Origin of the sequence: Paenibacillus xylaniclasticus (assembly GCF_004001065.1) — a bacterium.
Classification (GTDB): domain Bacteria; phylum Bacillota; class Bacilli; order Paenibacillales; family Paenibacillaceae; genus Paenibacillus_T; species Paenibacillus_T xylaniclasticus.
Map to the genome: position 1 here is coordinate 287,404 of NZ_BIML01000001.1, position 57,671 is coordinate 345,074.

Here is a 57,671-nt window from a genome sequence, read left to right on the forward strand (position 1 = left end):
TTGTATTTTGCCGAAATCAGATACCTTTACGTGACGCTCCAGAGAGTGGCTTCAGGAAAGGTGACAATTTCGATAAGATGGTTGAGTTCGCTATGCCTCTTGCCGATGCAGTTGGGGGAGTTGAGATGCTTCGTCTCATGGTTGAAAAAGGACAAGTCGAATTGCAAGATCTCTCTCGTATTCGTGGGCGCGATATAAAGAATGCAATCATCTATGTCACTGAGTTCCAAAATAATTCTTCTGAACACGCACGTCTGTTATTGGGTCGAGTTGGCGAGAATTCGCAACTCTGGATTAATGGTGATCTCAAGCAAACAGATAGAGAAGTGTTTGCAATAAATAGTGGTATCCGAGCGATGACAAAACTACAAGGGAACGATCTTTACGGTCAAGTTACGCTTGATAAGACAGAAAGAAGTAAAACCGCTTCTTTGTCAGAATTAATTTAATCCATTCAGACAGGATTTTCTCCTGTCTTTTTTGTTGCGTCAAAATATTCTAAGGGAGAAATTTTGCATGGCTGATAATAAGAAAAAAGAACTCAATAAAATCAAAGATGATCTTTACGATCTCTATCCTAATGCAATCAGTATTAGCCTGACAATTGAAGGCGACAAAATTCTGGTGAGTCCAAAAGAGAAGTATGTTGGAGCACCTTCTAACGGGGAGTGATTGAATGACCAACTCCTCCGCTTTGCTTGAACTAGGTATCAAAAAGCGAAACAAAGAGATTGATATTAGTTGGGAAGAACTTGCATTAAAACATAGTAACGGTAAATTTTGTTCAGGTGAAACATACCGCTGCTGGGTAAAAAGACAATTAAAATTTAAGGGCGAACTTACTAAGAAGCAAGATTATCACAAAACCAGTGAATCCCCTAGTTATAAAGAAGAAGTCGAAATTCATCGTGACGGAACACAGAGTTCGAATAAACTTGTTCGCATGTCTATAGAACAAAGTAAGGATGAAAAATTCTTGCTTAAAGCACATGGTTATGATTTGGATTCATGGGAACTGATTAGTGCCAAATCAAACATTTGGAATGCTTATTCTAAGAGCGACGGTATTTCTACTCTTTATTCGAGTAAAATTTCAGTTCGTCCAAAACGGAATGGTTTCAATTATGACCGATTTATTGAATCATTAAGAGAAATTAAACCTTATTCAGTTCAATATCAAGAAAAATCGCCAATAACTGAAGCACATGAAAAGCGATTACTTGAAATCTCACTCTACGACACTCATTTTGGAGTATCTGATTATGAATACTATTTCTCGACTCAGCAAAGAATCGCTACTAAGATTGCATCAAGACAATGGGAAGAAATTCTCTTTGTTGTTGGACAAGATATGTTGCATAATGACAATTTTCGTGGTCAAACTTCTAGCGGTACTCTAATTGAGACGGTCGATATGGAAAAAGCATGGGATGATTGTCGTAAGTTCTATGAACCGCTCATTAAACTTGCATTCGAAAATGCTAATAATGTTAAGATTGTATATTCAAAAGGCAATCATGATGAATCAATGAGTTGGGCATTTGTTCAGCTTTTAAAGGCACTGTTTCCTTTTGCTAAATATGATGATTCATTTACAGAGCGCAAGGCACATGTTTTTGGAAATATTTTTATTGGTATTACACATGGAGATAAAGGACGTAAACAGTTGCACAACCTCTTCCCTGTTGAATTTCCTGAGTTATGGGCAAGAGCCAAGATCCGTGAAGTACATGTCGGACATCTACACGTAGAAGATGGCAGAGATTATTTTGGAATGATGGTTAGAACTCTCGCCACAAGGAATAAGACGGACAAGTGGCATCAAGATAATGGTTATATAGGTGCCCATAAGCGCTTTATGTTGTTTGAGTATAGCGAATCTGAATTAGAGAGCATTCACTATGTCTAAGTTGAAAGATATCAATGTAATTTTGCTTAATGATTCTGAACTCAAATCCAAAGAAGAAATTATCGCTGATTATTTAGATATTCTTATTACGTGTAGAAAAGCAGATGAGTTTTATCAATGTTTGTCCATGTTCTATGATGACGTGGTTATGAAAACAGGCGAACTTATTATCGAAAAACAAATACGCAAAAATGCTCAAATACTAGATGAGTTAAGAGAAAACCAATAACCCCACCCTGTCACAATTAATGGGTATGCACACTTTCAATTTGAAAGTAGGCCGATGCCTCCAACTATAAAACATTGGAGGAATGAAAATATGGATCGCTTGTATGAGAAAAACTATTTAGAATTAGTTGAGAGTCTCCCACAGTTCGAAGAGTATTATTTCTGGAGCCAACTAAAAAAGCGTCGCATCATTCTGAACAGCGAAGTTAATGATTCGCTTGTAGAACGTGTTATTATGCAAATTATAGAATGGAACGAAGAGGATGCTGATAAGCCAATCGAGGAAAGAAAAATCATAGAAATAGTATTGAATAGCCCCGGCGGTGACGTATATTTAGGTCTGGTACTTTGCTCTGTAATTGAAAAGTCCATTACCCCCATCTTGGCTGCTTCAATGGGAGCATCTATTTTAGCATCTGCTGCAAAACATAAGATGCGCTATGCATATGAAACCTCGAATGTACTCATTCATGATGGATCGACAGCCCTCATGGGAACATCTAATAAAGTAAAAGATCATATGCGCTTTCAAGAAGAGAAGGATCGTCAGGTTAAGGATATTATTCTGAGAAATTCAAAGATTACTGAAGAGAAATACGACAATATGATTGACCGTGAATGGTGGATTACTGCTAAAGATGCGCTAGAACTAGGTATGATCGATTATATAATCTAGGGTATAAAAATCCAATTTCATCAGATTGTTTTTATCAAAAAAAATTAGTTAGAAAAGAGTGTGAGCGCGTGACTAAAACAAAAGATGAATATGTTAAAGAAAACTTTAAAAAATGGAAAGAAGTGTACCGATTTCCTGCAGAATATGATTTTTATATTGAAAGCCTACTAGATTTACAGTGGAGCTTCAAAAATATTCCTAACGATCATGTGAAAACGAAAAAAGAATTGTTAGATATGATTATGAGAATACAAAACAATTTTCCGCTCAACGCCATAAGGCGCGAGATTTAGAAGTGAATTTTGAGATTATAAAAATGTTCGAATCCATTAGCCACAATTCTAGAAGTTGTGGCTCTTTGGTTTGCACATTTTTATTGGTGCAAAACTGGCAAGCGAGTTTATTCTGCTTATAAGAAGGATTGTAATGACGAATGGCGATTCTCCCTAACCATTCTCCCTCGCTTGTCTTGTTTAGGGAGCAATACTATACGGGAGAGATATATTAATGTCACAGAAGAAGTTTTCAAAAAAAGTAGTGTCTCTTAGTGGGGACAATGAAACCGTCTTAAAAATATGTAGTTGTTGCAATAAGTCAAAAAATGCTGAAAAGAATTTCTATAAATCGAATAGTAAATTTCATTCAGATGGTCGCGTTGGAATATGTAAAGATTGTGTTCGTGAAAATGTTAATGCGAATGATATTCTGTCTGTCAAAACGATGCTACTCCATTTAAATAGACCTTTCTTAGCGTCATATTGGGATAACGCTGTTTTAGAAGGTGAAAAAAAAGGACAGGAGCCATTCGGACTTTATTTGAAAACACTACAGTTGAATGGTATAACAAAGGATTTAACTTGGCTAGAGAGCGATCATGAAAATAAAGACAATATCCAAGTCTCAACGACATCCCAGGCTATTGATAATCAATTATCATCTTTAGATGACAGTAAAAATAGAGATGATGTAATAAGGCTAATTGGATATGATCCTTTTTTATATGAAAATCCAGATGATAAAAAGTCGCTTTATGACAAACTTGTTGATTTCTTAGACGAGTCAACACTTGAAGACAGTTTTAAACTTCCGGTTGTAATAGAGATAGTTAAAACATTTAATCAGATAGATAAAATGAACTCAGCTTTAGCATTGATGCTTGCTGATACTTCTTCAATGATGACTAATACAGGCAGTATAAAATCATTAATAGAGACTAAAGACAAGATGTATAAATCTGTTCTTGCCTTAGCAAAAGATAATGGTATATCTGTTAATCACAATAATAATAAAAGTAAGGGCGGTAACACGCTCAATGGAATCGTTAAGAAACTTAATGAGATCGGACTTGAAGATGCTACTGTAAACTTATTCGATCTAGAGACGTGTGAAGCAATGAAACAGATTGCCGACATTAGCCACAGAAGTATTCTTGATCAGTTATTGTTTGATGAAAATGATTACGCTGAAATGCTTGCCGAACAGAAAGAAATAATTCGAAAACATGACGAGAAGACAACTAAACTCGAAGAAGAAGTCAGACTTTTAAAAATAAAACTTAAAAGATTCGAGAGTTTAGAGAATGAATAGTCGCACCATTGTCCTACGTCTAAGAGAGGTAATTCAATGGATATTGTAGTGAAAAGTTCACAAGCGCAATTGTCTCAAAGGAAACTTGAGGGATATTTAAAATTGGCACAAATCATACAATGGGGACGTAGATCGCCTGTTAAATTTTGCGAAAGATTCTTTGGGATTGAATTTCTTGATGCTCAAAAATACGCTTTTATGAACACATGGTTAAAACCATATAATCTTTGGTGTATAACTCGGAACGGAGGAAAGGCATTAGCTTTAGATACACCTATTCCTACTCCAACAGGTTATAAACTAATGAAAGATATTGTTGTTGGTGATTCGGTATTTAGTGCAGATGGATCAATAACAAATGTTATCGCTACTTCTGATATTTTTCTAAATCATGATTGCTATGAGGTTGAATTTGAAGACGGAGAAAAAGTTATTGCCGATGCTGATCATCTTTGGTATGTACAAACAAGTCACACTCGAAGACTAATCAAAGAAAATAAAGATATAAGGACTAGAAGTAGTAAAAGTGTTCATATCAATCACAATTATGACAATATAGATAAAGATGGCTTTGTTGTTTTAAGAACAATTGATATGGCAAGTGATTTTGTGCATGCGAGAAAAGATGGTAGAGGATTAGAATTCAAATATCGCGTTCCAATTACTAAACCTATTCAGTTTAGCGAAAAACAATTACCTATTCATCCTTATCTATTAGGTGTGTGGTTAGTCGATGGGGACTCGAACGATATCAGAATAACTTCACATTTAAATGATTATAAAGAGTTATGTAATCATTTAAATGTGATCGGATATTCTACAAAAATATACAATCGAAATAATAATGTAGTTTCTATTGACATTAATATTAACGACAAAAAAGTACAGCCGAACGAGACTAAGGACATTTTTAGAAGTTTAAATCTTCTTGGAAATAAACATATCCCAGAAATTTACCTACAATCGAGTGTAGAACAAAGATTTGAACTTTTGAGAGGGTTAATGGACACCTATGGCTCCTACAACAAGTCGAATAAAAAATGTGAATTTTCGCAAAAGAGTAAAGTATTAATTGATCAATTTTCGAAATTGTTGACAAGTCTTGGTATAAAACACAATATTCAAAATAGAGTTACTACTTGCAACGGTGAAAAATTCAACTTATATCGAGTGGAATTTTATACAGATAAGTTACGATCTTGCTTTAGATTATCTCGAAAGCATAACTTGTTGCCTGATTCTTTAAATAAAAGGTCTAATAATAAATCCATTGTATCAATTAAAGAAATTTCAAGTGTCCCTACAAAATGCATTATGGTAGACAATTCAAAGGGACTCTTTTTATTTGGTGAGAAATATACGGTTACTCATAATTCGACCCTGAGCGCCCCATTTATTATGACTAAAGGCATACTCTTTGCCGGTCATAATACATATATTCTCAGTAATGTCTCTGCTCAATCTCAAGATACGTTCATGAAAATTGAGAAGATTGCAAAAAAAGAAATTAACAGTTTTACTGGCCTTACTGATTTCTTTATGGGTGAACTGGTTAAAAGTGCTGCTAACACTGATGGATTTACTCATGCTCAATCTGGATTCAATTACAAACTGTATAACGGTAGTTCTGTAACTAGTCTTAGTGGCGACATCAATAACAATAGAGGCAAAAGAAGCGCACTCAACATTTACGATGAATCTGGTTGGACAGAAGAAGAGTACGTTGTTGCTACTACTCCATTCCTTCTACAGAATGCTACCTTCCGCATGGGCGGCGACATTGATGTTAGTACCTTCCCTAAACAAGTTCCAAATCAGCGCCTGTTCATTTCTTCCGCTTCCAGTACAGATAGTTACTTTTATACTCTATACCGCGATTATGCGAAGAGAATGATGCTTGGTGATAAGGACTACTTTGTTTGTGATATCAATTGCGAAGTTATGATCAACCCCCTCTTTAATGGTAAAATATATCCGGTTTCATTGATCGAGCGGAACGAAATTGATGCGGAGATGAGAAAGAATAAAGAAAAGGCTTTGCGCGAGTTCTACAACAAATTCTCAATTGATGGTGGTGACAATCAAGTATTTAAAAGAGCTGTTGTGGTAAGGAACTCAGTCACAAGATTGCCAGTTATTAAAAACGATAATACACGAAAGAGACGTTTTGTTTTAGCATATGATCCAGCTCACCATTACGACAATTCGGTATGTTTTGTTGGAGAGATAATAGAAGATCCTCGTGTTGGATTCAGAATGGAGATTTGTAATGGGGTTAGTTTTGTAGATGTAGGTAAGAAGAAAAAAACTCCGATGCGTACTCCTGAGCAGATGGCTGCCATTAAACAAATGTTACTTGATTATAATGGGATTGCCCCAGATTACGAGAATATTGAGTGTCTAATGATAGACTCAGGCTCTGGTGGTCACGGTACAACCTATTCCGATTACTTGATGGAAGATTGGGTTGATGCAGATGGAAATCTGCACAAAGGTCTAATTGACAAGATAGAAAATCAAGAGTATGTATCTCGATTTCCTAATGCAGTTGATAAGTTAAAGTTGATGAGTCCTCAAAAATATAAAAAAGAGATGTACGATGCTCTTCTTGAAATGCTTAATCTTGACCTGATATCCTTTACTGCCGAATATGACAGTAAAGGCTTTTTAATGCTGCCAAGAGAAACAGGTAAGGATTTGGAAGTAGTCAATGACGAAGGGAAAATTGTATCGGAGAAAGAGATAATATATTCTCACGTTAAATTAGATTTTGAAGAAGAATTAGCTCTAAAAAATATTGACCTCGCAAAAGAAGAGTTGGTCAATATTTATAGACACAAAGGTACAAATGATAATTATCGTTACGATTTATCCACGGACAAAGCAGGCAAGATGAATGATGACCGCGCATATTGTTTGGCAATGCTTGGATGGTACTTACAGCAAGTAAGAAGACAAAATATCGTAAATAGAGTTCACGAGGAAATCGACATCTCATCCATTCCATCTCAAGTCTCAACGCTAAATATCCGACTTTAAGCATCTTTCAATAGAAATGAGGTGAGATATCCGTTTGACCAACGAAGTGATGATTAATCAGGTTGACCAAGATACCTTTCTTGCAACAGCTTATGAATATGAGAAAAAGTCATTAGAAACCGCAATGTATGATTATACTAATAAATCTAACTTTCATTCTACCTATTTTAATGAACACAGTGGCAATGTCTTAAATTTTAAAAGTGAAGATATTGATCGTCTTGCATTAAACGCTCAAACCAATTTGTCTAATATTATGCAGATCAATAATATTGTTCGCTACTTTGTAAATAAAAATGATATATTGGGCAAAGTTTATGAAGCAATTGAAACGAATGTGAATTCTGAGTATTCTCTTGCTTATCCTAATTATACAGAAGACGAGAAAACAATCTACGATAAAGTAGATGAACTCATTAAAGATTTCAATGAAAAGATTAACCTAGAACGTCTGATTAGAGAAGCTATTCCAATGACTTATCTTGAGGGGAATTACCCAATTTATCTGCGGAAAGATCCAAATGGTAGTAATTATCAGGTGGATTATTATCCGTTAGGAATCTGTGAAGTCTCTGACTATGATATTAGTGGCGAGCCATATCTTCTTATCAATATAAGAGAATTAGAAGCGAGACTTAAGAAAATTTATCAAAAAAATAAGAAAAATAAAGCCTTATTCTATAGCAATATGGAGGAAGAAATTAAGGATACGTATCCGCCTGAAGTGTATACTGCATTCATTAATAAAGAGCACTATGCAAAGTTAAATATTAAAAATTCTGGCTTGATTAGAATTAATAATTTGAAACGGAAATATGGACTCTCTCCTATTTTTAAATCATTAAAATCGGTTGTTCGACTTGAGAACATTGAACTTTCAGATGACAAAAATACACTTGTGCGCGGCAAGAAAATTATTTTTCAAAAGTTAATTAAGGAACTTGTTGTTCCTCCAAAAGATTCGAATTTGCAGAATATAACATGGAGTACCGCTCAAGCTAAAGCTCACATTGACTTAATGGCTGCACTAAATAGTAAAGGAGTATCTGTCTACACCGGATTACCTTGGACAGAAAGCGTGACATTCGTTGAACCGAAACTTGAACAAACCAATGTTCAAATTAAGAATAAGTATCGGGAAGATATTATGACTAGCGTTGGTATTGCATACCTCATTTCTAATAAAGGTGGATTTGGCTCTGCTCAAATTTCGATTACGGAACTTATGAAGATGATTAATAAGATCAGTGAGCAAGTGGAACAAATCTTAATAAAATGGTACAAAGGTATACTAATTGATAATGGGATTGATGCAAGATACTGTCCAAAGATAAAGGTCATTGACTCCGAGAAATTGTCTATGGATTTAGCAATGTCTCTAGCTAAAATGCTGAATAATGAACTTAATGCTTCTCTTGAAACAGTTTACAGGACTCTTGGACTAGATGTTAAATCCGAAGCGCGTAAAAGAGAAATTGAGCAACAGTTAGGATATGATGAAATCTTTAAGCCAAGACAATCAGTATACACATACAATGGGAATAATGACGATTCAGGTGGCAGACCAAGCGATAGTAAGGATTTAGATAAGAAAGATTATGATCGAGAGTACAATAATGACAATGGACGTTAATGTTCTATAATCTTGAAAAAAAAATGAAAGGTGGTGAGAAGACAAGCGTGGAGAAATTTATATTATCAAGTACTCCTATCGAGATTAGCGAATATCCAAACCATAAAGAAGCAACCTTTCTCATTTCTGTATTAGGTGAGTATAACGCTAACGGTGTACTTATAGAAGAAGCAGAAGGCGAAAAATATCACGATACTATAGTTGGTTATCCTATTGTCGCTTACTTAAAATATGATAAGAATGGCAAGCCTGAAGACTTCGGCGGTCATGAATTAAGGACAAAATACAACAAAGAAACTAAGAAAGTTGATTATTACTTTGCCACCTTTCCTATTGGATCGGTAACTAAATCATGGATTGAGGAACGAGAAGTTGAAGGTTACATTGGGACTAAGAAGTGTATTCTTATTAAATCAAAATTATGGAAAAGCAGGTTTCCTGAGTATTTTAAAGTATTCGATAAACTTTGGGAAAACGGTGGAATAGATAGTTCATGGGAAATTAGTTCATCTGAAGTTAAGAAGACAGGGAAAGGTAAAATACTTAAATCATTTGAGTTTATCGGAAATTGTTTACTTGGAACTAAGACACAAGGAGCTGTAAAAGGCGCTGGTGTCTTAGAAGTGGCAAGTAACGATGAAACTAACTATGAATTATCCAATGCGTTTTTAAGTGATATTAAAAATACACAACAAGGCAAAAAAGATATGTTATCTTTATCCTCCTCTACTGGTAATAGCAGTATAGAAGATGATAAAGAAGATACAAACGATGCTGATTTATTCAACGAAAAAGGAGGAAATACGAAATTGGGAAACGAGGATAAACTTACATCTTCGCTAACTGAAAACGATGTGTATCGTAAAGTAAGAAAAGCGATTAACAACTCATCTGTCGAGAAGTATTACTATCTAGCTATGATTTATCCGTATGAGTATCGAGCAATTGCATATGATTGGAATCGTGAAAAAGAATCAGATTTTGTTGAATTCTCTTATACGGTTAATTCAGATGATACTGTAAGTATTACTGGTCAAAAAGATGTTGAAATGATTTTTAAACCAAAGGCTTCCATTGAAGGTGAAGTTGCAGAACTGCAAGCAAAACTCGAAGAAGCAGAAAAACAAATCGCAGAAGCTGGAAAGTTGCTTACGGATGCGACTAAGGAGAAAGAGTCCCTTCAATCTCAAATTACTGAACTGATTCCATTTAAAGAAAAGGTTAATCAATTAGAACAAGCCGAAAAAGAACGTGTTCTTGCAGAAAAGAAAGAGGAATTGAAAGTTTTCGCACTAGAAGATGAACTGATTTCTGCCGAAGAATTGGATACAGATGAGAAATTGATCTCAATTTTCAAGGAGTTAACAGTAGATAATTTCGAAGCAGCACAAGAGCAAATTGAGGTTATTAAAGGACGTAAAGCGATTCAGAAGTTTAAAGAAAATAGAGAAATAAATTCTAAGCATAATAAGAATGACACTTATCTAGACACGAGCGAGAAAGATGAATCCGTCAAACCGAGAACTGACCTAAACAATGGTGATAGTGATGCAATTTTATCTAGTGCTGTCGAGATTGTTAAAGGTTATATAGCCAGAAAGTAAAATATTTAGGAGGAATAAAATATAATGATTAAACAAGTGATTGGTACTTCTTCAATTAATGAAATCTATGAAGTTACTGCCGCTATCAAGCGCGGCGCTCTTGTAACTAAGAATCTGAGCACAGGTAAGGCAGTGGCAGCTAGTGATACTGGTGTTGATGTATGGATTGTAGATGCAGATAATCAGCCTACGGGACACCTGTCTGATGTTGAAATTAGCCAGTATGATGAATCACTCGACACTATTTCAGCAGGTAGTCGCGCGGTACTGAAAAAATATCCAGTGGGCGCTCAAATTGCATCAGATCAAGTTGTAACTACTGGATTAACTGCTGGAGATTATGCCGTAGCAGGCACTTCAGGTAATGCTGGTAAGTTTGTTAAAGCGACAACAGGCAAAACGTCTATCTTTAAGTATCTCGGTACATATGATGACGCTGGTCACACACTTTATAATTTTGAAATTGTAAACCCTGTTACTCTGTCTTAATAGCAGTTTATCTATCGAAGGAGGAAACATATTTAATGAGTAAACTATTCAATACAGAGATTGCCTCTGCAATCCAAGAAAAAAATATTATTGAACTTTCTGAGCGCTTCAAGGCTAATGCTATCGATTCTAGTGACAAAGAGATGATCGAGGTTCTTGACGCTTTTGCTAAAGAAGTAGGTACTTCTGGCAAGAGTCAGGAAAATAATTATTTAGTGTCTGAACTCATCAAAAAGACGGTAGAGCCGTTGGTGTTTCAACCAGATAACAGCATTCTGTCAGATATCTTTAACATGGACACTATTGGAGAATTTGATGAAACAAAATATACGGGACTTCCAAAGAATACTATCAAAGTGTATGATTCGGCTCGCGGCGGCAACGTTCCTAAAAGTTATGTAGATCCTGGTGTATTTACTACTGTTAAAACTTCGCTTCAGGCAGAAACTGAATTGAATTATTCCGATCTTCGTCGTAATGGTTGGAAGTCGATTGCCAAGATGACTGAACTGACTCGTGAAGCGTTTGAACAAGAGATGTTTTACCGTTTGTTTGCTGGCGTAGACTCGGCTCTTGATGCGCTAACAGGTGATCAAGACATTGATACCGGTTCTGCTATCACTCAAACTAACGCAGACACTCTTGCACGTTATTTGCGCGATATGTCCGAAGGTAATCCTTTTATGGTGGGTCTGTCGAAATATATCGACGGGCTTGCTAAAATGACTGGTTACGAATCTTATCTTAGCGATGATTTAAAGAATGAACTAAATCGTGTCGGACGCCTAGCTATGTTTGACGGTGTAAAATTGTCTTCAATTCCTACTGCTAAGAAAACAGCTAAGGGCAATACGCTAATTCCTGACAAACGTATCTTTGGTATTGCTGGAGTAATTGGTGATGCTCAAGTGCGCGGAGAAATGCGTATGTATGAAACATATGATCATAACGCTGAGAAAGTACATCTCAAATTTACGGGATATGATTTTGATTATACAATTTACTTTCTAGATAAAATTGCTCGTATCACATTCGCTTAACATATAATAAGCAAAACGCCATGGCGACAATGATTATAATGGGTTGTCGCCATGGTTATCAATATCACAGGGAGAGATATTAAAATGGATCAGCTTAATGGAAAGATTCGTGTGTATAACTATGAACGTTCGCCTGTTGGTTTTCCAAGTAGTCACAATAGCAACGGAGTTTTTTTACGCGGCAGAAATGAAGATGAAGAGTTTGTTGTTGAAAGAGTTGACTTTGATGATATTGAAATAGAAAATTCTAAATCTGACTTATTCAAGGTTGGCCGCATTAGATTTCATCCTGATGAAGAAGATGAGATTTATCAAAAACTAGGGATTGAAGATCGTGAAAACATAATGACTGATAAATCCCTCATTGAATTTTTAATGACCGATACTGTTGAAAATGTAAAACGAATTAGCAACTTAAAATCGGTTACTCTTATTTCTCGTATGAAGTCTATGCTTTTTACTCTTGAGCGTAATGGCAAGATTCCTCCGCACCGGATCTCAGCAGCCGTCATAGAACGCGGTCATGAGTTAATTAGTGGTGGGAAACGAAATCACAATAGTGAAATTAATAAGATCCTTGAGGCAGAGAGGAAATCCGACGAAGATAATAAATTGAAAAATACTTTAGATGAACTTCGTGATGAAATTGCTAACCTCAAAAAAGAAAAAGAGCGAGAAATCGCTGCTCAGATTGCAAAAGACGAATTGATTGCCAAACAGCAACAAGCAATGGAAGAATTACTTAAGAAAGTTGAGGAGTTAACTACGTCTCAATCTACAAAACAGGATTCGAAAAATGAAGTGAAACAAGTCGGCAGACCTCCTAAGAGTCGGTAGGTGATTATATTTGGCGACGCCATTTCAAATAATCTACGATAGATTTATTAAAAGACTTAAAAATGACGAACAATTCCTTAACTATAAAGGACTGAATGATCAGGAGATTGAGCAGGTCGTCAATGATCATTTAGACAGTCTGCTCGAACGCTCCATTGAGGAAATATATAAGTTTGGATTACCTGATGCGAATTTGTACGATAGAGATGATGTAAATAAATTATTTAATTTTGATCTAATTCCTCAGGAAATTAGTTTACTCTCTGAACTTATGTATCTTTGCTATTTTCAAGAAGAGAGAAATAAGTTAAAGGTATTTAGTTTAACATTTAGAGGTTCAGAACTAGATGTATTCAGCCCTGCTAATGATCGAAAAACCTTTCTTGAAATGCTGAATAAGTTAGAATCTGATGCTTTTAACTCTATTTCCAACTACCTCAGTCGTGATCGTTTAACTTGGACTCAAAAGAGTATTTATCAAAATAATATAAGTGATTCCTCATGAATATTTTTGATATTCAAAAATATAAAAAATATGTCGAAAACGGAATTTATGAAAATATTCAATTAGAGAAATATGCTGATCGTTATTCTCAGCAAGAACAACAAAGTATTTCGTATCTAGACATTCTCTTCTCTTCAACCAGAGCGGAAACAATTACTCGCAATGGAGTTAATTATAAATGCATTGTTGATTATGATCGATCATCGAAGGCTCCTACTAGATCGGGGACGATAATTACACGAGAAGTTTGGACAAAATCTACTGATTATATTAACACGGGTGATCTTCTTGAGTATTCTGCAAACGGAGATAAATTAGAACAATACCTTCTTATAAAACAGAAAGAAACTCGTGATGGTTATCATCTTGGAATTATGCAGAAATGTGTTTCATTTCTCAAATGGATAGATGATGAAGGCGTAATCCGTTCCGCCTACTTTTCATTTAAAACTGATCCAGTTACAAATTTTGGCGTTCAAGATGGTCGAATACTGACTGTTGGGAATGAACGAAGAACACTTATTCTATCAAGAGATGAACATGTTGCAAAGTTCGAGAAAGCAATGAGATTTATTATTGATAATCGTGCATGGTCAATCTCTGCAATTGATACGATTAGCGTGAATGGATTAAGCATTGTTACTCTAGATGAAACGACCATTAGTTCGAATGATAATTTAGAACTTCAAATCGCTGATTATGTTGGTCGAGTCGCTAATTATGTATTAAGAATACTGAACGAAGAACGGTTCTCGATACGTGCTGGTAGAACACTTCAGTTAGAAGTAGAAGTAAGGAATAATAACGTTATTGTATCTAAACCCCTCTCTTTCTTTTCTAGTGATGAATCAGTAGCGACAGTTGACGAAAATGGCTTGGTTACTACTCTTGCAAATGGTACGGTGGTAATCACCGCAGCGCTCGCAGATTATCCAGATGTGTATGACACCATCGAAGGCACAATCGAATTCACAACGCACGATAATTACACTGTTGAATTACTTGAATCCCCTTCTCTCTTCATTAATAAGACAAAAACATTCACCATTCAAGTTAAAAATAACGGCGTAATAGATAGCAGCAAGTTCGTGTATTGGACTTTATACAATGAAGACAAAACGAGCACTTCGTCTGATGTTGCTACGATGATAAATTCGAGTACGACACAGATTACCCTTAAAGGTCTTGATGTGGGACATGTTTGGCTCAAGATAAGTATCATTGGCGAGAATTTATCTTTCTGGGTAAAAGTCGAAGTAAAAAGTTTGATTTAGTGTTTTGGGGGTGAAAATTTGACTAAATTTGAAGAGATGAATGAATATATAAACAGTATACTAACTTGGCTAACTGATAATCAGAACTTGTGTAAATTGATTTATTATAATGACATTAATCCATTAAGAAAACCGGATTTAAATGATGAAGACCGAATTGAGTTGACTTTAGATAAGATACTTCCTCTTCCTAAAATACCAAGTGATCGTCTTGTTAATGAAAATTCTTACTTGCTAGTTTACTTGGACAATATCGAAAAAGGCGGAAACATCTATTTCAAAGATTCTCTACTCTGCTTTGATATCATCTGTAATTTAAATCTTTGGCGTATGGTGGGCAGACTCAGGCCATATGCTATCATGCATGAGTTGGATGAGATGTTTAACAACAAAAGCACATTAGGAGTTGGTAAGACTCAATTTTATAGGAGTAGAATGGTTTGGTATAGTAAGGACTTTTGCGGTTATTCGTTACAATATCGGATCTGTGATTTTAGTTGAGGTGATCAACTAAATGGATATGGATAATATTGAGTTAAGACTGTTAATTGGTGAGCCTGTACCACTAGAAGGTGTAGGCGAGATACATAGTCCTTTAGTTAAAGATATTGTACGACTTGGACAAAGCACTTACAATGAATATTTATCTTACATCCTCGTGGATAAAGATAAAATATCAGTACAGGAAGATGAAAGAGACACTTTAACTACATTCAACGTTATTCTGTCATTATGTATACATGATCCTCACTTTCATAGAATTTATTTTAATGCACTTAAATTTTTCTTCAAGGAAGAGGTATTTCTTGGCCACAACGACAAGGAGTACTTTTTTTATTTGGGGGATTACTCAGATTGTAGATACATAACCAAAGATAATATTGAGATTATGCAAGCAATTATTCGAATCGCAAATCAAGTAAAAATCAAAGATGAAAAAGAGGAACAATATAATCCAGCAAACGAAGAGGCTGCTCGAATAATTGCAGAAATGCTTGAACGTAGAAAAAAGAAACCAAAGCCGAAACCGACCACAAACCTTCACAGCATTATATCAGGGTTAGCCTGTAAATCAAATAACATTAGTTATTTTAATGTCGGTGATTTAACTATTTATCAACTTTATGATAACTTTCATCGCTTAGAAGTAATTGAGAATTACCATTATACCTTAGTTGGAATCTACTCAGGAAATGTAAATGGCAAAGAAATAAATTTTAATAAGATCCATTGGACTAAAATAATTGAACAATAAAGGAGAATGATAACATGGGTGCTCCCAATTCATGGGTTATTCGTGACGTTCCAAAAATGACATTCGTCGATGTCAGCACTAGAAAACCTCTATTCTATCTTTCAGATTTGAAAACAAGTCAACTGGAGAATACTGCCGAAACTGTCTATGCGCGTGGTGGTACTGGTAATCCGAAAATCGTCGGTTTCTCATCTAATCGTGAAGCTAAGTTAAATGTGTCAAATGCGGTTTTTGATAATGCTGCTCTTGCAATGATGACAGGTAATAATGTACTCAAGGGTGCTAAACCAATTCAACAAAGAGATGTTCTTGTTGTTAACTCAAATTCTGCAACGCTAAAATATACTCCTGCGAACACTACTGGAGCCATTGTAGCAGTATTTAAGAAAAACCCTGATGGCTCTCATGGCGAAGAAATTAATTACACATCCACTACCGTTGCAACAGGTCAATATACTAGAACTGCTAAAGTTTTGAATTTCTTTGCAGGCGATCTTCCAAATAATAGTGAAATAATTGCATATTATAACACAAACACAGATGCTACTGCTCAAACTATTACTATATCTTCTGACAAATTTGCTGGTTCTTTTGGACTTGTGTTGGATGCTGTCGTAAAATCTCCGTATGACCAAAAAGACTATTATGCACAAATCAACATTTGGGCAGCGAAGATGGAAGATAACTGGAGTATCGCAATGGCCGCTGATGGAGATCCTTCGGAGCATTCTATGCCAATTGAACTACTAAAACAGGCTGGACGAGACGATCTTTATACTATCACTCTGTATGATGGTAATTTATTGACGTAGCTCTTATTAATTTTAAATATAAGATATTATGTTTTTATGTACTGGAATGGCGGTTCTTTCAGCCGCCTTCCAGAACCTCTTAAGAGAATATTGATAAAATTAACTGTATCGCTTTTTGATGGTTTGTATCATTGCTTAATTGTGAGATTTACGGAGAAAATCGTTACCAACGAACTAATGAAAATGATGTACTAAAAGACAATCTACTATAGGAACATAGTATAAAATCCCCCAAATTGCCTCTCGTGAATCATGAGATGATATTAATTACCTTATAAATAACTTAGTAAAACTACGTTACAACTTTCATCACTTAGCAGAGCATACCACTATAAAATGATGCTCTTTTGTTGTCCTGTCGTGAGTGTCGAAAGTAAATACGAAATTCAGATTTTTACTCACTTCTTAGTTTTTCGTTTTTACGCAATATTAAATTATAGGAAGTGAACAAAATGTTTATTAAAGGTCAAGGTATTCGTAGTGACATAGGTGCTACTTCAGAAGAAAATCAAGAACTTTTACCAATATTAAACCCAAAGTGGAACAACCCTCGCGGGAAGTATTATGAGTTCGCCTTTTTAAATACTGAATCTTGCACAGTCATTGTAAACGGAAAAGACATTAATGTTCTAGCGGAAAATCAAGGATTTCAGATTGGCCGCAATGATGTCCTGATTGAGTCGGTCGTAGTTGTTGAATCAGGTATCAATTATCAATGGTCTGGTAAGTATGGAAACTAGTGAGGGAGATGATGTAAATCATGTTTGATAATAATTTACGTCCTTACGACTTCCGTGCAAGAAACAGTCTTGGAGGAGAAGATACTACAGCAAGAACGCAAATAACTGAGATTTCTAATATGAAATTATCAGATTATACATATAACTTAAATGGACTTAAAAAGATACGTAGTAAGAAGCCGTGGTCTGCAATTATAATCGGGGACAGCATTAGCGCAGGTACAGGTGCAACCAATAACTTAGGTTTTATCCCCCAGTTAAACAATGCAACAAGGACTTTACAAAACTCAGTTGCTTATGAGAATTATAATTTTTATTACAATTCAAACGTGGGAACTTGGACAAAAGAAGAAGCAGGAATATGTAAATTTCTTCTTTCCTCAAAAACAGGTAGCACTAACTTAACCCCTTTCGCAAACCCTTGGAATGTACCTCAAGTCAGTTATACTGTTCAAGTTGTTTACTCAAAACGATCTGATGGCGGTACTTTTCAAATCGGATATGGTTCTACTCCTACTATTCTAGATACTATTAGTTGTAGCGGAAGTTCACAAGATGGAATTGTTTCTGATACATACACTGTTCCGTCAGGGCAAAATATTTATATCATCCCTACTAGTGGACAAAAAGCTTATATAAATAGTCTAATTATTGTCAGAGACACTTCAAAACCTTACTATGCTATTGATAATTGGTCTGTCGGGGGAAGAAAGGCAAAAGACTATACTGCTGCCGAGTTGACAAAAATGATCACATATTTGCCAAAGGATATGCTAGTTTGGGGTCTGCTAACAAATGACTATAGTGGTGGCGATTTTGATTCATATGCTAATCGTACTGAAGTAGCATTATCTGCGGCTCAATCACAGGGGATGGATATACTAATTGTTATCCCTTGCGGACAAACTGGAACAGACAGTAATCCTCAATGGGTGTCTAAATGGAAGACGTTTTTATACGAAAAAGCTAAACAATATAATGCTGCAATCATTGATTATGACATTTATTTTGGTGGTATTACTAGAGCAAAGGCCAACGGTTTGATCGGAGACTCTGTTCATCCTACAGATGCCGGACATCTTTTGATGGCAAATGTTTTGATTAATATTTTGTTTAATTCTGAAAATCCCTATAGTCAGAACATGCACCCATGTACATCGGATACTCGATACCCAACATTTGGTGCGATTCAAGATAATCGTAATAAATACATGCCTAATCCAACTTATTTTGATTTTCCTTATTTTAAATCGTTGGACAATAACGGCAATCCTAAATATGTTCTCGCACAAGGTATCGTGAACGATGGAATTGCAGTTTCCAATTTTCCTAAATATGCTCCAAGAGGAACTATTGCATCATACGGCGTGGACATTTATGTTAATACAACAGATTGGGGCGCATCTCGCAACACGTTAGCAACTTGGCAAAAGATTTATGCTCGACCTAAAGCAGAACTAGTGACTACGCTTCCAACTCCTACAGCAGGACTAAGAGGAGTGTCCATACTGCTCGATGGCAACACTAGTGCAGATGATATTCTTTATACTTGTATCAAGAAATCTGACGGAAGTTATGTTTGGAAACAAACAACATTTGCTTAGATTCGCTAAAAAGAGAGTTTATGTCTTTAACATGACTCTCTTTTATTTTTAATCAAATAAAAGCCCTCTTTTATTACCTGAAAGTGCTACGAAAAGCCTTTAATATCAACGAATTTCAAAATCAATTTTTCGGAGTGGTTAGTCAATAACGTAACTCTGCGAAAAGTTGATTTTTTAAATCGTATTATTGTTTACTCAAGGGAGATGATTACCATTACAAATAAAAAATTATCAATTACGAGTATCGAGAAGCAACATGCTAAAACGTTCAATAAAAAACAAAAACATATTCTCAGTAACGGTGATTACATCATTATAGAAACTAAATTTAAGAAGACATCTATTATAGATTTTATCACCGATTTTTTTGAAGTTGTTCAGCAGATGATTAAAAGAAACGTAGATATGAATATAATGAAAGACATTACTTTTGTTCAACTTATGCTATATCTAAAACATTTTACAAATCTGGACAATATCCCAGTTGATTTTGAGAAGATGGTGATCATTTGCAGAAAACTTATCGATCTGAATTTGATCGATGAGATTATAAATCTATTTGATAAAAATGAACTAGATAAAGTTAATGCTATGCTTAAAGAAGCAAGCAATAATAAAGAGTATACAAAGCAAATCGAAGAATTGTTTGCGTTAGGATATCTGAATGAGTTAAGAAAGGGTTCAAATGAGAGTTCAGATAATAAAGGAGAAGTTGTTGAGGACAATGCCTGATTTTAAGGATCTGAATAGTCTATTTAAGCATTTAAATAAGAATTGCCTAGGTAGTGCTCTTAAGCGTGAGGGCGCTGAAACTGTAACAAAAGAAATGAGTGAAACAATTAAAGATGTCACTTACAACGAGTATGATCCTTCTGAGTATGTTCGTCGTATGGATGGTGGAGGCATTTCAGATGTGCGCAACTATACAGTCGAGATTATTGGCGATAACACGATATCTATTACAAACGATGCGACTGGAGCAGATGATGATTTTGGTAAACCTCTTGATGAAATCATCGTCAGCGGAACTGGGTATACTTGGAAAAATTCTGGCATCTACAAGATGCAACCATATCCGAGGGACTTCTATAGTGATACGGTCGAGAGATTGAAAAACAATGGTAAGCATGTCGAGGCCATTCGAACAGGGCTAAAACGACAAGGCGTAGATGTAAGGTGATAGAAATTAGGAAGAGAAAACTTGAGTCTAGAGTGAGAATACGACTCTATTTATTAAGCAAACACATAAAGAGTATAAAATTATATCCTAAAAATTAGAATATACCGTTAAATGAACTCTTTTTTATTTAAAGAATGTAGGGAAGTGAATTAATGCCACGTAAAACATTTCGTAAAGTTATAACCTCAGAAGAACTTACATTAAAAATAAATCCAAAAAATAAAAAAATGGTTGAGAGGTTTCTTCGTGAGAAAAACACTCGTAGCGCAGACGGAACTATTGAAGGATATAAGAGCGACCTGAACATTTTCTTCACTTGGAATCTAATAAATAACGACAATAAGTTCTTTTGTGAGATTAAAAAGATAGAATTTGCTGACTTTTTTAGCTATTGTGTCGAAGACTTAAAATGGAGCGCAAATAGGTTTGGTAGAATGCGTTCTTGTTTAAGCAGTTTCTCTAACTTTATTGAGAACTTCTTCGATGAGGAATATCCCGATTTTCGAAATGTAATATTAAAAGCTATTGCATTGATGCCAAAAAATCCAGTGCGAGAAAAGACTATACTCTCTGAACAGCAAGTAGAAGATCTGCTTGATTACCTAAAAAATAAAATTAATCGTCCACAGGAAGCATGTTTACTTGCACTTGCGATTGGTAGCGGAGCTAGAGTATCTGAATTGCTTAGATTTACAACATCAATTATCGACGAGAACAATACTGCGTTCGAGAATATGTTCCTTGAAACAACAAAAGAAATCAAAACAAAGGGTCGAACGAAGACAGGTAAGATGTTGTATAAGTACATTATTAAAGATATCTTTATGCCTTACTATCGTGAGTGGCTAGTAGAACGTGAAAAGATAATGAAAGAAAACGGTGTAGAGCATGATTCTATTTTCATTCTCCGCAACGGCCAACCAGCTACGGTTGCTGCCATTCGTGGTTGGGTTGAGAAGTGGGAGAAATTTTTAGGCATCCCATTCTATCCTCACTGTCTAAGGCATTACATAGTAACCCATCTTACACGTCTCGGTCTCTCTTCGGATTTCATTATTGAAATAATGGGATGGAGCAGCAGTGACATGTACAAGGTCTACAACGACCTTACTGCCAAGGAACGTAAGTGGAAGGATCTAGATAAACTCAAAACGCATTTGAGCAAAACGCAAAATAGTAAAACCATGGAAACACAATAAATCCCCCATTTCATCATCATATCAAATAAGGGAGAGTACTTATATGCAAGAACAAAAGTCAATTCTAACAAATAATATTATCAATAACATTCTTACATTTCTTAATCGCGTAGACGCAAAAGGTTTTAATGAGGCATATGCCTTACTCGAAATCAAGCAGGTGCTAGAACTGCTGGCAAATGATCAGCAAACAATTCAAACCTCCTCTGCTGTCGAACTTGAAAAATAACATTACCAAAACAGGCAGCATCTTTATTAGGTGCTCCCTCTTTTGGTAATGTTCGAATTGTATCAGGGACATTTGGAAAATCATTTAGGGTTGAGTATTTGCTATTTTAAAAATCAATACAACAATTTGATCGTTTACCTTCCAGAACAAATATTGTATACTAATTACAGTTAAAAGTGTATCTGGAAGGTGGGCTTTATGAAGTATCTTATCCTGTTAGTCTCTTTCCTTATAGTCTTAACAGGCTGCGGAACGGAAAATAATTCAGAATCATCGCCTTCTACGGCTGATGTTGCCTCGGTAGTTGAGAAAGCTAAGGAGTTAGACTCTGCTGGCAAGTCAGAAGAAGCTTTACAACTCATCGATGATTCAGATGTAATGATGCATGGGGAATATGCTGCATATTATCTAGACTTGCTTACTCGTGTAGAAGGAACTGGATTAATGATTACCGAGCATTCATTTAAGCAGGATGACTTATATATGTATATTGATGCCACTCTTACAAATGGAAGCAAAAAGCATGAATTCTCCTATGTTAAGGTTAAGGTCACATATTACGACAAAGATAAGAATGTTTTAAATACTGATTGGACATATGCAATAGATGGAATGCCGTTAAAGCCAGATGAATCAAGAACATTCAAACTTATGACTGACAGAGTAAGCGGAGTAAAATCGTATACGTTAGAAATACAGGATTAGTTGATTAATTCAATATTTTTTATCGAGAGTGACCTTACTAGGTCGCTCTTTTTTGTTATTTATAAAAGGAGTGACCTATGTGAATGACTTACGTATTTTAGTATCAACTGCCATCAATACTGGCAAATCAATTAAAGACATTAACAAAGCATTAAGAGAAATCTCTAAACATCCATCATTACAAAAAATTAAGATTGGTCTTGAAATTGATTCCAATCTAATTCAAACAATCAGCACTTTTAATAACCAACTAAAACAATTAAATCGAGAACGCATGTCTCAAGTTAATAATTCAAAAAAAGCTGTATCTGCTATCAATAAAGAGACTGATGCAATAAAAAAGCAAACAGAAGCACAAAAACAATTGACCGTAGAAAAAACAAAAAGAGTAATCGATCCTACGGGTCAAAAAACTCCGAAGACAACATATACGTATGGCAATAGTTTTAATAACGACAAGCAGGTAGTGACTAAATTAGATAATAATGAGGTTGTTGGTCGTATAATTAAAACAACAAATCCTGCTAAGGATCTTGCTGACTATAATCGTATGCTCGATGAAGCATATAGAATGAATGAGCAATTTAATAAAAGAGCCATTTCAATAGATCGTGCTCATTATAATGCCTTAAAGACTGAAAGAGCGCGAAGAGAAGCAGTTGATAAAGCTCATTATATGGCTCTAAAAAAGAACAGAGAAATCGATTTGACTAATCAAGCAAAGGCAATTAAGCAAGCAGAACAAATTGATCGTGCCCATTATAATGCCCTTCAAACAGAAAAAGCAAGAAAAGAAGCCTTAGATAAGCTGCATTACATGGCCTTAAAACAAAATCGTGAAAGAGATATTGCGAATCAGCAAAAATTAACTAATCTACAATTAAGAACCGAACAGCAAGTTTATGATTTAAAGAGTAGATATAGGGGTAAAATCGATTCTGCTGGGCTCGATTCTTTATTGAATCAGTTGAAACAAATTTCTCCCACATCCGCAAATGCTTTAAAAAATGCCAGTCAGATTAGAACAGAGATTACACGTATAGGTTTAGTAGCTCGCTCTAGTGCTTCTGAGGCTTATAATTTTGGCGAAATGCTCAGAACTGCGTTTGCAAAATTCCCAGTTTGGATGCTTACCGCCACTGCGTTCTATGCCCCCATTCGCGGACTGCAAGCCATGTCACAGACCATCATTCAAGTTGACAGTCAGATGACACAATTGAAGCGCGTCATGGACGAGGATACGAATTTTGAAAAAATGCTTCAATCAAGTATTCGTTTAGCGAATGAACTAGGGCAATCTATCAGTAATGTAAATGAGGCACTTATAGAATTCGCAAGACAAGGCTACAATGAAAATCAAGTTGTTTCGCTTGCACAAACAGCAACTTTAGCTCAAAACATTTCAGAACTCTCAATGTCTGAAGCAACAAGTGCAATAACCGCAGCTATGACAGTCTTCAACATCAGTGCTGAGGATAGTATAAAAATAATTGACAAGTTGAACGAGGTAGATAACAACTATTCGACCACGACGAAAGACTTGGCCATATCGCTCACAAAGGCTGGAAGTTCAGCTAAAACATTCGGCGTAAGCCTCGATGAATTGTTAGGTTATACTACAGCAATACAAAGTGCCACAAAAGAGAGTGGCGCAATCGTAGGCAACTCTCTGAAAACGATTTTTTCCAGAATTACAACTATGAGTGAGGCTGAAACTGCACTAAGGGATGTTGGTATCGCTATCACTGATATAAGCGGCAATGTTCGTGACGTTAGTGATATACTTGAAGAACTTGCTGGAAAATGGAATACATTAAGCGCGGCACAACAGCAAAATACAGGTGTCACTCTTGCGGGCAGGTATCAACTTAACAGGTTTCTCGCTCTCATGTCGAACTTCTCGACAGCCGTCTCCGCCACTGAAACTAGTTTACATAGTCAAGGATCTGCCGCCATCGAGAATGATCGATATATGCAATCTTTAGAAGCTAGAATCAATTTGATGAAGACTAGTTGGCAAAATCTATCATTAACAATGGGTAATGCCGTGATAACTGATTCATTAGTTAGTCTAATTTCTGTCATAACTGCTCTAGGCAATGTATTTTCATCTGTCGTTGATAAGATTGGATTGTTTCCTGTTGTTTTTGGTGCTGCTGGCGTAGCCCTGTATGGACTTAATTCTGCATTCAAAGCACTAACTCTTAGTATGATAAACACTGTAAGAACTATGGTAGGCTTACCCCCTGTTCTTGCTGCTTCAAGTGCTGGAATTAGAGGGCTAACTATTTCGCTCACTGGATTAAAGTTGGCGTTTAGAGGCTTACTCGCATCTACGGGAGTTGGATTAGTATTAGCAGGTCTTGGATTTGTTGCAGAAAAATTAATCAATGCATTTGGTGATGCGGCTAAATCAACAGATGATCTGGGAGATTCATTAACTAGTTTATCAGACAAAGTAGCAGAAGTGCAGCGTATTAAAGAGTTGCAAATTGAATATCAAAATTTGACAAATAAAGTTGAATTAACTGTTGAACAAAAAACAAAGTTATCGGAAATTGAATCAGAGTTACAAACAAAATATGGAATCGCTTTATCTGCTTTAGATTCCGAGGGAGTAGCATTAGCAAACAATAATAAGACAATTCAACAAAGAATTGATTTGCTTACTGATGAGATTAAATTAGAAAGAGAAAAATCACTACTAAATTATCGCAAACAAGAATCTGCAGTTGACAAAGATATTGCCAATAGGCGCAGAGAACTTGAAGAGGCGAAAAAAATATACGATGAACTTAGTAATAAGTATGCAGAATTCAGAAGTAAATCTGAAAATGGCGAAATAATATCTAATGAGAATAATTACTTCTCAAAAAACATGTCTTCGTTATTTAGTGTAGATTCAAGCAGTACGGACAAATCTTCCGTAGAAGCTATTAAAGCAATGGGAGAATCTATTGCTGAAGAAGTGAATAAAGCAAGAGAAAAGTGGCAGAACGCCAATATAAATTTACAAAAGTCAGTTAATATTGCCGAGTTAGGCTTGAAGAGCCAATTTGGTGACTATGTTGATACGATGCAAGCGCAGGGCAAACAAGTTAAAGATACGACTAAGTTACTGTTTGATGCTCTTGCTTCGACTGCCGCTCTTAATAACATTAAAATTTCTGATTCTGAATTAGAGAAGTATTTTGCGCTTTTCAATTCCTCAAATATTAAGAGTGTCGAAGACGCACAAAGAGTTTTTAATTCCTTGCCGGACGCTTTTTCGCTCTCTGGTGCTCAACTTGAAGACCTTAATAACTCTTTAATGAAGATGAATTTTGCTGTAATTTCCGGAGAGACCGAAGATTATATTGACACTACTAGCGAATTAGGAGAGGCTCTAACTGCTCTAGAAATGAGATCTGAAAAAATTTCAGATATCTTTAAAACTAACTCAGAGGATATCTCCTATCTTAATTCTACACTTGACGATCTTAAAGAAAATCAACATCTATCTGCCGATGCAACAGCAGAACTCATTCAAAAGTATCCAGAACTCGCTAAATTAGCAGTCAAAACCGCTGATGGCTGGAAAATTGAAGCGTCAGCAATCGAAGAGTTGCGTAAAGCAAAAATTCAAAAAGCTATAGATGATCTTGAGCAAGAAAAACAAAATACATTAAATACCCTAAACAACACTCTTGCTCGTATGAATTATTATGGCCTTGAAATTCAAAGTATCAATACGTTAGCTGAAGCCAAGAAAGCATTAAATGATCTTGAAGCACAGAAAGTTGAGTTGTCCACTCCTCGTAACCAAGAAGAAGCAATGCGATTTATGTCCGATCTTGCCAACAATAAAAGTATTGATGAAGCAGCAGGACAATTGAAGCAGTTCACCGATTTATTGGATCAAATTGAGAAACAGAAGCAGCTTCTTAATGATCCGTCATTAGGTAATTCTTCTTCTAAATCGAAGAGTTCTTCTAAGGGTTCATCTTCTTCAAAAGAATCAAAAGACACACCTCGTATCATCGATGCGACTCAGGCACGTATTAATGCTATCAACCAAGAGACTAAAGCACGTCACGAATTAAACGAAGCCATTGAGGAACGATCAGATGAATTATCTGGTGCTGAAAAGTATGATATTGCCATTCAAAAGCGCAGTATACTACTTAAGAGCCAAATCAAGGAGATCAATATACTTCGAGCTGCAAACAAAGAACTTGATGCGGAACGTCAGAAACTTGATAAGAATTCTAAATATAATCTCTCTTCTTTTGTTGACGCTAATGGTGAGGCGACAGAGGCTTATTATAAACTCTACAATAGTCTAAAATCAGGAAAATCTCAGGAGGCTCTTGAAGATTTATTCAACAAATATCAGCAATATACTAAGGCTATACTTGAAAATTCTAAGGTCATTGAAGAAACTGGTAAAGCTCGCCAGCAAACTTTTAAGGATTTGGCTGAAGACAGAAAGAAACTTGATGAGCAAAGACTCGAAGGAACGACCAAATATCTTGAAAAAATCAGTAGACCCATTGAAGACTACAATGATCAAATCACTGAATCACAGAAAAGACAGTCTTTATTCACCGAAGGGACATCTGAATATAATGCTCAACAAGAAAAACAGTTGGCTCTCCTTCATGAAAAAAGCGAATATATCAAAAAAGAAATTCAGTGGGCTGAGGCTCGACTCAAACAAGGTAATCTTACAGTTGCTCAAGAGGCTGCTTTAAATGAATGGCTTAAGACTAATAAAGATGCTCTATTAGACACTGCGATTGCTACAAAAGAGTTAACTGAATCAAGAGCGAATGCTTATAAGAGTTGGGCAGACAAAGTAAAATCAACAGCTCAGGATACTTTAGAAGTCCTTCAGGATTTTTATAAAGAACAAGGCGAAGAAGAGAAAAAGGCTCTTGAGAAACAACTTGAAAATTACGAGGACTTTATTAATGAACGCAAGAGACTCTTATCTCGTCAAAATGATACTGAGGATTTTAATAAGGAACGAGATAAACTTCAAAAAGAAGCAAGTGATCTTCAAGCCAAAATAAATGTATTCATGCTCGATAATTCATGGAAAGCGAAGTCTAAACGTGAAGATCTTGAGAAAGAACTTGCCGATAAATTAAACGAGATAACTGAACTTCAAATTGATCGTGATCGTAAGTTACGTGAGGACAATTTGGACGATATGCTTGAGTCTGAGCGCAAACGAATTGAAGTTGCTAAGGATGCTGTTGACCAGAAGTGGCAAACCGAACTAGAGAAAGATAAGTATTATTCTCAATTAAAGGAGTCAATCCTTCAAGGCAATGTTGAGAACATGCAATCAATACTTCTAGCATTTTCTCAAAATACTCAATCTTATATGGATGCTATTGGTAGGAGTATTGATAAAAACGTTACAGAGAAGTTATCTGCTACTCAGAAATTCTTAGACATAAAGAACCAAGTTTCTGATATTAACTTATCAACTAATCCATCGACTGGCAATGTTACTGTGCCAACTACGACCACAGATACAAATAACAACATCATATCTCCAAGCGTTCAAACTCTATGGGAAGAGTATTTGCAGAATAAGTTGATGGCTGAGACTTTAGGTAAAAAGGATAAGTCATATCAAGATCTAAAAAATCGCAATGATTTGCTTCGTGCGCTATATAAATTCAAAGACGGCTCTTATGCTGAGTTGTCTAAGTCAAAAGTTCCTATCTTTTCTGCTGAGACTGGCGGTATGACTCCAGCATGGGGTTCAGGAGGTAAGTTGGGAATCCTTCATGAGCAGGAGTTAGTATTAAATAAACAAGACACTAAAAATATTCTACAGACCGTAGACATTGTGCGTGGTCTTGTTGGAAGCATCAAAACACCAGACATAAGCAAACTTACACCTCAGACTATAACAAATTCAACGGAAGCAACGAAGATTTTCAATTTCCATGTCAATGTAAATGCAAATGATCGCAATTCTGCTGAAAGGTTCATCCAAAAAATAAGAACTCATTATAAACAAAACGGAATTTAGAAAATTGAGAGAGTCTTATCGGCTCTCTCTTTTATTTTTGAGGCAGGTGATAATCATTTCAACTATCCGTTCATCTATAGGTTTTACTTATGCTGGCGAACATTCAAGTTCATATGGACTTATAAATATCAACCTAGAAAGTGGTCTACTAGAAGAACCGTTTATGCCCTCAGTAAAAATTATTGAAGAAAAAATTCGTGGTAGAGCCGAGCCTTATCATATGGGCGTAGAATATGAGCCAATATCTTTCACTTTGAACTTTGCTTTTGATGGTGGTTTCACTTCTGATAAATTACGTGCTGTTGCTAGATGGTTGTACCGTGATTTTTATCAACCTCTAATTTTTGAACAACGCGCAGACAGGATTTATTATGCAATGGCTACTGAACAACCTAAACTAATTCACAATGGTGCTAATCAGGGGTATGTATCTGTAACATTCAGATGCAATTCTCCGTTTAGTTTTAGTCCAGTGTATGTAAATAATTTAATTGACTTTTCTAATAATACATCAGACGGAACTTACTTATCTTTTACTAATATTGGGGACTTACCAATCAAACCTTCGTTTGAAGTAGACATTGTTTCAGGAAACTATTTCAAGATTCAAAATCTATCAGACGGCGGAAAATTTATGGAGTTCTCCGGATTGTTGACAGGTGAAAGTTTGCGTATTGATGGGGATCTGAGAACTATTGACTCCAATTTGCCTCTATCTTTTCCTTATGATAAGCAATCATATAAAAGTGATTTTATTCAATTGCTACAAGGTGTAAACTATTTAAGAATATTTGGCAATGTAAGATTAAAAATAATCACTCAGTATAAATACATTGGATAGAAAGGAGGATTCTTTATTTATCAAGATATTGTTTTCACACCGTCACCTCCTGAGTTGACTTTGCTTAATCCAAATTATCAAACTATAGCACCACTAGTAGAAGCATATAATATTGAACATGAATTTAATATTGGCAACCCACAGATTTTAACATTTCAAATACCTTATATGGTCGATATACGCAATAAATACATCGAGAATCCAACCGTCAGTAAGATTAAAGAAAGATTCATCGTAAAGTTTAAGCGCAGAGAAATAATTGAATATTTTATCATCAAGACCGTTACTATTGAACATGATGATTCTGGAGATTATTTAACTATCGAATGTGTAGGCACGCCTGTGCAATTAGCCGATAAGAGAATAGATAACTATAAAACTGAATCTAAAAATGCCACTTCAATATTGAGAGATGTTCTTTCAATTAGTTCATGGGGCGTGGGTTCAATTGACGGTTCATTTGATATATTGTATCGCTCGTTCGAATTCACAGGCACACTTCTAGAAGCAGTTCAAAATATTGCTGAGACGTTCGGTGCTTTGATTGTCTATAATACGCGAAATAAAACCGTCAACTTTGTTAAGCCTGAGAATTCAGGAATTAATAGGGGGTTGGAGGTTACAAGAGAGAAGTTATTAAAGTCAATCAAGTACGAATCAGATGCATCCAAATTTTGCACTAGATTAAAGGTGACAGGCAAGGACGGCCTTACAATTAATGAAGTAACGAGCACTGGCAGTTCGTATCTTGAAAATTATGGATACTTTATTGCTCCGTTCGAAAGAGATGAATATGGAAATGTGATTTCGCACTCTGCATACATGTCAGACAATTTGGCTGCCGCCTTGCTTGACTATGCTGATTTAAAGCAATCAAAAGAGGGCGAATTCTCTAGTCTGTTATCTAGTTTGAATGCTAAACATGATGCATTATTAATTAAAGTGTCTGAGTTACAGGATTTGCGATCACAATTAAATATAATAATCGACAATTCGGATGGCAAACAGCAGAAAGGGCAAGATAATTCCGCCGAGATTGCACAAATGACAGAGAAGCAAATAGAAATCAATAATAAGCAATCTCAAATAAATACCTTGCTTAATGAGAAGTCTATTATTGAAAATCAAATAAATGATCTTGCAGAACTTCTTTCTGTGGAAAACAACTTTACTAATGAGCAGTTATTAGAATGGGACAATTATATTATTGACGGTGAATTTACTAACGAGTACGTTAGTGATCCATTAGAACTAAAGAAGCTAGCAGAAGAATATTTTAAAACCGTTCTTGAACCGCAGATTGTCGTCGAACTTGATATCATTGATTTGCTTGAAGTGTTCGAATTTCAGAACAGTTCGGATATCGATAAACTTGTAGTTGGGGATATTATAAATATTAAATATGATATTTCCGGCATTGATGTTAAAGCGAAGATAACAGGTATCAAGACTAATTTCGAATCACGTACTATGAGCATAACAATTAGTAATGTTATTAAAAAAGTAGATCCAGATGATAAGTTGGTGTTGGATATTGCTTATGCTTCTACAACTGCAAACACTTTTGTTCAACAGAAGTGGGCTTACGATAAAGCCGTCAATCAAGCTGATGAAGTATCTCAGGTCTTATCTGAAACTTGGAGCGCGTTAGATCGAGAAATTAAAGCGGCAAATAATGAAACCGTTGAAATCGGGAGACGGGGTATTATTATTACGGATTCAGAAGATCGAAATAGATTATTAATAATGCAAAATAGTGTCATAGGTATGAGTAAGGATGGCGGGAATCACTTTAGTACCGCAATATCGCCGGACGGCATAATTGCTGAGCACTTACTCGGTCAGATCATTGCTAGTAATAATCTTATAGTCACTAACTCTGCTGGCTCTGTGAGAATCGATTCTAATGGATTTAACGTTACAAATATGAATCTCACCCTCACTAGATCGGATAATAAAAGTCGCATTTTAATGTCTCCTACGGATGGCATAAGGGTACAAAAGTCAATCGATCTAGGCACTACTTGGGACGACAAGTTTTATATCGACACTAATGGAGAACTAGTTACAAAGGGCATCATCCATGCTGCTGGAGGTACATTTAGTGGCGATATAACTGCGCTAGGCACAATTACTGGCGGTACGATAAACGGCGCTAATTTTAGTTCGGGTGCGATTACTGGCGGCACAATTACTGGTTCAACTATCATGACTTCGAGTTCCACTAATCAAATAATTTTAAATTCTAATGGACTGTCGTCAATTTATAATGGCGTAAAGCGTATTTCAATTGAACAAGCGGGCAGTAGCGCATTTCAGCAAATGAGGTTCTATGATGCATTTGGGAGACTTGCTGGTGGAATATCAGGCTCCAACGGATCGGACAGCAATCCATGGGGATTGCCGCAGATTAATTTTGGTATCGCGGAAATAGGGTCATCTAACGTGTTAGCTATTGCGGCAACTCGAATTGTATTCGATCCTACTCATACTACAATGATTGATTTTCAAGGTACTCCTGTATCAAATCTCTATATACCGAGAGAAAATGTGACTGGATTAGAAAGCTATTTAAATTCAAGATTCGCTTCCATAAACACTGCTTTAGGGGATTTATGGGCGGCTCTAGCAGGGAAAGCATCTATTTACCACACTCATTCTGTCACAATACCTAACCACAACCATGGTAATTCTGCCAATTTAAACAGTGGCGGTGGTACATTTACAGTTTCATAAAAATACAAATTGGAGTCATTCAATCTTGTGATTGGATGACTCTTTTCATTTCTTTATCAAAGGAGGAGTCCTATGACACTAGAAAAAAATATCAGTCCGATACTCAATCGATTGCGTTCTGGTATGGAAGGCGATGAGTTTGTTGTATACACCAACGTTCCCGAAACAGTTGTCGATGGTCGAGTGCAGTTGAGCGAAATTCCCGACCGAGTACAAAAGGTGCAAGTAATAGACTTAGAAGCCAACACTCATTATTATGAAACTCAAAATGAATATCCTTCAGAACTTCAATATGTTGTTGATTATAACACAGGAATAATAAAATATAACAGCGCCGCCGAAGGTAAAGTTTTATCTCATTCATTTTATGGGCGTGGTATTATACTCACACCAGTAGACAGAATTTACACCAAGCATGAAAACGGTCAAGTTATCGAGACGTTAGGAGACATTATTCAAGCTGGTCAAGATGTTTTCGATAACATAGATACACTGAATACCTTATATGATGAAGTTACAAAAGTTAAAGATTCGTATAAATATGACATAGAGGATTACAGTGCATTAAAACATTATAAGGTAAATAATCAAGTTACATACAACGGTAAAACTTATATCTGCATTCAAGACACAGTTGGACATTCACCAGTAGATGAAAATTATTGGCGCATCTTTGCCTCTGGATCTGACTCAATAATTCGTTCAAAGATGTGGACTACGGTAGCCAATCAAACAGATTTTGACATTTCCGATGTTGGAAGATATGCGATGGGAACACGAAAACTTGAAGTGATGGTTGGTGGTTCGCGTCAATTTAATGGAGTGCATTTTGATGAGATATCATCGACATTATTTCGATTTAAAAGCCCTTTGCCCGCAGGATTAATAGTTTTTGCTCAATGGTTTGATGGGGACATTGGTACTGCTGCTGGACATAATGCTCAACATAAGAAAGGTGGAGGCGACGAGTTAAATGTTAATGATTTAGCTGGCGCTGATGAATATGTTAAGAAAGCGTCTCCTGTGTTAAATGGCACGGTATCAGTAGATGGATCAATTCTCGGGTTTAACACCAAAACAACGGCGGGCGATGAAGTAGTTATCGACATCATTTCTTCTCCTGTTGGCAACGGGAGTGCCACATCTTTATCAACCAAATTTAAACGTAATGCAAATGTTGAAGGATGGGAGTCTACAGATGTTATTTTGCAGCGTTCAACAGATAATACTAATCAACAATCAATTGTTTTAGAAGGTGCTGGCGGAATACAGCTAAATGCTTCCGGTGGAAATACAGGTAATAGAAAAATTAGAGTAAACGCTCCAATTGTTTTACCATACGGTGGATCGTTGCAAGCCAAAGATATAAGCGGGGTAGATCACAACTACCTTAATCATTACAACGGTAATACTGTTCAACTGGGCAGTGAGGCGTTTCCAAATATAGTTGATAAAGATGCCAATTCTTTAGTTCGTGCATTAAGTGGTGGCTTTAAAGTTCAATCGGGTAGCGTAAACGGGGGGGGCGCATCTTCTTCAGCTAAACAGATTTATGTTACTTTCCCAAGAGCGTTCGCAAGCGCGCCGATAGTCATTGTATCAATGGACGATAACAGCGGTTCGCCTTATCGCGTATGGACGGAAATAGTAACAATAACTGGATTTTACATTAATTTTTCAGGTACGACTGGGAACACATCGGCTTATTGGATTGCAGTAGGAGCATAGTAAGTTGGAGGGACTGTAGAATGAATTATTGGTTTTTATATCGTTTAGATGGTGGCGCAATTTTTGGTGCTCCTTATTTAGGGTACACGGAAGAATGGACGAACATACCCGATGGATGCGGCGTTATCGGCCCAATTGAAGAGAATGATGAAATTGCAATAGATGTGGCAAAGTATCCCGAATTCTACAATGTGGTTGATGGACAACTACAAGCCGTATCAAATATTGATGAATTGAAGGCAAATATCCCTGAATATGTACCGCCTAAATCGCCTGAACAATTAAGGATCGAACAACTTGAAGCTCAGATCGCTTCGCTTCAGAATGCAATCGACGCTCTAATTTCAGTACAATCATGATGAAAGAATTTCATTAGGAAATTGGCTTTAAAAAAGCCTTTCATACCAACGTTTTTTCGTCCTCATTTTCGAAAGAAGGTGAGGACTGTTTTAGAGAAGGGAGCAGTATATGACATATAATAAAATACAAAAAGAAGTGTTAGATTTTAATCCTGCTACAGCTGAAGAAGTCGGTCAGATTAGTCAATTATCAACCGATAATAAAACAAATATCGTTAGCGCAATTAATGAACATCAAACAAAAATCGTCACTACTTCTCATACGGTGAACTTAAAGGCTGATAAGGCATACGTAGACCAGCAAATTGCTACGATTGGCACTGCTTCACCAAAAGGCGTGTACCCTACACTCACATCTCTACAGTCTGCATTTCCGAGTGGTACAACTGGAATCTATGTCGTTACAGAAGATGGAAATTGGTACTACTGGAATAATTCTGCTTGGACGGTAGGGGGGGTCTATCAGAGTACTACCATTGCTAATAGGAGTATAAACGCACTTATGCTATCAAGAAACGCGACTCGCTCCTTTGATTACACACAGTCCCCATTTGCGTTTAACTGTGAAAGAATAATTAATACTACTTTTACTATTGGATCATTAAATAGTTCGGGAGCCGAAGCCGCTCACACTCAAAGGATTAGAAGCGATTATTTCTCTTCTGATAAGGACTTCTCAATAAAAGTGTTAGACTCTTCCTATATCTTCATTTTGTTCAAATATGATCATAATTACATATTCCAGTCTTCATCGACTCATACTACCGATACCACATTTACTAACACGCACGCTTATTATAGAGTAGTTGTCTCAAAGAGTGTACTGGAAACCGTTGCAAATATTGAAGAGTATGCAAATAGCATAGTTATAGGCGTTGGTACTAACTCTATAATAAATCAAATAAATGAAAATATAGGCGAAATCACTCGCGCCAATAAAAGACTTGATATAAATGGACTAAAAGACGCTATTACTCCAAATTATACGATTGGTTCAATGAATGCTCAAGGTGCTGAAGCAGTAAATCCGCAAAAGGTAAGAAGCGATTATTTTACTCCAAATCGTAATTTTACGGTAGAAATTCTAGATGAAGATTACAATGTTGTTTTATTTACATTCGATGAGGACAAGGAGTTTGTTTCCCAGACCTTTATTACTTCGGGCAAATTACGAGTCACGCCTCCTAATAATTATAATTATCGAGTTGTTGTAAGTAAAGATGCATTAGAGACTGTTACAAATGTTGACGCTTATGCGGATGCCATATCCATAGTTATTGATGGATATAGTAAGTCATATGAAAATAAGAAAATTCTATTACTAGGCGACAGTATCACCGCTCGAACTGATGAACGGGCATGGAATAAATATTTTGCTGAGATCATTAATCCTTCATCAGTTATTAATGTAGCAGTGCCTAGTGCTACATGGTGTGACAAAGTTGGCACTGTTTACGACGGAAATCCAGTAATGAATGGTGCAGACGATAACTTAAATAACGTAATAGGAAATCAAGTACAAAAGATCATTGTCAACGCATATCCAGCGCCAGACATCATTATCATTGCCGCAGGTACGAATGATGTCAATCAAACTGTTTCGGATAACGATATCGAGAGCCAATTCTATGGGAGTGACGGTTCAAATATGCCGTTAGATGATGTTGATCGTAAGACATTTGCTGGCGCAATCAGATATGCGGTAGAAAAACTTAGGGCGCTATATCCTAATGCACAGATATTCTTATGCACTCCGCTACAGAGGGCAAATGAGCTAACTTCTAATAATTATCCAATCATTAAAAACAAAGGCGATATAATCAAAAGAATGGGCCTTCGCTTAAGCGTTCCCGTGATAGATTCAATGGAGTGTGGAGTGTATGGACAATATGCGGTTACCGGAAGCCCTACTTTAGACCACAATGATGGGTTACATTTAAGTCCTATTGGAGCAAAAAAAGTTGGAGAATACAATGCTAGGAAGATTATTAACTGGTTTTGTTTTTGATATATGCATCTAACCGCTATCGCATTGATAGCGGTTTTTATTATTTATTTGAGGTGATCATAAATTGTGGAGAGAACGGATGTTGTAGTTAAATCTATTGTTGGCGTAGCTTCAGGAATTGTATCAATTTTTACGGGATTGTTTGGATTGGTGTTTACAATCCTTATTGGACTTATGGCTATTGATTTTGTTACAGGGATTATGGGAGCAATTATGTCAGGTGAAGGACTAAGAAGCAATAAGGGCTATAAAGGGTTGTTTAAAAAAATTTATACCATGCTCCTTATTGCAGCAGTCCTATTAGTTGAAATTGCTGTTCTTAAGACAAATGGAGTTCTTACCGACGGTGTTTCTGGTGCATTTGCTGTAATTGAATTTGTTTCGATAGTTGAAAATGGAGGGAAAATGGGTGTTCGCATCCCTGCATTTTTGCAAAAGGCTATTACTTCCTTAAAGTCAAAAGTTGGAGAAGTTGACGAATCTGAGAAAACTAAAGAAAGTAGGTGAAGATTATGAAACAGGAAGGTCAATTTATCTTATTTAGTCGTGAAGAGTTTAATCAGTGGATTGAAAAGCAAAATATAAAGAGATCAATTAAAATCCTGCAAGTTCATCATACTTGGAAGCCGTCATATGACAATTTCAAAGGTAACAACCATTTTACTATGTTGAAGGGTATGCGTAATAGCCATATTAACAATAATGGTTGGAGCGATATTGGTCAAAATCTTACAATATTTCCTGATGGCGTTATCTCCTTATGTCGTCCACTTGAAGTATCTCCAGCAGGAATAAAAGGAGCCAATGTCAACGGAATATGTGTGGAGATTATAGGAAACTTCGATATTGGCGGAGACCGTATGACAGAAGAACAAAAGAAATCAACGCTGTATCTATTTGCAGTATTAGCTAAAAAATTTAACTTAAATATCAATACAGACACAATCGTTTATCATCACTGGTACTGCACGAAGAATGGTGTTCGTATTCCTGATAACAAAATCAATACAAATAATACGACAGGATATTACCCAAAATCTTGTCCGGGATCTGCATTTTTTGGTGGCAATAAAGTTGTTGATGCACAAAAATCGTTCATTCCATTAGTGCAAGAAGAGTATAACAAATTATTAAAAAAGGAGATTGTTGAAACAGTTATGACTACGTTTTCGAGATATTTTAACGATGTAACTAAGCAGTGGCAAGCATCAACTATTGATGCTGCCGTTGATAAAGGTATTTTTGCTGTTGGAACAGATAAGAAGTTTAGACCTGACGAGCCGATTACTAGGGCTGAAATTGCTATTGTTGCTGAACGAGTTATCAATTATGTTCTGAATAAAGTGAATAAATAAGGAGGAGTTCATATGAACGAGTATTTGATTATCGGATCTATTGTGATTGTTCTGCTGGCTATTGTATATGCAGTTAAAAAATATAATATTGCAAATGGAAAAGATATTGAACATACAGTCGATAAAGCAACAGATATCGTTGAAGATGTTCTAAAACTAATTGACCTTACCCCCTCAACAGAAAGCGCAATCGCACACATTCTTGATATTACTGATACTACAGCCACCTATGTAGGGAAGATAATTGACTCGCCAGACAAGGCGAAGGTAGTTCATGAGGTGTTGGACGAAGTGTTTACAAAACTAGAAATTGTCCCAACTGATAATGAAAAGAGTCTGATCAAAATCGTCATCGATGAGTCAATTAAGTGGCTGGAGAAAAGCGAATAACATGGAAAAGGAGCAGTTTTAAAACAATTATCACCCCATACGAATAAAGAAATTGCTCAATTCTTCTACGCAAAAAATCCGCCTCAAACTCCGTGGATATGCAAAGACTGTAGGCAAAAAGGAAGTTCATAGACACACCTAATAAAAGACCGATTTCATAAGCTAAATTACGAATGAATATACACGTTTGTGTATGCGAGTTCCAAAATAAGCGGCTATAATACCTTTCCTAGTGAATAAACCAAACAAATTGCATAAATATACCAAGGCGATACAGTTCTCATCCCTTCTTCATTGGGGTGACTTGTATCGCCTATTTTTTCCTAAAAACGTCTTCTTCCGTCTAAAGTTTGCTCTGCAATCTCCACTAATCTCTTCGTAATATTTCCACCAATTGTACCAGCGTCCCTTGTCACTAAATTTCCATTATATCCATCAGGGGTAAACGCAATTCCATGTTCTTGTGCAATCTCTACTTTCATTCTATTCAATGCTGCTCTTGCATGAGGAACAACTAATTGATTGTTTCGATTACGAGTCATCTTATGTACACTCCTCTTATGTGAAATTACAATAATAACTTGTGGATTGTGTTGGATATTTATACAGTGGTTTCAGAACAATAAACGATTTATAACGTGCTACAATAGTATATCATCTTTGATATACGGAGGTGCAGTGATTGTGTTTGTTGAGCCTATGCTCCTTGAAAAAGTTGATAAACCTTTCGATGACGAACGATATGTATTTGAACCAAAGATTGATGGACATCGTTTGTTACTTTCTTTAAATAAAGGCAAAGTGACTCTTTATACGAGACATAATAATGATGTCACGAGACAATATCCTGAGCTACATAACGTCCCTACAAGCGAGGATTGTGACGTTATACTGGATGGTGAAGTTGCTCGTTTAGATGAGAATGGTTGGATCGACTTTGAATTGATTATGGAGAGGTTTAAAACATCTAAATCAACAAAGATACGTAAGTATTCCAAAACCAAGCCAGCACACTATTACGTATTCGATATCTTGTTTTATAACGGCGAGGATATGCGTTCTAAGCCATTGTGGGAGCGTAAATTGCTGCTAAAGAGGATACTACAACCTAATGCATTCTACAGTCTAATGCTGAGTATTGAGACCAATGGTAAAGCGCTGTTTGATCTCATGAAGCAACGTAATCTAGAGGGCATTGTAGCGAAGAAACGAAACTCTAAGTATGCAGGTAAACGAAGTTCTGACTGGTTAAAGATCATCAACTACACCTACGTCAATGTTGAGTTGACAGGTTATCGCAAGAATCAGTTTGGATGGCTTGCTCAATATCAAGGTAAACCAGTCGGCGTAATTGAATTAACCGTTCCTTCTGTTGCTCGTAAAGCGTTTTTTGGGATTGCTCAACAAATTAAGTGTGCCGAAGATCGAGACTTTGTATACATTCAACCCCATCTAAAAGCACAGGTACGAACCCGAAATTGGACTAAAAATGGCATGTTGCGAACGCCTGAATTTGTTGATTTTATTGTTTAAGCGAGGAAAAATGTCATCCTAATAAAATAAACAAATTCCTATAAGATTAGTAAGCATACCTCCCTCAAGTTAATTTCTTGAAATATCTATTGTCGTCCTAACTCGACAGTTTTCAGAAAATCGTCTTGAGGGAGGTGTGCTTTTAAACTTTATCAGTCCAATAGCTCCAATGACTCGGTTCAATCAATGTACTCGTCCCATCCTTATACTTTATGTGTATCGTCTGCTGCTTAGGACTAACGCTAATTTTCTCCACTCGATCAACCAACGTCTCCACGGGTGCAGGAATCCACTCTACAGGCTTTCTTGAACTGTCGCCTATAACGACCCCTGTTTTAATCAATGTAATGTCATAGTGACGCTGTAGGAGGTCTAGGAGCATGTCCTGATCTACCTTCCATCGCTCCGAGCAGAACTCTTTCCCGTAATTTGAGTAACCTGAGCAAATGTAGACGATACGTTCTCTTCGCTCCTTTAAGCCCTTGTAGTTCTTACCGCAATCAGCACATTTAATTCGTCTTGAAAAGTAATACATAAGGATTTGTTGTCACCTATTCTTTTGATAATCAATAACCCTGTATCCATTTTCTTTTAAGGCTTGTCTCACCATCTGAGGGGTATACCCAAAGTCTTTATACATTTGAGATAATGACATCTTTTGATTATAGTGCTTGTCCAATAAGTCTGGAAGTACCTTTTTACGATTTAGTTTGGCGCGTTCTGAGGTTGTTATTTTCCTGAGTTCTAAGTCATTAAACAAGTTCTTTAGCGTCCACCAGTTCGCATTGATTGATTTGGCGATCTGCTCAAAGGACATCAGTTCGTCATAATAAAGATGCTTTATTTCGTCTATCCTGCCCAAGATGCTTGAGTCGTATTTTTCACTCAATGGCTTGATGGCATTGGGTTTCTCTTGGTTAAAGGTTATCGGATCACATACATAAAAAGTTAAACCATTGCCTTCACAAGTGTATCGATTGCTTCCTTGCCGAAATCTTTCTCTCCACCTCGCGCCAAACTATATGCCTCATCAACGAACAGTACGCCGCCTGATGCCTTGCGCACAAGCTCCCGCGTCTTCTGTGCGGTGTGGCCGATATACTCACCGACTAGATCCGCACGTTCTACCTCGATCAAATGGCCCTTCGACAATACCCCCATCTTCTGCAGCAGCTTCGCAACAATTCTGGCAATTGTCGTTTTCCCTGTACCGGGATTACCCTTAAAAATCATATGATACACATGCGCGCCGCTGTTCAAGCCTGCTTGCGACCGCATTTGGGCGACCTGAAGCATAGCGTATATTTCGTACACAAGTGACTTTACATGATCTAGTCCGATCATTACATCCAGCTCGCGCTGAATATCGGCGTAATGATCGCCTGTCGGCAGCGGCTTAACGGCCGAAAGCGGCTCGTTATCCGTAATTGACGCGACAGCGCCACTGCTTTCTTGACTGCGAAGAACCACATTAATTTGGCGGGATGGCCGAGTGCCGCTCTTCGCCCCTGACGCGATTTGATTGTTCATCCGCTCGATCACCTGTCCCTTCAATCCCGTCGCTGCTAACGGCGCCATGACGCTGACAGTCGCCCGGCTGCCGCCGCTATAACAAGCATATTCGAGTATGCAGGCAAACAGTATGATTTTCATCGAGGGAAAGCGGCAGACTGTCGTAAAGCAAACTCTAAGGATTGAAATAAGCAATTTCCGGTAGATCGAGCACGAAGCCTAGCCGCATCGTAACGGCATCAAGCTTCCATTTCGTATACGCGAGCACTTCTCGTGTCTCGTTATATACCGGCTTCAGCACGTTCGATCTGAAGGGTGCCATGATAAGATTATCAATGCCGACATATTGAGCAATTTCTTTCGAGCGTGGCGAATGATAGTCGTGTGTAACAATAATGATCGACTTCATATGCTCTCGCTCAATGATTTCCTTACTGAATAACATATTTTCATACGTGCTCGTCGCATTCGGCTCCAGCAGCAGCTTGTCAGATGGAACGCCTAAGGACATCAAATAACGGCGCATCCCCTCCGCCTCGGTCAGCTTCGATCCGTTATGATCAAGGCCTCCTGTTAATATAAGCTTCTCCGCTTTTCCTTCCTTATACAACGAATAAGCGTGGTCCAGCCGTTCCTTCAGTCCAGGGCTTGGCCGATCGTTCCAGAGCGCTGCGCCAAGTACTATAATCGCATCAGCCTTATGTATCGTCTTCGGAATCGTGACGCTGTTAATCATCCACAAAACATAACCGCACCACAGTATGCCTAGTACGACTATGGCAACGACAACCCTTAATAATAGGAGCAGCGGCCTTCGCTTACGCTTTCTTCGCAGCCCGCTGCTCATCTTCGTCGATTTCGATATGACGCGTTTCACGATTCGCTCAGTTCTCCTGCCCGCTCGGACAACGTTTTCCGATGTTTCAAGCTTAGGGTAAAATAGCGAAAGCGGCCATTGCGAATAGCCGACAGTAAGCGCCCTGCCGTCTTTCTCGCCATCGCTGCATCCTTCGAGGTCACTTCCCCTTGGCGTAGCGCATCCTCCAGTTCATCTTCATCGAGCAGGAACACTTCGCCGGTCGGAAGCACAACGATATCCAGGTACAGATCATCGAACCAAGGCACATGCTGATCGGTCATTCCCTGCGTCTTGCATACGTCAATATACCATTGCACGACGCGTCCCTTATCATCGAACATCGTCGTCACAACAAAATGCTCACCGCGAGGGAAATGCTGCATCCACAAATAGCCTCGGTCCGCAAGACAAAGACGCCGTCCATTATATTCCTTCCAAAGCGGCTCGCGTAAGTCGTGAATCCGATAAAAGGTGACAAGTCCTCTAAACTCATCTCCATCCATAGTAAGACACATATAGCTCTTACGCAGTATGCGCCGCCAATTTGCCCGGTCCGAAAATTTTCGTTTCATGCGGAACGTACCTTTCCGTTAAGATGCGAAAAAAGCCGCCGTCCAAGCAGCCGGCCTCTCCATCATACGTATAACTTCCAACCTTTTTCCTTTTAAAAAAAGCTTACCACATCTTAGGATGCAAAGCCACCGAGCGAACAAAATAAACCAAGCCCTATTGTTCGACACTAGGCCTTCGCCGTGACGATATCTATAAGCAAAAGGACGATCCATCGGTCAGTATTCACTGACTTTCTGAACCGCCCCTTGCTTCGTTCACTTCTCGATAATATCGATTGAATCGATCGTAACCTTCTCCAACGGCTTAGACATATTCCCGTCTGCGCCAGGTCCGACAGGCGTCTTGGCAATCGCCATAACGGAATCCATTCCGTCGGTTACCTGACCAAAGATCGTGTAGTTCGGTTGGCTGTTCAGATTAGAGCATACATCTCCTGTACATATGAAGAACTGGCTGCCGCCCGAATCCGGCATGCCGGTGTTAGCCATTGCAACCGTGCCAATGTCGTACTTATGGTCCGAGCCAAGCTCGTCCGGTATATTATACCCCGGCCCGCCAGTTCCAGTGCCTGTTGGATCACCAGTTTGAATCATAAACGTTTCAATGATCCGGTGAAATGTTATGTCATTGTAAAACTTGTTCTTCGCCAAAAATACAAAGCTGTTAACCGTTGTCGGAGCATCTTCAGCGAACAACTGAACCGTGAACTCACCTTTGCTCGTATGGAAGACAGCCGAATATTGTTTGCTCGGATCGATCGACATCTCCGGCATCTTATCCCATTGCTTCTTCCCAGTTTCCTCTGAGCCCGAACCTTGCTGCAAGTCATCTGCCTGCTCGGCGTTCATCGTCTGACTCGACTTCGGCTCTTTCTCTTTGCTGCCGCAGCCTGCTGCTGCAAGTACCAGCAGCAGGAGCGACAGCATAAGAACGCTGTAACGAATCCTCTTACGCTTGTGAATCATCATTCGAAGTTCCTCGCTTCTCCTCAAAATTCAACCTAGCGGTCAAGCAAGCGAACAACGGGCAAAATGATACTTATGGCGACGGTACGACTACGTCCGGTATGATCGGCTCTGTTCCCGATTCTGACGAATTGTTAGTAACAGGTGTCTGAGAGTCGTTCGTTTCTAATCCTCCGCTTCCAGATCCATCTGGGTTGCTGTTATCGGGAATTGTCCCTCCAGGTACAGTATCGCCAGGCGCTGTGCCTTCTCCCTGCTCAGTGCCGTTGTTGTTACTAGTGCTGTCACCGTTTCCGACACCGTTGCCGTTGTCATTTCCGTTATTGCCGCCGTTGTTATTCTTTCCATTGCCACTACCTTTGCCATTGCCATTTCCTTTACCCTTCCCATTGTCCGGAGTAGCTTCTCCTTCTTCAGGAGTCGTCGCCTCGTCGCCCGGAATAATGATGTCCGGCGTTGCAGGCTCACCTGTCGGAGGCTCCTTCTCAAGCTCTTCAGGGGGTACATTAAGCGCAACTGCAGCAGAAGGCGTGCTTTCTAGATCCGCCTCAGCATTATAAGCCGTAACATAATATTGATACGACAGACCAGGCGCGACACTCATGTCCTCAGCAGTAGTAGTGCCAGCTGCTGTATCAATCAGACGGCTGAAATTCGCTTCGTTCGTCTCCTTACGGTACAGTCGATAAGTGATACCCTCGCCTTTAACTGGCTTCCAGCTCAACTTTGCAGTATACGAATCAGCATCATATTCGACATGCAAACCTGTTACTTGTTCGGGTACTTCTACATTCTTCTCCGGCTCTGATTCTTCCCGTACCGGTGCCTTATTGAAGCTTCCACGCGGCACATTCTTCATCGCTTCGGACATCACTTTACCGAACATCGCTGCTGCTTGACCGCTGCTTTTCTGCAGCAGATGCTGTTTGTCGGTTTTATCGTAACCCATCCATACAGCCGCTGTCCATTCTGGTGTGTACCCAACGAACCAAACATCTCGATTCGCGCTCGATTTCAAATCTTTAAATCCATGCTGCGTCGTGCCTGTCTTGCCTGCAACCGGGCGATCAAGCTTCGCTTTCGTGCCGGTACCGCCCGGCTCAGTGACCCCAAGCATAATCTCTGTCAAGCCAGCGGCCGTCGATTGCTTAATCAACTGCTTCGCTCTTGGCGCGTGGTACGTATACACCGGATCATCGTTCCGATTATCGATGCTCTTCACCGTATGAGGGTCGACGCTCTTGCCATCGTTAGCGAATACACTGTAAGCTGTCGCCATCTGGAGCGGAGAGACACCATTCGTTAACCCGCCAAGCGCGATGGCCAAGTTGCGGTCCTCCGGACTCAATTCGAAGCCAAGCTTCTTCGCAAACTCAAGCCCTTTGTCGACGCCGATCTGGTCGAGCAGCCATACAGCTGGCAGGTTGCGGGATTCTTTAATCGCTTGCTTCATGCTGATCGCACCAACATATTTGACACTATTGGAGTCAGATGGACAGTAGTCGCCGAAGCATTGTTTATCGTCCCTCAGAGTCGAGTCTGGCGTAAATTTCCCGGTCTCAAGCGCAGGTCCGTATGCAGCAATCGGCTTGAACGAGGAACCTGGCTGTCTTGACTTCGTCACCCGGTTCCACGTCTTCTTCTTATAATCACGCCCACCTGCGATAGCTTGAATTTCACCATTGCGATGATCAATGATAATCATAGAACCCTGTACTTTTATATCGTCAGGACTTTGCTCAAAGTTTGCATCATCGGCGAATTGTTTCTCTACTGCATTCTGAGCGACCGGATTCAACGTCGTATAAATTTTGTAACCACCGATCCGGAGCTCCTCTTCACTAATGCCGCTCTTTTCAACCGCTTCATCCACAACAAAATCGACGAACGCTGGATAAAGCTGTGGATTCACCTTATCGTTGGACATTTCCGGTTTATATTCCGCTTCAACCGCTTCATTCCGCTGTTCAGCAGTTATGTAGCCTTGATCATACATCAGCTTCAGCACGACTTCACGCCGAGTTTGCGAAGCTTCTGGGTCATTAATCGGATTATACCGGTTCGGCGCCTTCGGCATGCCCGCGAGCGTCGCCATCTGCCACAGCTCCAAATCCTTCGGCTCTTTGCCGAAGTAGTACTCTGAAGCCTGTTTAATGCCGTATACACCTTTACCGAAGTAAATCCGGTTCAGGTACATCTCCAGAATCTCATCCTTCGTCTTGTTGTTCTCAAGCGCAATCGCAATCGAGGCTTCCGTAGCTTTACGGAAGAATGTCTTGTCAGCCGTTAAGAATATATTCTTCGCCAGCTGCTGCGTAATCGTACTTCCGCCTTCTACTTTACTCCTTGCGATAATATCTTTCACCGCTGCACGTCCAAGTGAAAAGTAGTCGATACCCGAGTGTTGATAGAAGCGCTGGTCCTCTGTCGCAATAAACGCTTGACGCAGCAGCTCTGGGATCTCGTCTAGGCTAACATTCTCACGTGCATCGTTCGCATTATACAATGAAGCGATTTCGTTACCATTGATATCGTACACATGCGATGCTTCCGGAAGGATCAGCTTATCCTGATTGGCTGTCAATATTCTCTCACCGTTCAGAATGATAAACAGATATCCGATTATGCCGCATATAACTGCAAGTGCTGCTGAGAAAAACAAAAAAATAAACATTCTCTTAAACGAGAAGCGCTTTTTCTTGCCCTGCTTTTTCGTAGATTTTTTGGTTGTCGGCTTCACGTTTCTACTTCGTGGTTGCTCTGTCATGATGAAGACTCCCTCCTGTTCGATCTGTCTCTATGTCTATCTTACCCGCGAATGAAAAGAACAACCCACTCTGAGAGCGGGTTGTCGCAGTTATCCGCTATTCAAATAGACGAACCGGGTCGGCCGAAGGTTTCAATCGTAAACTTCTGCACGTATTAGTGGTCGTTCGAATGATCCTGCATTAACGATACGTTACGCTGTGGCGTAAATGTCGAGATGGCATGCTTATATACCATTTGCTGCCTTCCTTCACTGTCGATGACGATCGTGAAATTATCGAATGCTTTAATGACGCCTCGAATTTGAAAGCCATTGGTCAAGTAGACTGTAACCGGGACGCTGTCTTTACGCAGCTGGTTCAAAAACGTATCCTGAATGTTAATGGTTTTGTTCATTGGCCGATACCCCCGTCAATTAAAGATGGATTAGAATAATATTCAAGACTGATCTCGAACTTTCCTGTTATTATAGCATGAACCGCCGCTAATTTGTTGTGAAAATTTTCATCCGCCTCGACCCAGTGTATATCCTTCATATGTCGGAACCAGGATAACTGCCGTTTCGCGAACCGTCTCGTATCACGCTTCAGCATCTCTATCGCTTCTTCAAGCGAACAATCTCCGTTAAAGTAAGGAATAAATTCTTTATAGCCAAGTCCTTGCATCGAAACGGCATCATGCGGCAAGCCAGACTCAATGATTCCGCGCGCCTCCTCTAGCAGACCTTGCTCCATCATTAGATCAATTCTCGCATTGATTCTGTCGTACAGCTTCTGTCTCTCCATATTGAGACCCATGATACATAGATCATAAGGAGAAGTCTTCGTCTGCCGTCCAAGCTGCTTAGACATTGTCTCACCGGTCAGCTTAAATATTTCAAGAGCACGAATAATGCGGCGGCGATCGTTCGGATGAAGCCGTGCTGCTGACTCAGCATCGATGCTCGCAAGCATGGCATGCAGGGCTGCCGCTCCATGCTCGTCAGCGTAGTTCTCCAGCGAAAGACGGTACTCGGGATCTGAGCCGCTGTCAGCAAATTCATAAGCATAACATACCGACTCGATATAAAGACCTGTTCCGCCAACGATGAACGGGATTCGCCCCCGAGAAGAAATATCAGCAATTAACCGGCGGCAATCCTCTTGAAAATCGGCGGTTGAATACGGCTCATCAGGATTACGGATATCGATCAAATGATGCGGAATGCCCTGACGCTCCTCGGGCATAATTTTGGCCGTACCTATATCCATCCCCCGATAGACCTGCATGGAATCACCCGATATAATTTCACAATTGTACGCTTGAGCGATATCAAGGCTCAGCTGGGTTTTGCCAACTGCCGTCGGTCCAATCAGCACAAGCAGCCTCGGTTTCCCATCAGCGGAATATGGAGCCAGCCCCGCCGTATTCATGTGCTGCGTCAACTACAATCACTCCGTATGTAATTTTGGATGTTTTTTTCGTATGACAGCGGCTGAAGCCCAGCCTTTCGAACTCACCGCTGCTGTATTGCTCCTTTAGCATTACGCATTTGCGCGCTACTCTCACCGCTTGATGAACCGCTTCCTCTGTCAAACGACTGTGATTGGCAATCGCTCGTAATGGACCGATTGCGCTCGATTCCTCTATCGCATGCTCGAACATTGGATCAAAATAAATAATATCAGCGCTCTTATCTGGCTGGGCGGCTAGATATTCGGTATGGCTTACAAGTTTAGTGTTGATCCTGCGCATAGCTTCATCGACTGCGTCTAAACCTGATTGATACGAGCGAAGCCCTTCGCGAACAACTGCATGAAGCACAGGCTCGCTTTCAAGAGCCGTTACGGAGCCTTCTCGCCCGACCGCAATGGAGAATACGAGCGAATCAGCTGCGAGTCCGGCTGTACAATCAATTATCGAATCACCGGGCTCACAGCGCGACAAGGTGATAAGCGGATCTTTGCCCCCTTCAAGCAGCCGCTTCGCACGAACGAACGCCATGCTAGGATGATAATATAGCGGCTGCTCGGACGTTGAGCCTTCATACAATCTGAGTTCATTCTCAAGGATGACGAGCAGCCGGTCGTCTCCGCCCGCTGCCATTAGCTGCTTAAGGGTCTGACCCCGCCTTAACATGAATCGGCCGGACAGCTCCTCCGCAAGCGACCTCGCTTTCGCTAGCACCGCATCAGACGGCTTCGCTGCCGTTGTTACAATCATGACATCACCCGTTTGAACATTTTTTCCAATTGATAGGTTGAAATATGCACGACGATCGGTCGACCATGCGGGCAAGTATAGGGCTGAATGCAGCGACCCAGCCGGTCCAGCAGCGCTTCGCCCTCCTCGCGGCTTAACCGCTGGTTTGCTTTAATGGAAGCTTTACAAGAGCACATAATTGCCGATTTCTCCCGGAGCTTCTGTATATCGACGCCGCGCTTCTCCTGCAGCACCCATTCAATCATTTCCTCGATTATCGCCTGCTCGTCACCTTTAGGAAACCATTCTGGATGGGACCGGACGAGGAACGTATTAAGGCCAAATGGCTCCAGCTGTAATCCCACCTCTGCAAGTAGAGGCAGCTTGTCCTTCAGCTGTACAGCGTCGCCTGCTGTCAGCTCGAGAGTAATCGGCACGAGCAGCTGCTGCGACGCCTGCTGCGGACGGCCAAATTTCTCAACAAAATATTCATAATGAATACGCTCATGAGCGGCATGTTGATCAATCATATACAGACCGTCTTCACTCTGTGCGATCAAATACGTGCCGTGCAGCTGTCCGATCCAAGAAAGCTCCGGGAACGGAGGCGTATCCGGATCGCGATGAACAGCATAAGGAGCTGAGTCAGAATCGGCATACGCTGCAGCTGCTTCGCCTATCACATCGTCCGTCGACCGCAGCTCCGAAGGAGCTCGGCTTGAATCACTCGCATTCAGACATTGCGAGCGCAATGAAACGTTAGCTTCATCACTATACTTGGTCTCTGCCAACGGAGCAGGCGCATAGAAATCAGCGTCATCGTTCGACGTATCACGATCCCCGCTATCGCTTACTGTACGAGGTGGAGCATAGAGCCGCTCCGTCGCATCGGCTGGAATACTTTTGCGCACCTCGCTAAAACCGCCTGATTGTGCTGTACTCCAACGATTCGAGCTCGCACCCGTCCCCCACCCTGGCGTTCGAATGGAGCCGGCTCCGCCAAACGATAAGCTATCGGACGACTTGGAACGAAACAACGGTTTGTCAGCAGCCGTCGTTAACGAACCCGCATCTTCGGTCCCTGCTGACGGATTGAAGCTGCTGCTTGGTCGGGCTTCCGCAGTCCCCGAGGAAATAGGAAAACCCGGCTCCGGCCGATGAAATGCAATCCGCTCCTGTACATACACTGGCTTCGAACGGCCGCTATCCTTATCCGCTGCCGGTTCCGGAATATAGCGTTCTCGTCTTAGTACCTGGCGTACAGTCTGCTCGATCAACTCGCGAAGCTCTGTCTCTTTGCTGAAGCGGACCTCCATCTTCGACGGATGCACGTTCACATCGAGTAGCGATGGATGCATGCCAATTTCAATGACGACAAGTGGAAACCGGTTAATCGGCAGTAAAGTATGATAACCCTGCAATAGAGATTGATTCACGAGGAAGCTGCGAATGTAACGGCCGTTCACCACGACGGTAATCGCGTTACGATTGGCGCGTGTCAGCTCCGGCTTCGAGATATAACCGGTCAGTGTATAATCAGGGGTTTCTCCTGTAATAGGCAGCATTGCCTTAGCAACGCTAGTTCCGTATACAGCTGCAATGACCTGTAGCCGGTCGCCGGTGCCCGGAGTCCGAAGAAGCTCATGACCGTTATGCCGGAGCGTGAACGCAATGCCGGGATGTGCAAGCGCGATTCGATTAATATAATCGCTAATATGGCCAAGCTCAGTCTGAATCGACTTCATATACTTTAAACGTGCAGGCGTGTTATAAAACAAATCGCGGACCGTCATATCAGTCCCTTGTGGAGCGTTAACGGGACCTTGCTGCTTCACCGTTCCGCCCTCGATTACAAGTCTAGCCCCAAGACCATCCGTCGTCTCCGAGGAAATGCACTCCACACGCGATACAGCGGCAATACTCGGCAGCGCTTCGCCGCGGAAGCCAAGGCTGGCGATACGGAACAAATCAGCGCTTGTAATCAGCTTGCTTGTCGCATGACGCTGGAATGCCGTTTCCATCTCCTCGGGGTGTATTCCGCTGCCATTATCGAGCACACGAATGAGATTTAATCCGCCTTCCTCAATCGTAATATCGATTGTTGTCGACCCTGCATCCACCGCATTCTCAACAAGCTCCTTCACAACCGAAGACGGCCGTTCCACCACTTCACCCGCTGCAATCTGGTTCGCCAGCTGTTCATCCAGCACACGAATGGACGCCATCGCTATTACTCCCCCTCGTATACAAAGGACCGATCCTGCATTCGGTCTTCCATACCTTTACTTAATCGATAATTTTCATCTTCATCTCGTTCAACCATTGCAACGCCTGCATTGGAGTCATATTTAGCACATCCAGCTTACGCAGCTTATCCGCAACCAGCTCTGCCTGCGGCGTAAGCTGCTTCTTCACTTGATCCGGTTGTGTTGGCAAGACAGCGGCTTCCGACGCGTTCGGACCATCATCGTCGAAAATCGACAGCTGTACGACCGTTCCGACAGTCTCATTAACGCTGACAGTATTAGCTGGTGCAGTCGTTGCTGATTGTTGGGCCGCTATTTCGATAACAGCCGCCGCTTCACGAACATTACACGGCTCCAGCTTGTCGCCAGATTGAGCTTGCCTTACAGAATTCCCCCGGTCAGCAGAGCCCTCCTCTTCCAGAAGAGCATATGCCCGATCGATGATCGTATCCGGCAGCCCTGCCAGCCTAGCACAGTATACGCCATAACTAGAGCTTGCCGCACCCGGCACCAGCTTGCGCAGAAACGTCACATCGTCACCATCTTCACGAACCGCCATACATGCATTAGACAGCAGCGGCAGCGACTCCTCCAGATGAGCCAGCTCATGGAAGTGCGTCGATACGAGTGCCTTGCTGCCGATCCGATCGTGCACATATTCGATTACGGCCTGAGCAATCGCCATGCCTTCATTCGTCGAGGTTCCTCGTCCTAGCTCGTCAATGATAACAAGGCTCCGCTCCGTTGCTTTCTCGGTCATTACCTGTATGTCTTTCATTTCGACCATAAAGGTGCTTTGTCCGCCTGCGAGATCGTCGGCTGCTCCGATGCGCGTAAAAATGCGGTCAACAAGCGGCAGCACCGCCGATTTGGCCGGGACAAAGCAGCCGATTTGAGCCATGACGCACAGGAGCGCGACTTGACGCATATATGTGCTTTTACCAGCCATGTTCGGGCCGGTAATGAGCAACATCGTCTGAGTGTCCTTCGTCAGTTGCGTACCATTAGTCATAAACGGTACGCCGTCCATCAGTGCTTCAACAACGGGATGACGACCCTCCTCCACGATCAGGTCATAGCCGTCCGTTACCGTTGGACGAATAAACCTGCGCTCGGCGCTGACGGTTGCAAGCGACTGATATGCGTCGAGCATTGCAATCCGCTCAGCAAGCTTCTGCAGCCGATGAAGCTGGCTGGACAAATGCTCGCGAAGCTCGACGAACCGCTCATATTCGAGATCGACCATCTTCTCTTCTGCTTCGAGAATAAGCCGTTCCTTCTCCTTTAGCTCCGGTGTAACAAATCGCTCAGCGTTCGCAAGCGTCTGCTTCCGCTCATATCGGCCTTCAGGCAGCCCAGCGAGGTTCGCTTTAGACACTTCCAGATAGTAGCCGAACACTTTGTTATAACCAATCTTGAGCGATTTAATTCCTGTCGCTTCACGCTCTGACCGTTCGAGCTCCGCGAGCCACCGCTTGCCATCGGTGCTTGCTTCGCGCAGCCGGTCAAGATATTCATCATAGCCCTGCCGAATGAGTCCGCCTTCACGAAGCGATACCGGCGGCTCGTCAACCAGAACCGTCTCGATCATATCAGCCAAATCGGCGCAATCGTCGACGTCACGGAACAGCGCACGAAGCGTCTGGTTTCCAGACCCTTCGCACAAAGCGGTAAGTGCAGGCACACGCCGCAGCGACGATTTCAGAGCATTCAGGTCGCGCCCGTTCGCGCTTCCGAAAGCGACTCGGCCGACGAGTCGTTCCAGATCATAAATATCCGCAAGCTCACGGCGAGTATCCTCCCGCAATATAAGGTCGCGGTGAAGCGCCTCGACAGCAGACAGCCTCTCCTCAATAGAGGCTACATGAAGCAGCGGCTTGTCCACCCAACGGCGAAGCAGCCGCGCACCCATAGAGGTCTGCGTACGGTCGAGCAGCCAAAGCAGCGAGCCTTTTTTGCTGCGATCACGAACCGTCTCAGTCAATTCGAGATTACGACGCGTGAATGGATCGAGAATCATATATTGATTGGGCTCATAAGAACGAATGGTCCGTATATGTCCGAAAGAACGCTTCTGTGTATCGGCCAGGTAGCCAGTAAGCGTTGCGATCGTACGCAGCCGTTCTGTCGTCAGCCCTTCCAGCTGCTGCTTGCCGAATTGCTCGACAATGCCTTCTTGCTCCATTGGCTCACGCGGCGTCAATACGACCGGCCGAGCCCAGCTGGACGCATGCGGCTTTAATTGCTCCAGCAACTCATCACGGCCGACAATTTCTGCCGGATGATAGACATTGATCTCGTCGAGCAGAGGCTCCAGACCGCTGCCTGCCGCAAGCGAGGTGACATATAGCTCACCGGTTGACAGATCGCATGCGGCGAAGCCAATTCGACCGTCGTGAATATCAATCCCGACGATGAAGTTGTTAGCTTTGTCAGCCAGCGACTTCGATTCCATGACTGTACCCGGCGTGACGACGCGCACAATCTCACGGCGTACGACGCCCTTGGCCGCCGACGGATCTTCAACCTGCTCGCAAATCGCGACCTTATAGCCTTTCTCAATGAGTCGGGCAATATAGTTATCTGCCGAATGATATGGTACGCCGCACATTGGCACACGCTCCGGACCGCCTGCTTCCCGTCCCGTTAACGTTATCTCCAGCTCGCGCGAAGCGAGCACTGCATCTTCAAAAAACATTTCATAAAAATCGCCAAGCCGAAACAGCAGAAAAGCGTCCTTCGCCTGTTCCTTAATGGCGAGATATTGCTGCATCATAGGCGTATAAGCTGCTGTCATGAACGCCCCTCCGTACACGAGTTGAATGATAAACACTATCCTTCATTATAACATGAATCAATAGGACCCGCATGACGGAATGGTGGAAATCATCTTGAAGACGTTACCCTCCACTTACGTCGGATATCGAGACTATCATCCCACACAGCGCCGCGGCGGGCAGCCTCGAATAACGGCTCGATCCAGCGCGCAAATTCGTCGTAAGACGGCGAACCAGCGAGCTCCTTGGCAATATCATCCAAGCTGCCAAGCAGCTCTGCACGGTCACCTTCATAGAACGCAGCCTCCACATGCTCCTCCAGAATTGTCATAACAGGCAGCTCCCAAGAATCCTTCGCGCATAGCAGCGTCAATGCAAATGCTGCCTTTGCCGTTAATGGCGAGACGAGCCAGCTGGGCAGCGTCCGATACTCGAAGCCGCCATGAGCCTGAATCCGATAATCACCGAGGGCGCCATATCGGGGCCTGCGGCCTCGACCATGATCGCCCTCGACCATCGCGACCGGCAGAGCAACGTACCGATCCAGTTGGCGCAGTAGGCGGCTTGTGAGCGGCACGCCGCTTATATGAATGTGACCGCCCAGCGCTGCGCCAGTGACGGGCATCGCACCAGCCGCCCAACGCAGCGATGGATCGTTGACGCGAAGCGAAGCCCGCAGCAATTGATGCCGGACGTTCGCCGCCAGCCTATCTGGTGAAGCTGCCGGATCGGGCCGTAATTCGCCAATCGGATACTGGACCTTGCGGCCAACGACGAGCGCATCAGCTCCAGCCCCGCCTCCTATGCCCAAGTAACGCTCGGCCGGAACGATCCGGCCGTCTTCGCGAAGCAGGACGAACTCCGGGTCAGCACCAATGAGAAGCGGTGTTTCCGTGCTCCCTGCTGCGTCTCTAGCAGCCGCATACCAGTCTCTAAACCGCAGCAAAGTTTCGTGCCATACCGATTGCTCCTCTTTCGTTAATCCATCCATGGACTGGCCGACCGATAGAGCCGCAGTACGTCCGCTTCCATGCAGAGCAACGACCGCGTCCCCCAGATCGAGCCCAAGGGAATATACCGCTCTTATTGCCATTCGCACCACTCGCCTCAACAGAGAATCGGATGCGAGCTGAGCAGCCAGTTGAGCTCCGCTCACGACGGAATAGAGATCAGGATTCTTCGAGGACAAAGAATTCGTTATAGAGGAACGGGAAGAAGACCATATAAGCGGGGCAGAGCTCGGGTCATAAAGCTTCGAGCTGCGGATTCGGCGAACGGATACCGGCTCCAAATGAAGAACCGAGACGAGATATACTCGCCAGCCGTCTGCAATTGCGTTATTGATTTTCTCGTGCTTGGACTGACACTGTGTCTCTTCGAGGTTAGTGCGAAGCATACCGGCTCGATTCCATCGACGATTAATTTCTGTTAAGTCACGTAGTGCATTCTCAGCATTAGGAGCTAACAACTGCCACACTTTTTCGTAGGAAACTGCTGTCATATTAGGCTTACGTTCGTCAGCTCCTGTATTAATGCCTTCCTCTCTATTAATCCCTGCCGCTGAAGCGCTGTCACATCGTCTTAGCAGCCTGCCGCCTGTAACGATAACTGCATCTTTCTCTCCGATAAGTCCAGCAGCGAACGGCTCTGCTGCACCATAACGATCCCGATCTCCGCCCACCTCATGAAGCGCGCTATCCCATATCCACAGCTTCGCAGCCCGTGCCGAATCCGTACTCATCTATGTCCCTCCTCCGCCCAAAAAACAAAAAGAGGGCTGCCGCCCTCGTATTCGCCGCAACCGGCGCATATCGTATTGGTAAACCGTTCGGTAGACGGCTTACACGTCATCATCCAGCAAATCTGGGTCCAGATCGTCGTAATCGCCATCATCGCTGAGACCGTAATCAAGCTCCTTGCTATCCAGATCATCGATTCCGCCAGGGATGCAAGCGACCGTAACCTTCGTCTCAGCAATCATCTCTACGGCAAACTCACGCTCCACCCGAATATTGACGCTTGAGCCGCTTGAGGAAATGTTCGCCTCAATGCAGTTCGGCTCCTGCGTTGCATCTGCCGATACCTCTTCAGTCGCGGCACGGTGCTTCGGGTCTACATACGAAAGAGGAACGTTCTCCACATACGATACCGTTTCTTTCGCAACTTCGGTTTGCGAGTTTTTGCTGTAGGAATACCAGATGTTAATATCGTAAGTACCAATAACCTCGATACCGTCGCCCGAACGAACCGCTTCATATTGATGGTTAATAATCCACGCGCCTAGGATGCTCGTGGGACTATGAGGCGGAGTCACGGTATGGGATACGGTGGAAAACTTACGACCTTTACCGCAGACAGCTTTCGTTATTATTTCTCTATACTGAAGCTGTTTATCTGCAAGTGCCATCGATTATAACCTCCTCCATACAATCATTCAATTAAAGTGTATGCAGGACATAGGCGTTTGTTGATTAAACGAGCGTCAGGAAACTCATTTAATTTCACGGCACCTGCGCCTCGATAGATTGCAAGCCTTGCTTGAGACGGATCGAATCAGCCTGCGGCTTCCGCTCCCGTGAACTCCTGCCTCACGTCGTATACAGCAGCTTTTGAGCTTGATGGTTCATATATATGCTTCTTGATTGCCCGGTATGATGGCCTTTATCGAAACAACAATTGCGAGAAATAATAAAGGCCCGTCTTCCATTCCGGCCAGCTATGCGTGCCTCCCGCATACTCATGCCATACAAACGGAACCTCCTGTTCACGCAAATATGCAGCCGTGCGTCTACTGACTTCAACAAGGTAATCCTCATCCCCACATAGAAGCCACAGAAGCTTGAGATCCTTCTTAGCAGTCTCTAGATCGGGAATTAGAGGCCTTTGCAGCTTGGTGTTCGGAGCGGGGGAGAAAGCTCCGACCCATGCAAATTTGTCAAGATGATCCAAGCCGATGTTAAGCGATTGACCGCCTCCCATTGACAATCCCGCCAATGCGCGATGCTCTCTGTCAGTATAGACCGAATATTGAGCTTCAATGAAAGGAATAAGATCATTTAAGAGATCCCCCTCAAATCGTTCGAAGCCCTCCAATTTATCTGGAGCGAAGTGATCGCCCTCCGCCCGGTCATTCGGAATCGCACGACCGTTCGGCAGCACAACAATCATCGGTTCAAGCTTTCCTTCCGCATACAGATTGTCTAGAATCGCTGCGGGATTGCCGTGTCGATGCCATTCTTCCTCATCCCCTCCGATGCCATGAAGCAAATAAAGCACGCTATATTTCTGCCTACTTGAATAACCCGGCGGAGTATAAACGAGTGCCTTGCGCTTATTACCGACCGTGGCGGAATCATACTCTACCGCCTGAATGGAGCCGTGCTCGATCGTACTGTCAGGAACATCGAAGCCTTCTGGCGGTAATGCGATTAACGGAGCTGCAAGAGATGCTTGCGTATCTCCGTTTCGATCTGTATTCCTCAAAAATTCCATCAGCCCGCGATTTTCAGCTGTTGGCTCTTGGTTGGTCGCTAAGCTTGGATCGTTCGCTGCCATCTCCATCATTTCCCCTTCGCTATTAGTTTCCAAGTTTATAATTTGATAAAGGCTCAAACGTTTTAGCAAAATCTTATATTTAACTTACTGAAGGGAGTTTCTCTTGTCAACTATGTTTTTCCTACAAAAAAAGCCGCATTAGGCGGCCTATATCAATTCGGAACAATCAAATTTTAATCCTATCAACAGAATCGATTCCAACCAGCGTTAAATCTCCGGAAAACTCTCTCGAAATACAACAGGCGTTTCATATAATCTGGATGTTAAAACATCTTTGCCTTTAAGCATATCTAACAACAGTTCCAAACAAGCGCACGCCATCTCTTCAACGGGCAAGGTCATAGACGTTAACGACGGAACTGTATACTGCTCATGCTCACTGTTCCCGTACGTAATAATCGCAACATCATCCGGGATTCGGACTCCTGTCCGTCGAAATGTACTCATAGCACCGACAGCCATAATTCCGTTAGGGAAGAATAAAGAATCCGGCCATTCCCCCTCCAGCAGATACTTGGCAGCTTCTAAGCCACCACTCATATTAAGCACAGCATACTGCTCATGATGGGGCTTAACGTTTAGACCTAAGCTCTGGCAGCCCTCGAGAAACCCCCGGCTGCGCGCGAGGATCGAGCTTGAACTAACATTAGGAGCAATAATGCCAGGGCGAAGCCGGCCAGAGGAAGCAAACAACTCCGCTGCCTTATAGCC

The 57,671-nt window shown here is 40.6% G+C and carries 50 protein-coding genes and 1 pseudogene (2 of these 51 only partly in view); 35 read left to right on the top strand and 16 right to left on the bottom strand.

The genetic code is table 11. The features are described from left to right. The 34 genes from PXY01_RS01540 to PXY01_RS01705 form a co-directional block, all read left to right on the top strand. Window positions 1-449, top strand: the 3' portion of a protein-coding gene (locus PXY01_RS01540; RefSeq protein ID WP_127566554.1) for a PhoH family protein. Its footprint begins 745 nt before the window's first position; the window shows 449 of its 1,194 coding nt (coding positions 746-1,194); its start codon lies beyond the left edge, outside the window; the stop codon is at window positions 447-449. Between the two features lie 67 nt (window positions 450-516). Continuing rightward, on the top strand, window positions 517-672 hold the full coding sequence (locus PXY01_RS22220; RefSeq protein WP_164744272.1) for a hypothetical protein: 156 nt from the start codon (window positions 517-519) through the stop codon (window positions 670-672). A gap of 4 nt (window positions 673-676) precedes the next feature. After that, window positions 677-1,909 (top strand): hypothetical protein, encoded by a 1,233-nt coding sequence (locus PXY01_RS01545; RefSeq protein WP_127566556.1) that lies wholly within the window; start codon window positions 677-679, stop codon window positions 1,907-1,909. After that, window positions 1,902-2,138 (top strand): hypothetical protein, encoded by a 237-nt coding sequence (locus tag PXY01_RS01550; protein ID WP_127566558.1) that lies wholly within the window; start codon window positions 1,902-1,904, stop codon window positions 2,136-2,138. Before PXY01_RS01545 ends, PXY01_RS01550 begins: the two co-directional genes overlap by 8 nt. A gap of 90 nt (window positions 2,139-2,228) precedes the next feature. After that, a complete protein-coding gene (locus PXY01_RS01555) occupies window positions 2,229-2,813 on the top strand; it encodes a ClpP family protease (protein ID WP_164744273.1) in 585 nt (194 codons plus the stop codon). A 68-nt stretch (window positions 2,814-2,881) separates the two neighbouring features. Further along, window positions 2,882-3,106 carry a hypothetical protein gene (locus PXY01_RS01560; RefSeq protein WP_127566562.1) on the top strand — a complete coding sequence of 75 codons (225 nt, stop codon included), beginning with the start codon at window positions 2,882-2,884 and terminating at the stop codon, window positions 3,104-3,106. A gap of 214 nt (window positions 3,107-3,320) precedes the next feature. Continuing rightward, window positions 3,321-4,400, top strand: coding sequence for a YonG family phage-derived protein (locus PXY01_RS22690; protein ID WP_127566564.1), 1,080 nt, complete (start codon window positions 3,321-3,323; stop codon window positions 4,398-4,400). Between the two features lie 36 nt (window positions 4,401-4,436). Beyond that, complete coding sequence (locus tag PXY01_RS22225; protein WP_164744274.1) at window positions 4,437-7,439, top strand: LAGLIDADG family homing endonuclease; 3,003 nt, start codon at window positions 4,437-4,439, stop codon at window positions 7,437-7,439. Between the two features lie 34 nt (window positions 7,440-7,473). Then, window positions 7,474-9,072, top strand: a complete 1,599-nt coding sequence (locus PXY01_RS01575; protein ID WP_127566566.1) for a hypothetical protein — start codon at window positions 7,474-7,476, stop codon at window positions 9,070-9,072. Window positions 9,073-9,119: 47 nt separating this feature from the next. Beyond that, a complete protein-coding gene (locus PXY01_RS01580) occupies window positions 9,120-10,676 on the top strand; it encodes a coiled-coil domain-containing protein (RefSeq protein ID WP_127566568.1) in 1,557 nt (518 codons plus the stop codon). Window positions 10,677-10,700: 24 nt separating this feature from the next. Next, complete coding sequence (locus tag PXY01_RS01585; protein WP_127566570.1) at window positions 10,701-11,165, top strand: hypothetical protein; 465 nt, start codon at window positions 10,701-10,703, stop codon at window positions 11,163-11,165. Between the two features lie 35 nt (window positions 11,166-11,200). After that, a complete protein-coding gene (locus PXY01_RS01590) occupies window positions 11,201-12,205 on the top strand; it encodes a YonB family capsid-like protein (RefSeq protein WP_127566572.1) in 1,005 nt (334 codons plus the stop codon). Window positions 12,206-12,289: 84 nt separating this feature from the next. After that, a complete protein-coding gene (locus tag PXY01_RS01595) occupies window positions 12,290-13,042 on the top strand; it encodes a hypothetical protein (RefSeq protein WP_127566574.1) in 753 nt (250 codons plus the stop codon). Window positions 13,043-13,052: 10 nt separating this feature from the next. Then, window positions 13,053-13,547 carry a hypothetical protein gene (locus PXY01_RS01600; protein ID WP_127566576.1) on the top strand — a complete coding sequence of 165 codons (495 nt, stop codon included), beginning with the start codon at window positions 13,053-13,055 and terminating at the stop codon, window positions 13,545-13,547. Next, window positions 13,544-14,821, top strand: a complete 1,278-nt coding sequence (locus tag PXY01_RS01605) for an Ig-like domain-containing protein (protein ID WP_127566578.1) — start codon at window positions 13,544-13,546, stop codon at window positions 14,819-14,821. The genes PXY01_RS01600 and PXY01_RS01605 overlap by 4 nt, the downstream gene beginning before the upstream one ends. A gap of 18 nt (window positions 14,822-14,839) precedes the next feature. Continuing rightward, window positions 14,840-15,322: a YomW family phage-derived protein gene (locus PXY01_RS01610; protein WP_127566580.1), complete on the top strand. Its 483-nt coding sequence runs from the start codon at window positions 14,840-14,842 to the stop codon at window positions 15,320-15,322. A 13-nt stretch (window positions 15,323-15,335) separates the two neighbouring features. Next, window positions 15,336-16,076: a hypothetical protein gene (locus PXY01_RS01615; RefSeq protein ID WP_127566582.1), complete on the top strand. Its 741-nt coding sequence runs from the start codon at window positions 15,336-15,338 to the stop codon at window positions 16,074-16,076. A 14-nt stretch (window positions 16,077-16,090) separates the two neighbouring features. After that, complete coding sequence (locus tag PXY01_RS01620; RefSeq protein WP_127566585.1) at window positions 16,091-16,888, top strand: YomU family phage tail tube protein; 798 nt, start codon at window positions 16,091-16,093, stop codon at window positions 16,886-16,888. Between the two features lie 452 nt (window positions 16,889-17,340). After that, window positions 17,341-17,628, top strand: a complete 288-nt coding sequence (locus PXY01_RS01625) for a hypothetical protein (RefSeq protein ID WP_127566586.1) — start codon at window positions 17,341-17,343, stop codon at window positions 17,626-17,628. Between the two features lie 20 nt (window positions 17,629-17,648). Next, complete coding sequence (locus tag PXY01_RS01630) at window positions 17,649-19,232, top strand: SGNH/GDSL hydrolase family protein (protein WP_127566588.1); 1,584 nt, start codon at window positions 17,649-17,651, stop codon at window positions 19,230-19,232. Window positions 19,233-19,436: 204 nt separating this feature from the next. Continuing rightward, complete coding sequence (locus PXY01_RS01635) at window positions 19,437-19,964, top strand: YomO family phage-derived protein (protein ID WP_127566590.1); 528 nt, start codon at window positions 19,437-19,439, stop codon at window positions 19,962-19,964. Beyond that, on the top strand, window positions 19,957-20,412 hold the full coding sequence (locus PXY01_RS01640; protein ID WP_127566596.1) for a YomN family phage-derived protein: 456 nt from the start codon (window positions 19,957-19,959) through the stop codon (window positions 20,410-20,412). The genes PXY01_RS01635 and PXY01_RS01640 overlap by 8 nt, the downstream gene beginning before the upstream one ends. A gap of 152 nt (window positions 20,413-20,564) precedes the next feature. After that, window positions 20,565-21,611 (top strand): tyrosine-type recombinase/integrase, encoded by a 1,047-nt coding sequence (locus PXY01_RS01645; RefSeq protein WP_127566598.1) that lies wholly within the window; start codon window positions 20,565-20,567, stop codon window positions 21,609-21,611. Between the two features lie 43 nt (window positions 21,612-21,654). Next, the gene (locus PXY01_RS01650) at window positions 21,655-21,840 is read left to right on the top strand and encodes a hypothetical protein (protein WP_127566600.1); all 186 of its coding nucleotides are present in this window, start codon (window positions 21,655-21,657) and stop codon (window positions 21,838-21,840) included. 198 nt (window positions 21,841-22,038) lie between these two features. Then, entirely contained in the window at window positions 22,039-22,545 is a 507-nt protein-coding gene (locus PXY01_RS01655) for an FxLYD domain-containing protein (protein WP_127566602.1), read from the top strand. A gap of 79 nt (window positions 22,546-22,624) precedes the next feature. Continuing rightward, window positions 22,625-28,576, top strand: coding sequence for a phage tail tape measure protein (locus PXY01_RS01660; RefSeq protein ID WP_127566604.1), 5,952 nt, complete (start codon window positions 22,625-22,627; stop codon window positions 28,574-28,576). A 4-nt stretch (window positions 28,577-28,580) separates the two neighbouring features. After that, window positions 28,581-29,417 (top strand): distal tail protein Dit, encoded by an 837-nt coding sequence (locus PXY01_RS01665; RefSeq protein ID WP_127566606.1) that lies wholly within the window; start codon window positions 28,581-28,583, stop codon window positions 29,415-29,417. 60 nt (window positions 29,418-29,477) lie between these two features. Further along, the gene (locus PXY01_RS01670; protein ID WP_127566608.1) at window positions 29,478-32,153 is read left to right on the top strand and encodes a phage tail spike protein; all 2,676 of its coding nucleotides are present in this window, start codon (window positions 29,478-29,480) and stop codon (window positions 32,151-32,153) included. A gap of 72 nt (window positions 32,154-32,225) precedes the next feature. Beyond that, complete coding sequence (locus tag PXY01_RS01675; protein ID WP_127566610.1) at window positions 32,226-33,881, top strand: gp53-like domain-containing protein; 1,656 nt, start codon at window positions 32,226-32,228, stop codon at window positions 33,879-33,881. 20 nt (window positions 33,882-33,901) lie between these two features. Beyond that, window positions 33,902-34,240: a hypothetical protein gene (locus PXY01_RS01680; RefSeq protein WP_127566612.1), complete on the top strand. Its 339-nt coding sequence runs from the start codon at window positions 33,902-33,904 to the stop codon at window positions 34,238-34,240. 109 nt (window positions 34,241-34,349) lie between these two features. Further along, window positions 34,350-36,248 (top strand): SGNH/GDSL hydrolase family protein, encoded by a 1,899-nt coding sequence (locus PXY01_RS01685; RefSeq protein ID WP_127566614.1) that lies wholly within the window; start codon window positions 34,350-34,352, stop codon window positions 36,246-36,248. A 66-nt stretch (window positions 36,249-36,314) separates the two neighbouring features. Beyond that, window positions 36,315-36,755: a phage holin family protein gene (locus PXY01_RS01690; RefSeq protein ID WP_164744275.1), complete on the top strand. Its 441-nt coding sequence runs from the start codon at window positions 36,315-36,317 to the stop codon at window positions 36,753-36,755. Between the two features lie 5 nt (window positions 36,756-36,760). After that, entirely contained in the window at window positions 36,761-37,603 is an 843-nt protein-coding gene (locus PXY01_RS01695; protein WP_218028197.1) for an N-acetylmuramoyl-L-alanine amidase, read from the top strand. Window positions 37,604-37,615: 12 nt separating this feature from the next. After that, the gene (locus tag PXY01_RS01705) at window positions 37,616-37,993 is read left to right on the top strand and encodes a hypothetical protein (protein ID WP_127566618.1); all 378 of its coding nucleotides are present in this window, start codon (window positions 37,616-37,618) and stop codon (window positions 37,991-37,993) included. 323 nt (window positions 37,994-38,316) lie between these two features. Here the strand turns inward: PXY01_RS01705 and PXY01_RS01710 are convergent, their stop codons facing one another. Further along, window positions 38,317-38,535, bottom strand: coding sequence for an alpha/beta-type small acid-soluble spore protein (locus PXY01_RS01710; protein WP_127566620.1), 219 nt, complete (start codon window positions 38,533-38,535; stop codon window positions 38,317-38,319). 142 nt (window positions 38,536-38,677) lie between these two features. Here PXY01_RS01710 and PXY01_RS01715 point away from each other — a divergent pair, with 142 nt between their 5' ends. Beyond that, window positions 38,678-39,526, top strand: a complete 849-nt coding sequence (locus PXY01_RS01715; protein WP_127566622.1) for an ATP-dependent DNA ligase — start codon at window positions 38,678-38,680, stop codon at window positions 39,524-39,526. A 142-nt stretch (window positions 39,527-39,668) separates the two neighbouring features. Here PXY01_RS01715 and PXY01_RS23240 read toward each other — a convergent pair whose 3' ends face one another. The 15 genes and pseudogenes from PXY01_RS23240 to PXY01_RS01790 form a co-directional block, all read right to left on the bottom strand. Next, window positions 39,669-40,061 carry a recombinase zinc ribbon domain-containing protein gene (locus PXY01_RS23240; protein ID WP_127566624.1) on the bottom strand — a complete coding sequence of 131 codons (393 nt, stop codon included), beginning with the start codon at window positions 40,059-40,061 and terminating at the stop codon, window positions 39,669-39,671. 419 nt (window positions 40,062-40,480) lie between these two features. Then, window positions 40,481-41,056 (bottom strand): annotated as a pseudogene (locus tag PXY01_RS01725) (AAA family ATPase); the annotation flags it as partial. Between the two features lie 157 nt (window positions 41,057-41,213). Next, window positions 41,214-41,915, bottom strand: coding sequence for a YdcF family protein (locus PXY01_RS01730; RefSeq protein ID WP_246027759.1), 702 nt, complete (start codon window positions 41,913-41,915; stop codon window positions 41,214-41,216). Further along, window positions 41,912-42,469, bottom strand: a complete 558-nt coding sequence (locus tag PXY01_RS01735) for a ribonuclease FAU-1 family protein (protein WP_127566626.1) — start codon at window positions 42,467-42,469, stop codon at window positions 41,912-41,914. Before PXY01_RS01735 ends, PXY01_RS01730 begins: the two co-directional genes overlap by 4 nt. A 255-nt stretch (window positions 42,470-42,724) precedes the next feature. After that, on the bottom strand, window positions 42,725-43,438 hold the full coding sequence (locus tag PXY01_RS01740; RefSeq protein ID WP_373864265.1) for a peptidylprolyl isomerase: 714 nt from the start codon (window positions 43,436-43,438) through the stop codon (window positions 42,725-42,727). Between the two features lie 70 nt (window positions 43,439-43,508). Then, the gene (locus tag PXY01_RS01745) at window positions 43,509-46,202 is read right to left on the bottom strand and encodes a penicillin-binding protein 1A (RefSeq protein ID WP_127566628.1); all 2,694 of its coding nucleotides are present in this window, start codon (window positions 46,200-46,202) and stop codon (window positions 43,509-43,511) included. A gap of 155 nt (window positions 46,203-46,357) precedes the next feature. Continuing rightward, window positions 46,358-46,597 carry an RNA chaperone Hfq gene (hfq, locus tag PXY01_RS01750; RefSeq protein WP_006036762.1) on the bottom strand — a complete coding sequence of 80 codons (240 nt, stop codon included), beginning with the start codon at window positions 46,595-46,597 and terminating at the stop codon, window positions 46,358-46,360. Beyond that, on the bottom strand, window positions 46,594-47,613 hold the full coding sequence (gene miaA, locus PXY01_RS01755) for a tRNA (adenosine(37)-N6)-dimethylallyltransferase MiaA (RefSeq protein WP_127566695.1): 1,020 nt from the start codon (window positions 47,611-47,613) through the stop codon (window positions 46,594-46,596). The genes hfq and miaA overlap by 4 nt, the downstream gene beginning before the upstream one ends. Then, window positions 47,579-48,403, bottom strand: coding sequence for a class I SAM-dependent methyltransferase (locus PXY01_RS01760; protein WP_127566630.1), 825 nt, complete (start codon window positions 48,401-48,403; stop codon window positions 47,579-47,581). The genes miaA and PXY01_RS01760 overlap by 35 nt, the downstream gene beginning before the upstream one ends. Then, window positions 48,400-50,607 (bottom strand): DNA mismatch repair endonuclease MutL, encoded by a 2,208-nt coding sequence (gene mutL / locus PXY01_RS01765; RefSeq protein ID WP_127566632.1) that lies wholly within the window; start codon window positions 50,605-50,607, stop codon window positions 48,400-48,402. The genes PXY01_RS01760 and mutL overlap by 4 nt, the downstream gene beginning before the upstream one ends. A gap of 61 nt (window positions 50,608-50,668) precedes the next feature. Continuing rightward, entirely contained in the window at window positions 50,669-53,425 is a 2,757-nt protein-coding gene (mutS, locus tag PXY01_RS01770; protein ID WP_127566634.1) for a DNA mismatch repair protein MutS, read from the bottom strand. Between the two features lie 89 nt (window positions 53,426-53,514). Next, the gene (locus PXY01_RS01775; RefSeq protein WP_127566636.1) at window positions 53,515-55,146 is read right to left on the bottom strand and encodes a putative amidoligase domain-containing protein; all 1,632 of its coding nucleotides are present in this window, start codon (window positions 55,144-55,146) and stop codon (window positions 53,515-53,517) included. 99 nt (window positions 55,147-55,245) lie between these two features. Continuing rightward, the gene (locus PXY01_RS01780) at window positions 55,246-55,812 is read right to left on the bottom strand and encodes an outer spore coat protein CotE (RefSeq protein ID WP_127566638.1); all 567 of its coding nucleotides are present in this window, start codon (window positions 55,810-55,812) and stop codon (window positions 55,246-55,248) included. Window positions 55,813-56,066: 254 nt separating this feature from the next. Further along, entirely contained in the window at window positions 56,067-56,960 is an 894-nt protein-coding gene (locus PXY01_RS01785) for an alpha/beta hydrolase (protein ID WP_246027760.1), read from the bottom strand. Window positions 56,961-57,167: 207 nt separating this feature from the next. Then, on the bottom strand, window positions 57,168-57,671 hold the 3' portion of the coding sequence (locus PXY01_RS01790; RefSeq protein ID WP_127566640.1) for a LacI family DNA-binding transcriptional regulator. Its footprint extends 504 nt past the window's final position; 504 of the gene's 1,008 nt are visible here — the last part of the coding sequence; the start codon falls outside the window, past its right edge — the gene reads right to left on this strand; the stop codon is at window positions 57,168-57,170.

Bases quoted from the DNA above. Each gene is read 5' to 3' on its own strand.
- PXY01_RS22220 (WP_164744272.1), top strand. From the start codon at position 517: ATGGCTGATAATAAGAAAAAAGAACTCAATAAAATCAAAGATGATCTT.
- PXY01_RS01545 (WP_127566556.1), top strand. From the start codon at position 677: ATGACCAACTCCTCCGCTTTGCTTGAACTAGGTATCAAAAAGCGAAAC.
- PXY01_RS01550 (WP_127566558.1), top strand. From the start codon at position 1,902: ATGTCTAAGTTGAAAGATATCAATGTAATTTTGCTTAATGATTCTGAA.
- PXY01_RS01555 (WP_164744273.1), top strand. From the start codon at position 2,229: ATGGATCGCTTGTATGAGAAAAACTATTTAGAATTAGTTGAGAGTCTC.
- PXY01_RS22690 (WP_127566564.1), top strand. From the start codon at position 3,321: ATGTCACAGAAGAAGTTTTCAAAAAAAGTAGTGTCTCTTAGTGGGGAC.
- PXY01_RS22225 (WP_164744274.1), top strand. From the start codon at position 4,437: ATGGATATTGTAGTGAAAAGTTCACAAGCGCAATTGTCTCAAAGGAAA.
- PXY01_RS01585 (WP_127566570.1), top strand. From the start codon at position 10,701: ATGATTAAACAAGTGATTGGTACTTCTTCAATTAATGAAATCTATGAA.
- PXY01_RS01590 (WP_127566572.1), top strand. From the start codon at position 11,201: ATGAGTAAACTATTCAATACAGAGATTGCCTCTGCAATCCAAGAAAAA.
- PXY01_RS01595 (WP_127566574.1), top strand. From the start codon at position 12,290: ATGGATCAGCTTAATGGAAAGATTCGTGTGTATAACTATGAACGTTCG.
- PXY01_RS01605 (WP_127566578.1), top strand. From the start codon at position 13,544: ATGAATATTTTTGATATTCAAAAATATAAAAAATATGTCGAAAACGGA.
- PXY01_RS01615 (WP_127566582.1), top strand. From the start codon at position 15,336: ATGGATATGGATAATATTGAGTTAAGACTGTTAATTGGTGAGCCTGTA.
- PXY01_RS01620 (WP_127566585.1), top strand. From the start codon at position 16,091: ATGGGTGCTCCCAATTCATGGGTTATTCGTGACGTTCCAAAAATGACA.
- PXY01_RS01625 (WP_127566586.1), top strand. From the start codon at position 17,341: ATGTTTATTAAAGGTCAAGGTATTCGTAGTGACATAGGTGCTACTTCA.
- PXY01_RS01630 (WP_127566588.1), top strand. From the start codon at position 17,649: ATGTTTGATAATAATTTACGTCCTTACGACTTCCGTGCAAGAAACAGT.
- PXY01_RS01635 (WP_127566590.1), top strand. From the start codon at position 19,437: ATGATTACCATTACAAATAAAAAATTATCAATTACGAGTATCGAGAAG.
- PXY01_RS01640 (WP_127566596.1), top strand. From the start codon at position 19,957: ATGCCTGATTTTAAGGATCTGAATAGTCTATTTAAGCATTTAAATAAG.
- PXY01_RS01645 (WP_127566598.1), top strand. From the start codon at position 20,565: ATGCCACGTAAAACATTTCGTAAAGTTATAACCTCAGAAGAACTTACA.
- PXY01_RS01650 (WP_127566600.1), top strand. From the start codon at position 21,655: ATGCAAGAACAAAAGTCAATTCTAACAAATAATATTATCAATAACATT.
- PXY01_RS01655 (WP_127566602.1), top strand. From the start codon at position 22,039: ATGAAGTATCTTATCCTGTTAGTCTCTTTCCTTATAGTCTTAACAGGC.
- PXY01_RS01675 (WP_127566610.1), top strand. From the start codon at position 32,226: ATGACACTAGAAAAAAATATCAGTCCGATACTCAATCGATTGCGTTCT.
- PXY01_RS01680 (WP_127566612.1), top strand. From the start codon at position 33,902: ATGAATTATTGGTTTTTATATCGTTTAGATGGTGGCGCAATTTTTGGT.
- PXY01_RS01685 (WP_127566614.1), top strand. From the start codon at position 34,350: ATGACATATAATAAAATACAAAAAGAAGTGTTAGATTTTAATCCTGCT.
- PXY01_RS01695 (WP_218028197.1), top strand. From the start codon at position 36,761: ATGAAACAGGAAGGTCAATTTATCTTATTTAGTCGTGAAGAGTTTAAT.
- PXY01_RS01705 (WP_127566618.1), top strand. From the start codon at position 37,616: ATGAACGAGTATTTGATTATCGGATCTATTGTGATTGTTCTGCTGGCT.
- PXY01_RS01710 (WP_127566620.1), bottom strand. From the start codon at position 38,535: ATGACTCGTAATCGAAACAATCAATTAGTTGTTCCTCATGCAAGAGCA.
- PXY01_RS23240 (WP_127566624.1), bottom strand. From the start codon at position 40,061: ATGTATTACTTTTCAAGACGAATTAAATGTGCTGATTGCGGTAAGAAC.
- PXY01_RS01735 (WP_127566626.1), bottom strand. From the start codon at position 42,469: ATGAAACGAAAATTTTCGGACCGGGCAAATTGGCGGCGCATACTGCGT.
- PXY01_RS01740 (WP_373864265.1), bottom strand. From the start codon at position 43,438: ATGATGATTCACAAGCGTAAGAGGATTCGTTACAGCGTTCTTATGCTG.
- PXY01_RS01745 (WP_127566628.1), bottom strand. From the start codon at position 46,202: ATGACAGAGCAACCACGAAGTAGAAACGTGAAGCCGACAACCAAAAAA.
- hfq (WP_006036762.1), bottom strand. From the start codon at position 46,597: ATGAACAAAACCATTAACATTCAGGATACGTTTTTGAACCAGCTGCGT.
- miaA (WP_127566695.1), bottom strand. From the start codon at position 47,613: ATGAATACGGCGGGGCTGGCTCCATATTCCGCTGATGGGAAACCGAGG.
- PXY01_RS01760 (WP_127566630.1), bottom strand. From the start codon at position 48,403: ATGATTGTAACAACGGCAGCGAAGCCGTCTGATGCGGTGCTAGCGAAA.
- mutL (WP_127566632.1), bottom strand. From the start codon at position 50,607: ATGGCGTCCATTCGTGTGCTGGATGAACAGCTGGCGAACCAGATTGCA.
- mutS (WP_127566634.1), bottom strand. From the start codon at position 53,425: ATGACAGCAGCTTATACGCCTATGATGCAGCAATATCTCGCCATTAAG.
- PXY01_RS01775 (WP_127566636.1), bottom strand. From the start codon at position 55,146: ATGAGTACGGATTCGGCACGGGCTGCGAAGCTGTGGATATGGGATAGC.
- PXY01_RS01780 (WP_127566638.1), bottom strand. From the start codon at position 55,812: ATGGCACTTGCAGATAAACAGCTTCAGTATAGAGAAATAATAACGAAA.
- PXY01_RS01785 (WP_246027760.1), bottom strand. From the start codon at position 56,960: ATGGCAGCGAACGATCCAAGCTTAGCGACCAACCAAGAGCCAACAGCT.